Below are 57671 nucleotides of genomic sequence, written 5' to 3'. Positions count from 1 at the left end.
GTCGGTGACCTCGGTGGCGGCGCCACCCATCACGCCCGCCAGTGCGATAGCGCCGGAGTCGTCGGCGATCACGATGTCCTCGGGGTCGAGGGTGCGGGTCACACCGTCGAGGGTCACGAGCGTCTCGCCTGCCGCGGCCGCGCGGACTCGAACCGTCCCGGTCACCTTGTCCGCGTCGAAGGCGTGCAGCGGCTGCCCGAGCTCGATCATCACGTAGTTGGTGATGTCGACGATCGCGGAGATCGGCCTGATGCCTGCCACCATCAATCGTTTCGCGATCCACCACGGCGACGACGCCGTTGCATCGACTCCGGTGAGCACGCGCGCCGTGTACCGGGTGGCCTTGCTGTCGTCGTCGATGGCGACCGGCCAGGGTGTGCGCTCGACGGCGGCCGGCAGCGGTGCACCCGGCAGCCCGTCGTCGATGTACGGCGTCTCGAAAGCACTGGCGAGTTCCCGGCCGAGCCCGCGCATGGAGAACGCGTAGCCGCGGTCCGGAGTCACGTTCACCTCGATGGCGGTGTCGACCAAGCCGAGCACCTCGCGAGCGTCGGCGCCGGGCTCCGCGGTGCCGGGCGAGAGCACCAGGATCCCCGAGTGATCGTTGCCGATGCCCAGTTCGGTGACCGAACAGATCATGCCGTCGGAGGTCTTGCCGTACGTCTTCCGCGTCGCGATCGCGAAGTCACCCGGCAGGACGGCACCCGGCAGCGCGACCACGACGAGGTCACCGACCGCGAAGTTCCGTGCGCCGCACACGATGTCGCGCGGCGCGTGCTCGCCGACCGCGACCTGGCAGAACCGGATCGGCTTCTTGAACTCGGTGAGTTCCTCGATCGCCTCGACGCGGCCGATCACCAACGGACCGGTGATCACCGGGAAGGGCTCGACGTCCTCGATCTCGAATCCGACGCGGACGAAGCCCGCATCGATCTCTTCGGTCGACGGAGCGGCATCCGGAGCTCCCGCACGGAGCACCTCGGTCAGCCAGGACTGTGGGAGACGCACTTGTTCACCAACTACTTTCGTGTCATCGCTGCGGCGATCGCGGTCGCCGGAAGAATCTTTAGAGTGCCGGGCCGAACGGGAGGGTGAAGCGCACGTCACCTTCGACCATGTCGCGCATGTCCGGGAGGTCGTTGCGGAACTGGAGCGTGCGCTCCAGGCCCATGCCGAACGCGAACCCCGTGTACACGTCCGGGTCGATGCCGCTCGAACGCAGCACGTTCGGGTTCACCATGCCGCAGCCGCCCCACTCGACCCAGCCCGCGCCGCCCTTCTTGGCGGGGAACCAGACGTCCACCTCGGCCGACGGCTCCGTGAAGGGGAAGTAGCTGGCACGCATGCGAGTGGTCGTGTCCGGGCCGAAGAGCGCCTTCGCCAGCACTTCGAGCGTGCCGCGCAGGTTGGCCAACGTCAGTCCCTTGTCGACGGCGAGCCCCTCGATCTGATGGAACACCGGGGTGTGCGTCGCGTCGAGTTCGTCGGTGCGGAAGGTCCGCCCGGGGCACGCGACGTAGATCGGCACGTCGCGGTCGAGCATCGACCGGACCTGAACGGGCGAGGTGTGCGTCCGCAGCACCTGCCGCGAGCCCTCGGGGGCGATGTAGAAGGTGTCCTGCATCGACCGCGCCGGGTGGTCGGGCAGGAAGTTCAGGGCGTCGAAGTTGTGGTGCTCGGTCTCGACCTCGGGCCCTTCGGCGATCTCCCAGCCCATGCCGACGAAGACATCGGCCACCTGCTCACCGATGACCGTGATGGGATGCCGGGCACCGCGGCTGCGTCGGCCCGACGGCAATGTCACGTCGATCGACTCGGCGACCAGCACCGCGGCGTCACGCTCCGCGGTGAGAACTTCCGTGCGGGCGTCGAGCGCGGACTGCACCTTGCCGCGCACCTCGTTGACGAGCTTGCCCGCCGCCGAGCGCTGGTCCTTCGGGAGACTGCCGAGCGCGCGCCGCGCGAGGGCGATCGGCGAGCGGTCACCGAAGAAGGCGGCCTTGGCTTTCGCCAGGTCGTCCAGATCGCGTGCAGCGCCGAACGCGGCGACGGCGTCTGCGACCGCCGCGTCCAGATCGGCGCTGGTCGGGAATTCGTTGACAGCAGAGTCGTCAGCCACCTGGCTCGCATCTCCTATGGGTAGAAGCATGAAAGAACTTCAATCAAGGGTAGTCGAGACCCCGGCTCATCTTCATCTCAGCCCGGCGCGACCGGCACCGCCGGTGTCGCGGCGCGACACCGCAGGTCGTTCGCTTGGCAGACGGAAGTGCGCAGGCCGCGCCGTTCATGGTCTACCGTCATCAGGACATCGATATCAGCAGGTCGCACTGTTGAGGGCCGAGGACGGTGGCTGCAGACACCGGAGTTCGGCGCAGGCTGCCGCGTCAGACGCCGGCCGGCGTCGTACGCTTCTCCCGCAGCAAACGTCCGAATGAGGGGAAGGGCAGCCACTTGTCGAAAGCGCCGGGAACGACCATCGCCGGCTACCGGGTGGTCGAACTGCTCGGGTCGGGCGGAATGGGCGACGTCTACATCGTCGAGAACGAGCAGCTCCAGCGCCGCGAGGCGATGAAGGTCATCTCCGTCGGCGGCGCGTCGAATCCGGACTTCCAGCAGCGGTTCAACAATGAGGCCCGCACGATGGCGGCCCTGGACCATCCGTCGATCGTCACGATTCACAACTACGGCATCGTCGACGACCAGCCCTGGTTCACCATGAGCTTCATCGACGGGCCGAACCTCTCGACCGCGCGACTGACCCCCGCCGAGGTAGTTCAGGCGATCACGCAGGTCGCCGACGGACTCGACTACGCCCACTCGCGCCCGGTGGTGCACCGGGACATCAAGCCGGCCAACATCGTCGTCACCCGGGCACCGGACGGTGCCCTCCGTCGCGCCTATCTTCTGGACTTCGGCATCGCGAAGCTGGCCGACTCGCCGCAGCTGACCGCGGTGAACTCGATCATCGGCACCGTCACCTACACGGCGCCGGAGGTCATCGGCGGCGCGCATGCCGGCCCCGCGTCGGACCAGTACTCGCTCGCATGCACCGTGTACGAGCTCCTCGCCGGCCGCCCGCCCTTCGCCGCGGAGAACTCCACGGCGTTGATGATGGCGCACGTTCAGCAGCCCGCCCCGCCGCTGGGCGCCGTGCGTCCCGACCTCGACGCGCTCACGCCGGTTCTGATGCGCGCCATGGCGAAGGATCCCTCCGCCCGATTCCCCGACTGCCGCAGCTTCGCCGCGGCCCTGGAAGCGGCGCTCCGCCAGACCGCGGCGGGCCAGCACACGATCGTCGCGCCGGTCACTCCCCCGCCGTCTCCGAGCGGCCCGGCGCCCACTCCCACCCCCGCGCCGCCGATCTCCGCGCCGCAGACCACCCCGTACACTCCCGGGCAGCCGCAGCCGCCGTACTACGCCGCCGGTCCCGGTCCGAATCCGCAGTACGGTGCTCCGGCGCCCTACCAGCAGGCTCCCGTCGGGTACGGCGCGCAGCCGCCCTTCCCCGGACCGCCCAGCGGCCCCGCTCCGTACGGCTTCGTCGGCGGGCCGCAGCAACCGCCCAAGAAGAAGAGCAAGACGCCGTGGATCATCGCGGCGGTCGTCGCCGTCGCACTGATCGCGGTCGCCGCGACCAGTCCGCTCTGGTGGCCGTCGAGCAGCGATTCGACGGCGACCGAGACGTTCGCGGCGCCGCAGATCGCCGGGGCGTACGGCAGCGAGTGCATGGTGAACTCGGGCGAGCTCTTCTGCTGGGGCGACAATGCCAGCGGCCAGCTGGGCGACGGCACCACCTCCGCACGCAAGAGCCCCTCCAAGGTGCCGGGCCTCGGCAAGGTGACCTCGGTCGCAATGGGCGCCTACGACTCCACCGGGTCGTCCGACTCCGCCGTCACCACGTGCGCCGTCTCCGACGACGCGCTGTACTGCTGGGGCGACAACCTGTTCTGGCAGGCGGGCGACTCGAGCACCATGTCGAAGAAGACGTCGCCGTTCAAGGTGCCCGGACTCGGCAAGGTGACCGCGGTCAGCACGTCGAACTCGTCGACGTGCGCGATCTCGGACGGCGACCTCTATTGCTGGGGCTTCTACTCCGGCGGCCAGCTGGGCAACGGCAACACCAGCGAGAGCTTGAAGACGCCGACCAAGGTCGCGGGTATCTCGAATGTGACCGCGGTGTCGTCGAGGGCCGGTTCGGTGTGCGCGATCGCCTCGGGCGACCTCTACTGCTGGGGTCGTAACTGGGACGGACAGCTGGGCGACGGCACCACCGACGACCGCAGCGCACCGAACAAGGTGCCCTCGCTGAGCAACGTGACCTCGATGACCGTCGGTGGCGGCAGCATCGACAACACCCCGTTCTGGAACACCTGCGCCGTCGCCGACGGCTCCGTGTACTGCTGGGGCAACAACAAGAACCAGCAGCTCGCCCGGGACGGCGAGTCGCAGAAGAAGACGCCGCTCAAGATCGAGGGACTGTCGAACGCCACGGACGTCTCGGTCGACATCGGCTCGTTCTGCGCCATCGCCGACGGCAACGTGAGCTGCTGGGGCAACAACCTGTACGGACAGGTCGGCAACGGAAACACCTCGCAGCAGTACAGCCCGCAGCAGGTGCAGGGCGTCAGCGACGCCCGCCAGGTCGTCACGTCTTACAGCGTCACATGCGCGATCACCAGCTCCACCCAGTACTGCTGGGGCCTGAACAAGACCGGTCAGCAGGGCGACCCCGCCCGGACCGACGACCAGATCACCACCCCGCACGAGATCAAGCTCGCCGCCTGAGCGCGTGTGGCACGTCCACCCGCTCAACCAACCGGTGGCTCAGCACGCCCGGGGAGGCTAGGTCGTCTGCGACCGTCCGCGGCGACCGATCGGCACGACCATCGGGGTGCCGCCGACAGGGTCGACGACGATCTGCGACTTGAGGCCGAAAGCCGCCTCGAGCAGCTCCGGTGTCAGCACGTCGTTCGGGGCGCCCTCGGCCACGACCGCGCCGGATCGCATCACGATCAGCGAATCGCTGTACCGCGCAGCAAGGTTCAGATCATGGAGCACCATGACGATCGTCTTGCCGTGTTCGGTTCGGAGTTCGTCGACCAGGTCGAGGACATCGACCGCATGAGCCAGATCGAGGTACGTCGTCGGCTCGTCGAGCAAGACCAGGTCCGTCTGCTGCGCGAGCGTCATGGCGATCCAGACGCGCTGGCGCTGTCCGCCGGACAGTGAGTCGACGGCGCGGTCCGCGAGCTCGACGGTCGACGTCAGCGTCATCGCCTCGGTGACCGCCGCCTCGTCGTCAGTCGACCACTGTCGGTACCACGACTGGTGGGGATGCCTGCCGCGCGAGACGAGATCCGCGACGGTGAGCCCGTCGGGAGCCACCGGGTTCTGCGGCAGCAGTCCGAGGGTCCGCGCCACCTGCTTCGGCTTCTGTGACGCGATGTCCGAGCCGTCGAGGACCACGCGCCCCGACGACGGGGTCAGCAGGCGCGACAGCGTGCGGAGCAGAGTCGACTTTCCGCAGCCGTTCGGTCCGACGATCGTGGTGACCTGCCCGGTGGGGATCTCGACATCGAGTCCGTCGATGATGGTCGTGCCGTCGTACCCGACCGTGAGTCGTTCTGCCGCCAGCCGTGCCGGCGCGTCTGCGACGGTCGTCGCTGATCGGTGTGCGACCTCCGGTGAAACTGTCACCTCGTACCCCTTCGGTTAGGCATGCTCGCCATCGTCGAGTCGATAGTAGCGTTACCTAACCTAAGTGAGTGAAGCCTATCCCGGCAACGTCGAGGCCTCGTCGTGCGCGAGGTACACCCACGCGCTCACGCCGGACGCCAGCACGACCTCCACCCGCCGGTAATCGTCGACCTCGTAGTCGTCGGCCGCCGCCAACGCGTCGTCGTCCAGTTCGAGCCGCGCGCCCGGCACCCGGGCCTCCGACGATCCCGGACGCAGGATGCGGTGCGTGTCGGTGCCGCTGAGTGCGATCACCTCCGGATCGGTGATGGTCACCGAGTCGACGCGGAAGCCGGGAAGCGCATCGGGAATCGTTCGCATCCGGCGACCGAAGACCCCCTCCTGGACGACCGGATCCATCAGGGTGCCGTAGCTGAACAGAACGTGCATGGGCAGAATCGTACTGCCGCAGCAGATTCCGTTCCCGATCAGCGGTTCTGGACGCGAGCGCTGGCGTAGAGGCAGACGGCGCTCGCGGCGGCGAGATTCAGACTCTCGGCACGGCCGCGAAGCGGAATCCGGACGCTGCGGTCGGCGCCGTCGAGCACCTGCTGAGGAAGCCCGTGTGCCTCGTTTCCGAAGAGCCAGGCGTGGGGCCGGGCGAGGACGTCGTCGGCGTCGTCCAGGCTCAGCTCGCCGTCCATCGTCGTCGCGAGCGTGACGATCCCGGCGTCGGCGACGGCGGCCAGTCCCCCGGCGACGTCGACGGTACGCACCACCGGGATGTGGAAGACGCTGCCCGCGCTCGCGCGGACGCTCTTGCCGTTGTGCGGATCGACGGAGTCACCGAGGAGGATCACCGCGTCGGCGCCCATCGCATCGGCACATCTGGTCAGCGTCCCGAGATTGCCGGGCTCGCGCGGTTCGACGGCGATCACCAGGAGGCGTGGATCGTCCCCCAGGACCGCCGCCAGGCCCACGGTGAGGAGCTGGCACACCGCGAACACACCGGGCGCCGTCGACGTCTCCGACAGCTTGTCCGCGGCTCTCGCGGTGACCCGATGCACCGGGATTCCGGCGTCGAGCGCCCGGCCGATCAGGTCGGCGTGGCGGTCGGCGTCGTCGTCGCGGACCAGCACCTGCTCGGCTCGACCGGTGCTCAGTGCGGCGTCGACGGAGTTGAATCCCTCGGCGAGGAACCTGCCCTCACTGCGCCGGACCGAGGCCCGGTGCAGTTTGGCCAATGAAACGACCCGCGACGAACGTTCGGTGAGAACATCCGTCGCGGGTCGGGAACGCGTCACTGCGATCTCTTGAAGAGATCAGGCAGCGGGAGCGTTGACGTCGGCCGGCAGCGCGGCGCGAGCGACCTCGACGAGGCCGGTGAAGGCCGCCGGGTCGGTCACGGCGATATCGGCGAGCACCTTGCGGTCGACCTCGACACCCGCGAGCTTGAGGCCCTGGATGAAGCGGTTGTAGGTGATGTCGTTCACGCGAGCAGCCGCGTTGATGCGGGTGATCCAGAGCTTACGGAAGTCGCCCTTGCGCGCCTTGCGGTCACGGTAGGCGTAAGTCAGCGAGTGGAGCTGCTGCTCCTTGGCCTTGCGGTACAGGCGCGACCGCTGTCCGCGGTAGCCCTTCGAGGCCTCCAGAACGGAGCGGCGCTTCTTCTGGGCGTTGACCGCCCTTTTCACACGTGCCATCAGTCAGTGTCCTTCTAAAAAGTCTAAAGCGGAAAAATCAGCGGTTCAGCAGGCGCTTGATACGCGGTGCGTCGTTCTCGCTCACAACGGTGGTGCCGTCCAGACGACGGGTGACGCGCGAGGACTTGTGCTCCAGGAGGTGGCGCTTGCCTGCCTTCTGACGGACGATCTTGCCGCTGCCGGTCACCTTGAATCGCTTCGCGGTGCCCTTGTGCGTCTTGCTCTTCGGCATTGGTTTCCTTCATTCGGGCGGACCCGAGGCCGCACGGATCTCTCCGGGCGGCTCGGGTCCACTACTACTTCAGTGTGGTTGGGTTCAGGAGCCCTGCTGGGCCTTGGCCCGAGTCTTCGCACCCTTGTGCGGGGCCAGAACCATGGTCATGTTGCGACCGTCCTGCTTGGCCGAGGTCTCGACGAAGCCGTACTCGGCGACGTCGTCCCCCAGACGCTGAAGCAACCGGTAGCCCAGTTCGGGACGGGACTGCTCGCGACCGCGGAACATGATCGTGACCTTCACCTTCGATCCCGCTTCGAGGAACCGGATGACGTGACCCTTCTTGGTCTCGTAATCGTGGTCGTCGATCTTCGGGCGGAGCTTCTGCTCCTTGATGACGGTCATCTGCTGGTTACGGCGGGACTCGCGCTTCTTCTGCGCCGCCTCGTACTTGAACTTGCCGTAGTCCATGATCTTGCACACCGGCGGACGTGCGTCGGGCGCAACCTCTACCAGGTCCAAGTCGGCTTCGTAAGCCAGGCGAAGCGCATCTTCAACACGCACAATGCCCACCTGCTCGCCGCCTGGTCCGACAAGGCGGACCTCGGGGACGCGGATGCGCTCGTTGATGCGGGTTTCAGTGCTGATGTGGCCTCCTCGATCAATGTTTTCCATGTGGCCGGCCATGTAGGACTGGCAAGCGCGAGGAGGTTCGAGGCCGAAAACACCATAATGCCGGTCGAGACCCAACCTCGGTTGGTTCATCGACTGGCGACGGTGTGACCGGGACCGTGAAACTGCTTGTCTGAGACAGCGTCGCACGGTGGGACTCGAAGAATCCTCTTGCTACCCCGGCGCGAGCCGAGGCGGTCATGCTGTGTCAGTCTAACAGGCGTGAACGATAACTCCTATTCGACCGGCGACACCTCCTCCGACGACGCGAACGTCCACGTCGCACCGGGAGGCACCGACAGTGAGAACGTCCGTGAGCTGGCGACTATTCCCGCCGTCGAGGTCACCACGCGCGCGGCGATCATGCTGATGAGCGCGGCGGCCGAGAAGATCGGCCCGGACGCCGGCGGCGACGAGGAGTTCAAAGACCTGCCGGACGCTCGCGCGCTGATCAACGCCCTCGCCGGCCTCGTGACCGCCGCGGCACCCGATCTCGGTCTGCACCGCAAGCCGATCCAGGACGGACTGAAGGCGCTGCAGCTCGCGTTCCGCGAGGCGTCGTCGTACCCGGACGCTCCCGGCGAGGGCCCGGGCGAGAAGTACACCGGGCCGGTCAAGGGCTGACAGCGCGCTAGACTCGGTGCCATGAACCACCTCGGCGACGACGAGCCCATCGACGCCGAGATCGTGCCCGCATCAGACGACTTCACGCCGTCGGTGCGGGCACCGTCGTACGAGGACGTGACCGGCTACACCGAGGCGGGTGTGCCGACGTTCGACCACGTCCGCGACAAGATCGAGAAACGGACCGCGACGGCGATCGGCAGCGAGGAACTGTCGGAGATGACGCCGGAGGCGCAGGCGCTCGACGAGGCGATGGCCGATCGTGACGCGGCCGCGAAGAAGAAGCTCGAGGAGATTCGGAAATCGATGGGCCTGTGAGCATCCCGCTCGTCCGGATGCTGCGGCGACCGCCGTGTGCGGTCCCAGGGCCGACTACCGCAGCCCGATGAGGACCGCCGTCTGACCGTCTCCGCCTTCGATCACGCTCGGGCTGAGTCCGCCCGCCCGGGCGATCTCCGAGGCGGCTGACGTCTGGGCGACGTTCATCTCGATCACGACCGCACCGCCGTCGAGCAACCACGACCTCGCCTGTTGCAGGAGCTCCGCCGCCCGCAACAGCCCGTCGTCGCCCCCGCCCACCAGCGCGGCCCGGGGCTCGTGGTCGACGGCCTCATGCGGCAGCAGTTCGACGGCCGACTCGGGGACGTACGGCGGAACCGCGGCGATCACGTCGACGCGTCCGCGCAGCGGCTCGGGCAGGCCCGACAGTCCGGCGCCGCGGTACACCGCGTCCGCGGACAGATTCTCCGCCGCGAACGCGAGCGCGACCGGATCCGCGTCGGTCGCCACCACGTACGCGCCACGACACCTGTCCGCGACGTACGCGGCAATCGGTGCGACGCCGCAGAACGCCTCGACGAACACCGGTGACCGCCGCGCGGCGAGCAGATCGACCGCGGTCGCGGCGAGCAGTGCCGACCGTTGCCGGGGAACGAACGCGCCGGGTCCCACGACGAGGTCGAGACCCGCGAACTCCACCCGTCCGACCACGTGCTCCAACGGCTCGCCCGCCGCCCGGCGCACCGCCCAGGCCGCGAGCTGCCGGGGATCGGCGGCCCAGCGCCGCAGCACCGCCGCTTCCTCCTCGGCGAAGACGCAACCGGCCGCGCGCAACTGCGCGATCAGCCGTTCGTCCTCGCCCGCGGTCACTGCTCGAGCAGTTCCTTGACGAACGTGCCCGTGTGGCTCGCCGGAGTCGCGGCGACCTGCTCCGGCGTGCCCTGCGCCACGACCGTGCCGCCGCCGCTGCCGCCCTCCGGCCCCATGTCGACGATCCAGTCGGCGGTTTTGATGACATCGAGGTTGTGCTCGATGACGATGACCGTGTTCCCCTTGTCGACGAGGCCGTTGATCACCAGCAACAGCTTCCGGATGTCCTCGAAGTGCAGGCCGGTGGTCGGTTCGTCGAGGATGTAGACCGTCCGACCGGTGGACCGCTTCTGCAACTCGGCGGCCAGCTTCACGCGCTGCGCTTCGCCGCCCGACAGGGTCGGCGCGGGCTGACCGAGCCTGACGTAACCGAGACCGACATCGACGAGGGTCTTGAGATAGCGATGAATCGAGGTGACGGGCTCGAAGAACTCGGCCGCCTCCTCGATCGGCATGTCGAGCACTTCGGCGATCGTCTTGCCCTTGTAGTGCACCTCGAGCGTCTCGCGGTTGTATCGCGCGCCGTGGCACACCTCGCATGGGACGTAGACGTCCGGCAGGAAGTTCATCTCGATTTTGATCGTGCCCTCGCCCATGCAGGCCTCACAGCGCCCGCCCTTGACGTTGAACGAGAAGCGGCCCGGCTGATAGCCCCGCACCTTCGCCTCGGTCGTGGCCGCGAAGAGCGTGCGGATCTTGTCGAAGACGCCGGTGTACGTGGCCGGATTCGACCGCGGCGTGCGGCCGATCGGCGACTGGTCCACCTGCACCAGCTTGTCCAGGTGCTCGAGTCCCTTGATCCGCTTGTGGTGACCGGGCACCTGGCGCGCGCCGTTGAGCTTGTTCGCCAGCACTGTCGCCAGGATGTCGTTGACCAGAGTCGACTTGCCGGAGCCCGACACGCCGGTGACCGTGGTCAGCACCCCCAGCGGGAACGACACGTCGATCCCCTTGAGGTTGTTCTCGGTCGCACCGATCACGGTCAACTGCCGCTTCTTGTCGATGGGCCGGCGGATGGCCGGAACCGGCAGCACTTCGCGGCGCGACAGATACGCGCCGGTGATCGACTCCGGATTGGCGAGCAGTTCGGCATAGCTGCCGCTGTGGACGACGCGTCCGCCGTGTTCGCCGGCTCGCGGACCGATGTCCACGATCCAGTCGGCGGCGCGGATGGTGTCCTCGTCGTGCTCCACGACGATCAGCGTGTTGCCGAGGTCGCGCAGTCGTACGAGGGTGTCGATGAGCCTGCGATTGTCCCGCTGATGGAGACCGATCGACGGCTCGTCCAGCACGTACAGCACGCCGGCCAGGCCCGCGCCGATCTGCGTCGCGAGCCGGATGCGCTGCGCCTCGCCACCCGACAGCGACCCCGCCGCCCGCGACAGCGAGAGGTATTCCAGGCCGACGTCGAGCAGGAACGTGATCCGCGCCTGCACCTCCTTGAGGACGCGGCCGGCGATCGCCGCCTCGCGCTCGCCCAATTGCAGACCGTTCAGGTAATCCGCGCACTCGGCCACCGACAGCGAGGTGACGTCCGCGATCGACTTCGGTCCATGGACCGGGTGGTCGAGCGTGACCGACAGGATCTCCGGGCGCAGTCGGGCGCCGTTGCACGCCGGGCAGGCGACATCGCGCATGTAGCCCTCGTAGCGGTCCTTCATCTGCTCGGACTCGGTGGTCTCGGCGCGCCGCGAGAGGAAGGCCATGACCCCCTCGAACTCGGTGTAGTACGAGCGCGTGCGGCCGTAACGGTTCCGGAATTTGACGTGGACCTGGTGGTCGGAGCCGTTCAGCAGCGCCTTGCGTGCCGTCCGGGGCAACGATTCCCAGGGCGTGTCGAGGTCGAAGCCCATCTGATCGCCGAGGCCCTCGATCAGTCGGAGGAAGTAGTCGGCGTTGTGACCGGTGGACCACGGCGCGATGGCGCCCTCACGCAGGGTGAGATCGGGGTCCGGGACGACGAGCGACTCGTCGACCTCCTTGCGCACCCCGAGGCCGTCGCACTCCGGGCAGGCGCCGAACGGGGAGTTGAATGAGAACGACCGCGGTTCCAGGTCGTCGATCGCGATCGGGTGCGAGTTCGGGCACGCCATCTTCTCCGAGAACCGGCGACGGCGCTGCGGATCGGACTCGTCGACGTCCACGAAGTCGAGAACCAGGATGCCGTCGGCCAGGCGCAGCGCGGTCTCCACCGAATCGGTCAGTCGCTGCCGCGCCGACGGCTTCACGACGAGACGGTCGACGACGACGTCGATGTCGTGCTTCTCCTGCTTCTTCAGCTTCGGAGGATCGGCCAGCTGATGCACCGCGCCGTCGACCATCGCCCGGGCGAAGCCTTGCACCTGCAGCTCCGCGAACAGATCGACGAACTCACCCTTGCGGCTGCGGACCACCGGCGCGAGCACCTGGAAGCGGACGCCCTCCTCCATCGCGAGGACTTGGTCGACGATCTGCTGCGGTGTCTGCCGCTCGATCCTCTCGCCGCACACCGGACAGTGCGCCGTGCCTGCCCGCGCGTACAGCAGTCGCAGGTAGTCGTACACCTCGGTGATCGTGCCGACCGTCGACCGCGGATTGCGGTTGGTGGACTTCTGGTCGATCGACACCGCGGGTGAGAGCCCTTCGATGAAGTCGACGTCGGGCTTGTCCATCTGCCCGAGGAACTGGCGCGCGTACGCCGACAGGGACTCGACGTAGCGCCGCTGGCCCTCCGCGAAGATCGTGTCGAACGCGAGCGACGACTTTCCCGAGCCGGACAGCCCGGTGAAGACGATCAGCGAATCCCGCGGCAGGTCGACATCGATGCCGCGCAGATTGTGCTCGCGCGCACCCCGGACGATCAGGCGATCAACCACAGAAAGTTCCTTACATTCACATCGCAGAATTACCCGGCTGCAAGAGTACGCGGACCCTCGGACAATTCTCTTCGGCGCTCGTCGCGGCCCGCGTTAGCCTGGGGGTATGAGCATCCAGGTAACGCTGACCGACGACTACACCGGCGACGTCTCGCCCGACCCCGACCGTCACGGTGCGCACGCCCAACGCCGCGTGCTCGACAACGCGACGATCACCAAGATGTCGGTCGGCCCGATGGACAACAACGTCTACATCATCACCGACGCGGTCACGGGGAAGAGTCTGTTGATCGACGCCGCGAACGACCCGGAGACGATCCTCGCCCTGCTCGACGCCCTGCCGGGTGAGGTCGTGCAGATCCTCACGAGCCACGGCCACTTCGATCACTGGCAGGGACTCGAAGAAGTCAACCGCGTGCTCGCCGTCCCGACCGTCGTCGGTGCCGCTGACGCCGACGAACTGCCGCTCGCTCCGGACCTCCGCCTCACCGGCGGTGAGACCGTTCGGATCGGCGACGCGACACTCGAGGTGATCGCGATCCCCGGGCACACCGCGGGTTCGGTCACGCTGGCGCTGACCGAGAACTCGGGCCGGGTCCACCTCTTCACCGGCGACACCCTGTTCCCCGGCGGCGTCGGCAAGACCTGGCAGCCCGGAGACTTCGAGATCCTGCTCGACGGCGTCACGGAGAAGCTCTTCGACCGGTTCGGCGACGACACCGTCGTCTACCCCGGCCACGGCAAGGACACCACGCTCGGTGCCGAGCGACCGCATCTGCAGGAGTGGCGCGAGCGCGGCTGGTGACGTCACACCTCGCTGCGACTTCGCGCCCTGAGCTGAGGGTGTGACGTCGCAACGAGGGTGTGTCCGCCGGGACGACGCACGCGGCACGGGTCCGCCGAAGCCGGTAAGATTGAGCGACTGTGACAGCGTCGAACCCGTCTTCCTCCGCCGCCCCCGCCGATTCCGATGCCAGAGTCGTTCAGGAGCAGGTGCACTTGGACTCCGTGTACGCGCGACTGGACCGCATGCGCGCCAACACACGCCGTCGTCTGAGTGAGACCCTGCGCGAATCGGCGGGCACCCCGCAGGCGCTCTCGGAGCGCGAATCGTACGAGCGGATGTACAACGAGGACCTCACCAAGTTCGACGCCGCCGAGCACAACCTCTACTTCGGCAGGCTCGACCTGACCGACGAGGCCCTGGCCGACGAACCGGTGGACGCTCGCGGCGAGCCGACCGAACGGACCCGTCGCCCGGCCGTTCTATCTGGCCCCGCCCGCCGCACCGGAAGGCGTCGAGCGGCGCCGGCACATCCGGACCCGGTCGCGGACCGTGCGCGGCGTCTCCGACGAGTACCTGCAGTCGGGACGCATCGACGGCGAAAGAGCGGACGTCAGCGTCGTCAACGAGTCGGCGCTCGTCGACGCGCTGAATGCCGCGCGCACCGGCGAGATGACCGACATCGTCGAGACGATTCAGCGCGAACAGGACGAGATCATCCGCTCGACTCATCGCGGCGTCCTCGTCGTCCAGGGCGGACCTGGAACGGGCAAGACCGCCGTCGCGCTGCACCGCGCCGCCTACCTGCTGTACACCCACCGCGAGATCCTCTCGCGCAGCGGCGTGCTGATCATCGGCCCCAACGACGACTTCCTGCGGTACATCGGGCAGGTGCTCCCCTCGCTCGGCGAGACGGGAGTGCTCCTCTCGACCATCGGCGACCTGTTCCCCGACATTCACGCGGCGGGCCGGGACACCCGCGCCGCCGCGTCGATCAAGGGCGACCAGCGCATGCTCGCCGTCCTCCGCGCCGCCGTGCGCGCCCAGCAGTCACTGCCGGGCCCCGGCGTCTCCGTGACGTTCGACGGGTACGACCTCGCGATCGACAACGAGATCGTCAAGACCGCGCGCGCCGCCGCGCGCGCCACGCGCCGGGCTCACAACCTGGCGCAGCGGACGTTCATCCGCGTGGCTCTCGACGAGCTCGCCGCCCAGCACGCGAGAACGATCGGATCGAGCGAGCTGGACGGGTCGCCCCTGCTGACCAGCGCCGACCTCGACGACATCCGCCACGAGTTGGAACTCGACGACGCCGTGGTCCGTGCCGTGACCGCGTTCTGGCCTCAGCTCACGCCCCAGGGCGTCCTCCGCGATCTGTACGCCGATCCGGCCTACCTGAGGAAGTCGACGCGTGGCTGGACAGACGCCGATCGCGAAACCCTGTACCGGCCGTCCGCTCCCCGACCGGCGGACGCCGACCTGTCACCCGCCGACGTCCCGCTGCTCGACGAGTTGGCCGAGCTCGTCGGCTACCGGACCGATGAGGCCGATCGCGCCGAGCGCGCCCGCTGGCGCCAGCAGTTGTCGGAGGCGCAGGACGCGCTGGACATCCTCACCGGCTCGGCACCGCAGGATCTCGAGGACGATCTCGACCCCGAGATCCTGATGGCGTACGACCTCATCGACGCCGAGCAACTCGCCCAGCGACAGGAGCACTCCCAGTACCGCACCACCGCCGAGCGCGCGTACACCGATCGCACGTGGACGTTCGGGCACGTGATCGTCGACGAGGCACAGGAACTGTCGTCGATGGCGTGGCGCATGGTCATGCGCCGCATCCCGAATCGGTGGATGACGGTGATCGGCGACACCGCGCAGACCGGCGACGCCGCGGGCAGTACCTCGTGGTCAGACGTCTTCACCCCGTACGTCGCGAACCGGTGGCGGTTGGCCGAGCTGACGATCAACTACCGCACACCGTCAGAGATCACCGACTACGCGAACCGCCTCCTGCCGCGGATCAGTCCCGATCAGAAACCGCCGAGGTCGTTGCGCAGCAATGGAATCGAGCCTTATGCGGTGCAGGCCGAGCAGGGCGACGGACCGCGCGCCGCGGCCCGACTGGCCACCTCGGCGCAGTGGCCGGGCCTGACGACGGTCATCACTGCGGACGCGTCCGCCGACGACGCACGCGACCAGATCTCGCCGATCGATCCCGATCTCGCGGTGCATGCGATCACCTCGTCCAAGGGACTGGAATTCGACAACGTCATCGTTCTGGAGCCGCTCGATCTGGTGAGCGGCTCGCCGCGCGGGTTGTCGGACCTGTACGTCGCTTTGACCCGCGCCACCCAGCGAGTGATCGTGATTCACGAAAAGGGCCTGCCCGAAGACCTCGAAGATCTTCCGGCAGGCCCCTGATCGGGTCGTTCCGCTACTACGTGGTGTGGACGATCAGCACGTCGCAGGCAGCCTTGCGCGCGACGTCCGCGGGCACCGATCCGAGCAGACGGCCCGCGATCGAGTTCAAGCCCTTGTTGCCGACGACCAGCAGGTCGGCCTGCACGTCGACGACGAGCTGCAGCAGGGCGTCGACCGGAGCGCCCTGAATGGCGCGCTGCACGACCTTGGTCGCGCCGGCCCCGGTCGCCCGCTCCTTCGCGGTGCGCAGGATCTCTTCGGTCGGCGATGAGCCCATGACCTGATACGCCTCGTCCCGCAACGTGTCGGTGGCCGCGCTCGCCGCCTTCCCGTCGTTCGGGAAGTAGGCGCACGCGATCACGACGGTGGCGTCGCCCGAGATCGCTCCCGCCCGCTCGACCGCCTTCATCGACGACTCCGAGCCGTCCGTGCCGACCACAATCGTGGTGTAACCGCTCATGGTTGTGATTCCCTCCAGATGCGACGTGGGTCGAGACGCGAAACGAATCCCGCGTTCGAGCCCAGGAATGCGTTGCTCGTGACGAACATACCCTGACTACCCGCCGAACTGCGTCACTTGATACCTGCCGCGTCCATTCCCCGCAATTCTTTCTTCAAATCCGCGATCTCGTCGCGCAGTCGCGCCGCGAGTTCGAACTGGAGATCACGCGCCGCATTCATCATCTGATCAGTGAGTTGTTGCACCAGATCAGCCAATTCGGCTCGCGGCATCCCCGATGTGTCGCGGTTCTCGATGACCCCGGAGCTTGCGACCTTCGACACTTCACCCTGAGCTCGCCTGCCGCGACTGGCATTTCGACCGGAGCCACCGATCTCCACGGAGTCGTCGGCCTCGGCGTAGACCTGATCCAGGATGTCGGCGATCTTCTTCCGCAAAGGCTGCGGATCGACGCCCTTCTCCTCGTTGTAGGCGATCTGCTTGGCACGGCGGCGGTCGGTCTCCTCGATCGCATTCGCCATCGAATCGGTGATCTTGTCCGCATACATGTGGACCTCACCGGACACGTTTCGCGCCGCGCGGCCGATGGTCTGAATCAACGAGGTCGTGCTCCGGAGAAAGCCCTCCTTGTCCGCATCGAGAATCGCCACGAGCGAGACCTCCGGCAGGTCGAGTCCCTCACGAAGCAGATTGATGCCGACGAGGACGTCATACTCTCCACTGCGCAGTTGCCGGAGCAGTTCCACTCGGCGCAGCGTGTCCACCTCCGAATGGAGATAGCGGACGCGGATGCCGAGTTCCAGCAGATAGTCGGTGAGGTCCTCCGCCATCTTCTTGGTGAGCGTGGTGACCAAGATGCGTTCATCGCGTTCGGTGCGCTCGCGGATCTCGTGCACCAGGTCGTCGATCTGCCCCTTCGTCGGTTTGACGACGATCTGCGGATCGAGGAGGCCCGTCGGCCGGATCACCTGCTCCACGAACTCGCCACCGGACTGTCCCAGTTCGTACGCACCGGGCGTAGCGGACAGGTAGACGGTCTGCCCCACCCGGTCGACGAACTCGTCCCACGTCAGCGGACGGTTGTCGACCGCCGAGGGCAACCGGAATCCGTACTCGACGAGGTTTCGCTTGCGCGACATGTCGCCCTCGTACATCGCGCCGATCTGCGGGACCGTCACATGCGACTCGTCGATGACCAGCAGGAAGTCGTCCGGGAAGTAGTCGAGCAGGGTCGCCGGGGCGGTCCCCGGTCCGCGACCGTCGATGTGCCGCGAATAGTTCTCGATGCCCGAGCAGAAGCCCACCTGCCGCATCATCTCGAGGTCGTACGTGGTCCGCATCCGGAGACGCTGGGCCTCGAGCAGCTTGCCCTTCGCCTCGAGATCGGCCAGCCGTTCCTCGAGTTCCTTCTCGATGCTCTCCATCGCGACGGCCATCCGCTCCGGCCCGGCGACATAGTGGGTGGCCGGAAAGATCCGGAGCGAATCGACTTTCCGCACCACGTCGCCGGTCAGCGGATGCAGGTAGTAGAGCGAGTCGACCTCGTCGCCGAAGAACTCGATGCGGACCGCCAGCTCCTCGTACGACGGGATGATCTCGACCGTGTCACCGCGGACCCGGAACCCGCCGCGGGTGAACGAGACGTCGTTCCGGGTGTACTGCACGTCCACCAGCAGCCGGAGCAGCGCATCGCGGTCGATCGTCTGGCCCACCGACAACTCCACCGACCGGTCCAGATACGACTGCGGCGTGCCCAGGCCGTAGATGCAGGAGACCGACGCGACCACGACCACGTCGCGGCGCGACAGCAGACTCGAGGTCGCCGCGTGCCTGAGGCGCTCGACGTCGTCGTTGATCGAGCTGTCCTTCTCGATGTACGTGTCCGTCTGCGCGATGTACGCCTCCGGCTGGTAGTAGTCGTAGTACGACACGAAGTACTCGACGGCGTTGTGCGGCAACATCTCTCGCAGCTCGTTCGCAAGCTGCGCGGCCAGCGTCTTGTTCGGCGCCATCACCAGTGTCGGACGCTGGACCTTCTCGATGAGCCATGCCGTCGTCGCGGACTTACCGGTACCCGTCGCGCCGAGCAGCACGATGTCACGCTCGCCAGTGTTCAAGCGGCGTTCCAGGTCCGCGATCGCCGTCGGCTGATCGCCCGCAGGCTCGTACTCGCTGACGACCTCGAACCTGGAGTCCTTGCGCTCGATCTCCCCGATCGGCCGGAACTCCGAGTGCGCGATGACCGGTTTCTCCGCTGGAAATGCCATGCCCCCAGCGTAGACGCGGGGTCGGACAACGGCGGTCCGTCGAGTTCCGGCCGTCCAACCAGCTCCCTTTTGTCAGACCTCCGGTGCACAATCGAGTCACCGTTCACCCACGTCGATGGAGATCGCGATGTCCACCCCCACGCCGCCCGTCACCGCCATCACTCTCGGAGTCCGCGACGTCGGCCGATCGACGGCCTTCTATACCGACGGACTCGGGTTCCCGCTCATCAACGCGATTCCCGGCGAGATCACGTTCGTCCAGATCGGCCCCGGGTTGATGCTCGCCCTGTGGAACGTCGCTTCGATGCCCAGCGAGTACGGAGCCGTCGGACACGGTGAGCTGGCACCGCCGATGTCCTTGGGACACAACGTCGCCGATGCCGACACCGTACGAAGGATGTACGCCGCAGCGGTCGCCGCGGGCGCCGAACCCGTCAATCCGCCGACGGATCAGGAATGGGGCGGCACCAGTGCCTGCGTCGCCGATCCCGACGGCTTCCGCTGGGACTTCGTGTTCAATCCGGCGTTCTCGGTCGGGTCTGACGGATCGGTACGAGGTGTCTGAGAGGTGTCTGGCAACGTGAGCAGTGCCGCTCCACATACGCCAGAATGAAGCCACCCGACTTCGACCGAAGGGACCGTACGCCCATGACCTCGAACGCCTCGATGACCGATTCGGTTCCCGACGATCAGTCACACGCATCCGGCCCGGGGGTGTCTCGGCGGAGATTCGTCGCAGGCGCAGGAGTAACAGTCGGCGCCGTTGCTCTCGGTGTCGGGCTCACGGCATGCGGATCGAGCGAGGATCCACCCCGCGGTGTCACGCCGCCGGCCGGGTCTCCCGCAGGCACATTGGCTGCGACCGCCGACGTCCCAGTCGGCGGCGGCGTCATCGCCGGAGACGTCGTCATCACTCAACCGACGCAGGGCTCTTTCCAGGGATTCACCGCCACCTGTACGCATGCCGGATGCTCGCTGTCCGGAGTCAGCGACGGGACGATCAACTGCCCGTGCCACGGCAGCAAGTTCCACCTCGACGGCACGGTCGCGAACGGTCCGGCATCCGAGCCGCTGAAGCCGGTCGCGGTCCGGGTAGACGGTGCCAATGTCATGAAGGCCTGACCCGGATCGACAGCCCTCGGACGATTGTGCTCGCCGCACAACGACCGTCCGGAAGTCTGGCCTCGCGGGCCGTATCTCCACTCTCCTCACCTCAATAGCGTCTTACCTCACAGACAGTGAGGAAAGGTGATCTGAGTGACCACGACCGCAACGTACTTCCCGTGGGACAACGCATCGCGAGGTGCGGCGCCCTGCATTCGCGACGACGACGCCGCGTACACGTACGCCGAGTTCGCCGCCCGCGTCGAAGCCTGCGCCGAGCAGTTGTCCGGTCACGGAGTCCGCGACGGCGACGTGGTCGCCACCTTCCTGCCGAACAGGTCCGAGCTGATCCTGGTCATGGCCGCCGCATGGCGGATCGGCGCCGCGGCCACCCCTGTCAATCCAGCGTTCACCGTCGACGAGGCGGCCTATCAACTCGACGACGCCGGCGTCCGGGTCATCGTCAGTGATCGGCCCATCGGCGACCGCGACGTCATCGACGTCGCCGATCTCGCGACCGCGCCCACGCAGGCGTGGCAGCCGCCCGCGACGCCGGCACCCGAGTCCGTCGCGCTCCTCATCTACACGTCGGGCTCCACCGGGCGGCCGAAGGGCGTTCAGCTCACGCACGCGAATCTCCGCTACATGGCGACGACCATGGCCGGCCTGCAGGAACTGACACCCGCCGACCACGCCCTCGTCATCCTTCCGCTGTTCCACGTCAACGCGATCTGCGTGACCGTGTTGACCCCGTTCATCGCCGGCGCGCAGGTGAGCATCGTCCCGAAGTTCTCGGTCGGCGGGTTCTTCGCCGACGTCGAGAGGCTCCGGCCCACCTACTTCTCGGGCGTCCCGACCATCTACGCGCTGCTCGTGTCGTCGCCGCAGGCCGCCGCGGCCGACCTGTCGTCGCTCCGCTTCGGCATCTGCGGAGCCGCCCCGATCTCACGGGAACTCCTCACGCTCATCGGCGACCGCTTCTCCTTCCCCATCTTTCGCCCGCTCAGGCGGTTTCGCTGTACGGCGATCTGATGCCCGGGCGGATCCGGCGGTCGTATCAGCGTTATCGGGTGGGCGCCGCGGCGTTCAAGGTCGATTTCGCCGTGCGCGGCGACATCCCCTGGCGCGATCCGGACTGCGCCCGCGCGGGCACCGTCCATCTGGGCGGTTCGTTCGAGGAGGTGCGCCTGGCGGAGAAGCTGCGCGACCGCGGCGAGATGCCGGATCGGCCCTTCGTCCTGCTCGGACAGCAGTACGTCGCCGATCCCACGCGGAGTTCGGGCGGGATCAATCCGATCTACTCGTACGCGCACGTTCCGGCGGGATACGCCGGCGACGCCACCGAGGCGGTCGTCTCGCAGATCGAGCGCTTCGCACCGGGCTTCCGCGACATCATCGTCGAACAGCGGACGACCACCGTGCCGCAGATGGCCGAGTACAACCTGAACTACGCCGCGGGCGACATCATCGGCGGCGCCAACGACGGGTTGCAGATGCTGCTCCGCCCGCGAGCGGCGATCGACCCGTACTTCACCGGTGTCGACGGCGTCTTCCTCTGTTCGCAGTCGACACCCCCCGGTGCCGGCGTCCACGGGCTCTGCGGATACAACGCGGCCGAGTCCGCGCTGCGACGGCATCGACGAGGAGCACGCCGCCGATGAGCGATCTGGTGACGCAGCGTGCCGCTGCGGTCGGCCGCAAGATGCGGGAGGATCTGCTGGGACTGTCCGGCGGCATCACCGATACGCTCGCCGGCGGGATCGACCAGCTCGACGACGATCCGGTCCTGGTCGAGATGCTCGGGGCCAGTGTGCACGGCAATGTCACCAACATCGTCGACATGCTGGCCGGCGACATTCCGCTGAGCAACCTGCAACCGCCGACCGCCGCCGTCGAGTACGCGCTACGCCTCGCGCAGCGGGAGATCCCGTCGAACGCACTGGTCCGCGCCTATCACATGGGCCAGAACTACTCGCTCCAGGTGATCTACCGGATCATCACCGAGATGAATCTGCCTGCACAGGAGGCGCTCGACCTCACCGCGGCCGTCTCCGAGTCGATCTACCGATACATCGACTGGATCACCGGCTACGTCTTCGAGGCCTACGAGAACGAGCGCAGGCGGTGGGCCGGCGTCAACGGAACGGCGCTCACCACCACGGTCCACAATCTGTTGGCCTCCCCCGAATCGTCGGCGGACGAGTTCGAACGCGACACCGCGTATCGGCTCGACCGCGTACATCAGTCCGCGGTCCTCTGGATCGACGATCGGTCGGGCGTGGAACTGGCGGAGCTCGACCGGATTGCGCGACGCGCTGCGGTCGCCAGCCGGTCCGACGGTCCGCCGCTGGTGACGCCGGTCGATCGGTCGACGGTATGGGTGTGGGTTCCGTACCCGGGACCACGCCCGCGCGCACGCTCCGCCGAGTCGAGTTCGGGACTCGTGTTCGATCGGTTGCCGACCGGTGTACGCGCAGCTGTCGGCCAGCGGTGCTCCGGGGCCGCAGGCTTCCGGCGCAGCCACGAGCAGGCACTCGCCGCGCTGCGAGTCGCCTCGGTTCCGGGGAGCCCCACTGGAGCGCGGATCGGCTACGACGATCCCGGGATCGCGGTCTCGGCCCTGCTCGGGCAGGACGTCGACACGACTGCGGCCTGGGTCCGGGAGGTGCTGGGCGACCTCGCCTCGGACTCACCGGCCACCGCACCGCTGCGCGAGACCCTGGCCGTGTTCCTCGCGACGGCTGACAGCCACGTGCGGACCGCGGCACGGCTCAATCTGCACCGGAACACCGTGAAGTACCGCGTCGACAAGGCGCTGTCGATGATCGGCGCCGAGCGCGATCGGCTCGATCTCGCCGTCTCGCTGACCGCATGCGAATTGCTGGGTTCGCTGGTCCTCGCCGCTCGCTGAACGCGCCGACTCGGACCGCCGCATATGACAAGCTGAGGCCATGGCCGACGTGCATCCGCCCAAACGCGAGGTCTTCGACGTCGCCGCGATGACGAACACCGACAACAAGGGCTTCGTCCGACCGGTGCTCGACTACCGCGTCACCGATTACGGCCTGTACATGTCGCGGACCGCCGATCATCCGCGGTTCACGCATCTGGAGACGTGGCTGCTCCCCGCACTCGGCTTGCGCGCCAACATCTTCCACTTCGTCGACGGCTATCGCGAGGGCCAACGGCTGTATCTGGACGTCGGTGCGTTCTCCGGCCCCGACGCAGACGGGCGCTGGCACGCCGTCGACTGGTATCTCGACCTGGTCGACCAGCCGGGACAGCCCCTCGAGCTGATCGACGTCGACGAACTGTTCGAGGCTCACACCGCCGGCCATCTCACCACCGCCGAAGCCGAGGACGCCATCCGGATCGCCTCCTCGACGATGGGCGGCCCCGCCGTGTCCGGCGGCGTACAGGCATGGCTCGACGCGCAGGTGGGTACACCACTCGAATGGCTCGACGGGGACTGAACGCAGGTTTCCGACGAACGTGTGACAGACTCCGAGGCGATCTCTCATCTGCCTCACAGGAAGTCCGCCGTCGATGACGACTCCCACACCACCCGAACAGCCCTCGCCCGGGTCCGATCCGACTGTGCCCCAGGGCATGCCCGGCCCACAGCCCGACCAGCCCACCGTTCAGCAGGGCCAGCCGATTCCCCCGCAGGGGCAGCCAGTTCCTCCGCAAGGTCAGCCGTTCCCGCCGCAGGGACAGCCCGGCGCACCGGGCCAGTATCCCGCGTACGGCCAGGCGGTTCCGCCGGCAGGCGGCTACGCACCCGTGGCCGGAGCCCCCGGTTACGCACCGCCGCCCCCGGCGAAGAAGGGCGGGCTCCGCCGCGTCATCGTCGTCGCCGCGGTGATCGTGGCTCTCGCGATCGCAGGTGCGATCGCGTCCGCGGTCCTGAAGGACAAGGACAGCGGGACCTCGGTCGACTCGAGCCCGGTCGGATCGTGCCTCACCGTGACGAGCGAGGGCATGAACGTCAATACGAAGGCGATCGACTGCGCGGACACCAGTTCCCTGTCCTACATCGTGGGCGCCAAGCTCGACACCCAGGACGCATGCAAGAGCGGGAACTACGACTACTACGTCTACGAGACCGGCACCGGTGCCGCCGACAAGGTGATGTGCCTGATCCCAAACTACCGGGTCGGCACGTGCTATGAGATGTCGGACATCGCGGTCGGCGTCGATCTGAAGACGGTCGCCTGCTCCGAGACCTCGTCGATGATGACCGCTCGCTACAAGATCACCGAGCGCGTCAGCTCGAAGACCGTGCCCAACTGCAGCAATGCCGAGAAGCAGCAGGCCTTCACCTACGACGTGCAGACCGACCCGGCCAGCCAGATCGGTTTCTGCGGGGAGATCCTGGGCGACTACACCTGGAAGTGATCGACCCCGACGTCCCGGCCTCGCGCTGATCGTCGACCGTCATCGGAACTATTCCCGAATGATGCCGTCGACGAGCCGCGCGAGGCCGAACTCGTATGCGTGATCGACGTTCCCGGGGCCGGCGAAGAGTTCGCCGACCGTCGATCCGACTCGCGACGAGATCGGATACCGTCCCGCAGGCATCGCCTCGGCGAGCGACGGTCCGGCCACCTCCCACCACTGGGCGTCCGTCATCCCCGAGTCGGCGTACGTCACGTCCCGGTCGACCCGCGACCGTGCACTGCCGACCGCGAACGCCCGCAGTGACGCGATGACCGCGTCCAGGTCGACGTCGCCCCAGGTTCGACCGTCGATCTCCGCGGCGGTCGTCAGCGCGGCCAACTGCGACTCGTAGCGGGCCGACGAACCCGGGCCGGGCACCGGCCGCCACGCGGGCACGTCGAGCAGCCACGGATGTCTGACCACCTCGCGCCGGTACTGAGAGGCGATGGCGCGGAGCACTTCCCGGAGCCCGCGATCGGATGCGATCGCCTCGTCCTCCGTCGCCACCGCGTCGACCATCAGCGCGAGGAGCACCTCGCGGTTGGGGACGTAGGTGTACAGACTCATCGGCCGCAGCCCCACCTCCGCGGCGAGCAGGCGCATCGACAGCTTGGCCAGCCCCTGCGCGTCGGCGAGACCGATCGCGGTGCGCACCACCTCTGCCAGGCTCGTCCGCTGGCGCGGGCCGGGCCGCGGCGATCGTCGGTCGCCGTGCCACAGCAGATCGATGGTCCGCCGGATGTCATCGGCACTCTGCGCCATCCTCGACAGCCCCCTCGATCGAGCGTACGGTGTTAGTTCCGTACATCGTACGGTATTAATCACCGATTCCCCGAGGACGCACCCTGACTTCGTCTCCTGAAACACGCCTGCAGGCCACTTACCTGGTCGACCGTCATGCTTTCGCGTTGTGGTCGCCGGACGACGCGCCGACGGACGACGGTCCGACGATCCGCGTCCCGCTCCCCGACGGCTATGGGCGGGCGCGCACGCTGACACCTACCGAGGTCGCATGCCGAATCGTCGACGTCGAGCATCTCCCCGACGCGGCATCGCCGTCCGCCGTCGCCTGGCGGAAGCTGGCCGTCGACCCGGGCGTCGACGTCGATCTGCCGCCGGCCGGGTACGCGGCGCTCAACGCCGTCGGTGACGCCGTCGTGTCCGAGGTGTACGCGCGCCGCACGTTCGCCTCGACCCGCGACGCGGCGGTCGCGATCGGTGAACGGCTGACCGGCGATCTACGGCCCTATCAGCTTCGCGGCGTCACCTGGCTCGACGAGGTCCGCGAGCAGGGCGGCGGAATCCTGGCCGACGAGATGGGCCTCGGTAAGACGCTGCAGACCATCGCGCACCTGGTGCACGCCGATCGCGGCCCTGCGCTCATCGTGTGTCCGACCGGCCTGGTGACGAACTGGATCAGGGAGATCGCTCGTTGGGTGCCCGATCTGCACGCCGTCGACTACCGCGGCGGCGCACTTCCCGACTTGCCGACCGGCACCGCCGTCGTCGTCACCGGATATCCGACCCTGCGGCGACACGCGGCAGTGCTGGCCGAGCGCACGTGGGCGACTGCCGTCTTCGACGAGGCACAGGCCCTCAAGAACTCGCGCACCCAGGTGTCGCGGGCGGCCCGCGCCTTGGCCGCCGACGCCCGGATCGCGCTCACCGGTACACCCGTCGAGAACAACCTCGACGAGCTCTGGGCACTGCTGAACCTCGTGGCTCCCACCGCATTCGGCAACCGTGCACTGTTCCGCAGGCGATACAGCCTTCCGATCCAGAACGGGTCGGCCGACGCGAAGCGCCGGATGCACGACGCGATCTCCGGTCACGTGCTGCGCCGGACCAAGGCCGACGTCGCCGCCAGCCTCGGCCCGAAGCTCCACACCGACGTCGAATGCGATCTCACCGATGAGCAGGCACGCATCTACGACGCGATCCTCGACGACGCCGAGAACGCCGGATTCGGAACCGGAATGGCACGCCGCGGCGCCATCCTCACCGCACTCACCCGGCTCAAGCAGGTCTGCAATCACCCCGGACTGACCGGCTCGGAGGCGGTTACCGCCGGCGACCTCTCCGGTCGCTCCGGAAAGCTCGACGTCTGTACCGACATCGTCGAATCGAACCTCGAGAACGATTCCCCCACCGTCGTTTTCACTCAGTACCGGCAGACCGGGGAACTGCTGGCCGCACATCTCGGCCAGGTGCTGGGCACGGACGTTCCGTTTCTGCACGGCGGCCTCTCGCGTGCCGAACGCGACCGGATCGTCGACGACTACCAGGCCGGCGCGGGTTGCGGAGTCCTGATCGCGAGTCTCAAGGCGGCCGGAACCGGTCTGACGCTCACACGGGCGGCCGACGTCGTTCATTACGACCGGTGGTGGAATCCCGCGGTCGAGGCGCAGGCGACCGACCGCGTGCATCGCATCGGCCAGGACCGCATCGTCACCGTGACCACGCTGACCACCGCGGGAACCCTTGAGGAGCACATCGCCGCCATGCACGACCGCAAGTCCGCGCTCGACCTCGACGCCGACTCGGGGGCACTGGCCGTCCTCACCGAGCTGTCCGACGAGCGACTGATCGAAGTGCTGCGTCGCAACCGAGCGGAGACCGCGTGAGTACCGGCAGCGCAGAGTTCGGATTCACCGTCTGGGGCCGGGACTTCCTCCGGATCGCGGAGCCGACCCGCGTCACCAGACCGGAGCCCGCCCTGCCGAGAGCGAGGCGCATGGCACGCAATGCGATGAACGACGTGCGCGTGGAGGGACGCCTGATCCGCGGCACCGTCGTCGCAGGCGATGCGGCGTCCGTCGCGTATCTCGAGTTCGCTCCGATGGGACGGAACGCGGCGCAGGCGGTCGCAGACCTGGTCGGCGCCGCACCGGGCCCGTCCGCGTTGACCGACGAGGTCCACGCCTCACTCGGCCCGCAACCGCCGGAACTCGCAGTGGTCGACTGCTCGTGCCGCGCGCGGTCACCGCGATGCGTGCACGTCCTCGCGCTGCTCTACGAGACGATTCGCCTGGTCGACGAGGATCCCCGGCTGGCATTGTCCCTGCGAGGCTTCGGCGACGCTCTCGACGGCGAGGTGCCTGCGGACGACCGCATCGACCCCTGGACGCCGCTGTCCGCACTGGATCCGGCGTCGTTCTACGGGTGAGGTGCGGCTCCACCTGTCGCGCGGCGGTTCGGGTTCACGATTGCGTGACACCGGTCAGGAGGCGTAGCGGGCGATCCAGCCGGGTCCGTAGCCGGTCGAGCCGACCAAGTAGAGAACGCGCCCGACTTGCTGCCAACCGGCATCCCGGTCTGCCGGGTCGATCGTCCACCGCCTGCTTCCGTTCTCGCCGTCGAATGCCGTCAGTCGTGGAGCGTTGGGCCGCTGGTGCTCGGCCGGGTCGCCGGCGAACAGCAGCCGTCGGCCGTCGAATCCGAACAGCCATGCCCCGAAGTTCGACGTGACGCTTCCACCGGACTCGCCGGTGTCGGCATCGATGAGACGCCAGGTCTCCGAGTACGCATCGCCGGGCCCGAACTCGCTGGTTCCGATCGCCACGTGTCGTTCGTCGAGGGCGCGGACTTTCGCGACACCGTCGCCCGTGACCGCTCGGGTCCAGCGCAGCACGCCCGTGTCAGCGGTGACGACGCCGACCTTGCGCCCGGAGGCGACGGGGATCGACTCGGGGTCGACGAGCCGGTCGTCGCGCACGACGTCGTCATCATCGGCGAGCCACCACCCGACCAGCCGACCGGTCCGCCGCCCGGTCCCGTCGTATGTCACGGTCACCGGACTCCCGCCCGCCGGGTTGACTGCGAATCCACCTTCATAGAGCAAGTAGTTCGGTCTCGACGGCTGCCCGACGATCGACGTGCACACCATCATTCCGCTGACCTCGTCCGGCGCGCCACAGCTCGGAGCCGTCGACGTCGGTTCACGGTGGACCAGGGTGCCGGTGTCGGCCCGGTAGAAGGAGACGGCACCGTCGTCGGACTCCATCACGATCACCCCGGAGCCGATCACCGACCGCACGGTACGCTCTCCGATCGACCCGTTGACCGACCACGAACGCTGCCCCGTCGGCTCGAATCGCGTGATCAACGGTCTCCGGTCCACTGTGGCAGCACCGCTGTCGGGGACCGGGCCCTCCTCGCGGAGTCCGACGCCCGGATCCCTGGGCACCGCAATGACGAATCCGTCGTCGACCGACACGATGCTGGGCGCCCCGTGGACGCGGACGGTCTGCACGCCGCGCTCGGCACCCGAGGCCAGGTCGAAGAAGGAGACGCGAGCCACGACCTCACCGCTCTCTCGGACGTTCTTCGTACACGCCAGCGTCCGACTGTCTCCGACGGCACAGTCGGCCCAGTGCCCCGCTTCACGCCGACTCCACAGCACCTTCCCCGACTGCACGTCGACAGCCGCCAACGTCGTCGTACGCGCGTACGGCTCCGCAGCGCCGACGACCACCACCACATCACCCGACTGTGCCTTGATCGCGATCGACGCACGTTCGTCGGCGGGCTCGTCGGCTCCCAGAACATCTTCCGCAGACAGCTTCCACCGTTCACCCGGCGCCGACGGCATGGACTGCAGCGCAATCGGTCCCGGCCCGTACTCGAGATCGTCGTCTCCGCGCGGCCACAACACGACGCCGACCACGACCACCTCGACGATCATCAGGAGAACTACGACGACGGGCAGAACACTCCGATGCGACAGTGGCGGCATATCGCCGATCCAACCATCACGCCGCGCGTTGCGGTGACGGATGGTCTGACACACTGGGACTCGTGATCAGAGTGGGACTCACCGGCGGCATCGGCGCCGGCAAATCGACGGTTGCCAAGACGTTCATCGAGCACGGCGCCTATCACGTCGACGCAGACCGCATCGCCCGCGAAGTCGTCGAGCCGGGAACCCCTGGACTCGCCCGGCTCGTCGAGGCCTTCGGAGCGGAGATCCTCGACGCCGACGGCGCTCTCGACCGTCCGGCCCTCGCGGCGCGTGCATTCGTCGACGACGACAGTCGCAAGCTCCTGAACTCGATCACGCATCCGTTGATCGGTGCGCGGACCCAGGAGCTCACCGACGCGGCGCCCGCCGACGCGATCATCCTTCACGACGTCCCGCTCCTCGTCGAAGGGAACATGGCGCCGTTCTATCACGTGGTCGCCGTGGTGCACGCGGATGCGGACGTCCGGCTGGACCGCCTGGTGAATCTCCGCGGCATGGCTCCCGAAGACGCGCGGTCCCGAATTGCGGCGCAGGCGACGGACGACCAGCGTCGAGACGTCGCCGACGTCTGGCTCGACAACTCGGGGACCCCGGACGAGCTCGCGGCTCAGGCTCTGCGCGTCTGGAACGAGCGATTGATTCCGTTGCGCGACAACGTCGCCGGCCGCGTCTGTGCCGAGCTGCCGGCCCAGTCTCAGGAGTACGACCCTCGGTGGGCCGTACTGGGACGCCGCATCGTCAACCGCGTATGGGCGCTGGTCGGGGCCGGAGCGACGGCGGTCGAGCACGTCGGCCCGACCGCGGCCGTCGGCCAGTCGGCGCCACCGGTGATCGATATCCGGGTGACGGTCGCCGACCTCGGCTCCGCGGATTCGCTCGCGGACGCACTCGCCGACGGCGGGTTCCCGCGGCTGTCGTCGTCCGAGGACGAACGCCTGCACGTCAGCGCCGATCCGGCGCGTCCGGTCCGCGTGCACGTGCGTCCGGCAGCTCCGTCGGCGTAGCGGTTCGCGTGGCGGACGTCAGGCTGCGGTCGCCCGTCGAATCAGCGCCGACGACGCGACGGCACCGACTGCACCTACGACGAGAGCGGCGAACGCCAGCCGGAAACCGTGCTCCGGATCCGACGTGTTCCCGGCGATCAGCACGGCGCACACGGCCCCGCCGATCGATCCGCCGATGCGCTGGAGAATGTTGACCTGCGTGATCGCATCGGGCAACTGGCCGCCCGACACCGCTTTGTACGCAGTGATTCCCGCGGGCATGGCGACCATGCTGACCGCCACCCCGTAGCCGACCAGAACCGACTGGACTGCCGCCGCCGGTGCCTCGAGGCCGAGGACGACCATCGGCACGGTGGTCGCGACCGCCAGGACGCCGCCGACCGTGGCGACCGGTGCGGGACCGTGCCGATCGATCCACCGGCCGGTGAGCGGAGCGGCGACCGCCGTCGCCGCCGCGGCGCCGATCAGGCTGAGGCCGGCATGCAACGGATCGAGTCCCTGTCCGAGTTGGAAGTACAGCGCGTGGACGACACCGCTGCCGAAGACGAGGGCCCCCGAGAAGAACGCCGCCACCGATCCCGCCCGGAAGCCGCGAATGCGGTACAGCGCAAGGTCGAGCACCGGATGTGCGGTCGAGCGCGACAGGAGGACGAAGACGGCCAGACACCCCATCGCCGCGAGACCGAGCACCGCGATTCCCGGGGTCAGCGCCCCCGCCGCGCCCCAGGAACTCGTGGCCAACACCACGAGGAACAGCCCGGCACTGATCGCGACGAATCCCGGGAGGTGCAGCGGTCCGGCGTCCTGACGCACTCCGCGGGGGACGATTCGACGTCCGAGAACCAGGCCTGCGACGCCGATCGGCACATTGACCGCGAACAGCCACGGCCATGACAGCCCGGCCAGAATGAGACCACCCGCCAGCGGACCGATCGCGGGTGCCGCACTCACCGCGATGCCGAGCGCTCCCATCACCCGGCCGAGTCGTTGCGGTCCCACCGCTGCGCCGAGGATCGCCTGGCCGGTCGGAATCAGGACTCCACCCGCCAATCCCTGCGCGACGCGAGCCGCGATCAGGACGCCGATCGTCGGCGCGACGGCGCAACCGATCGACGCGAGTGTGAAGGCCGTCGGCGGGGGGAGCCACACGCGGCCCGTTCCGAAACGGCGGCCGAGCCAGCCGGCCGCGGGCAGGGAGACGGCGAGGGCCAGCAGATAGCCACTGACGATCCACTGCGTCGTCGACAGCGTCGCGCCGAGTTCACGGTTGATCGATTCCAGCCCGACGTTGACGATCGAGGCGTCGAGACCGCTCGCGAACGCGCCGAGCACGATCACCCAGCACAGCCGCCAGGTGGCGGGGTCGATCCGGTCGGGCGGCGCCGGAGCGAGGACTGCGGTCATGCGGGCACCCCGGTCCGGACCGTGCGCAGCGCGCCGGCCCACGACGTCAGCTCGCCCAGCATCCGCTCGAGCACTCGTGTCTGCTTCGGCGAGGGAGTGAACCGGCCGGGCGCGATCATGTTCTCGAGATCGAAGTCCGACGACATGTCCAACGCGACCTGACTGCGGACGCCTGCGACCTTGACCTCGGCCAAGGTCAGCCGCAGGTGCTCGACCGCACGCACTCCGCCGTTGAATCCGTAGCTGACGAACCCGGCGGCCTTGTCGTTCCATTCGCCGAAGAGGTAGTCGACCGCGTTCTTCACCGAGGCGGGCATCGAGTGGTTGTACTCGGGCGTCACGAAGACGAAGGCATCGAAGCCGGCGATCGTCTGCGACCAGCGCCTGGTGTGGTCGTTCCGGTAGTCCGCGATCGCAGCCGCCGCCGGCTCGTCCAGCATCGGCAGGGCGAAGTCGGCGAGATCGACGAGCCGGACGTCGGCCTGATCGCCGAGGTGCTCGCGTGCCTGATCGACGACCCATTCGGCGACCATCCGCGAGCGGCGGTTGGGGCGGGTCGTTCCGGCGATGACAGCGAGGCGGATGGGCTGGGCTGCGTAGATGGTGGTCATAGCGTCAATGTACAACGCTTGTTGCACTTAGTACAATGGTTGATGTACTTCGATGAAAGGTGTACTCGTGCGCGCAGACAAACAGCGAGCCCTGCTCGACGGCGCCCTCCGCGTGGTCGCCCGCGACGGCTTCAGCCGTGCGTCGATCAGCGCGCTGGCCACCGAGGCCGGCGTGTCGACCCGGACGATCTACAACCAGTACGGCAACAAGGGCGCGCTCTTCCGCGCGGTGATTCTCGACAGCTCCACCGCCGTCGCCGATCGCCAGATAACGGTGGTCGACAGGATGCTCGACCGGATCGTCGAGCCGTTCGACGATCTCGTGGCATTCGGCGAGGCCTGGGCGAAGCCGGATCCGGAGACCGCGCTGCATTTCGCGATGATCCGCCAGGTCAATGCCGACTCCGACCACATCGACCCCGAAGTGCTCGGCGCCTGGCGAGCAGCCGGCCCCGACCGCGTGCGCGCGGCGATCGCCGCGCATCTGCGGCGGCACGCCGACTCCGGCCTGTTCCGCATCGAGAACGAGCGGATCGCCGCGCTGCACCTGATCGCCCTGACAGCCCGGACCGTGCAGGCCGACGCAGGCATCGACTCCGGCGAGCTGATCCGCGCCGGGGTGCGCGCATTCCTCGCCGCCTACGGCGCAGCCGAGTAGTCAGACCGGGGACCGGTGTCCGCCGGTCAGCCCCCCAGGATTGTCGACTGACAGCGGGCGGGGCCGTGCAAGCTCACGCCCCCGGGCTTGTCGAGTAGCCCGCGAACGAAGTGAGCGAGCGTATCGAGACGGCGTGCGAGATCTCGATACGCCGCGGCGCTTGCGCGCCGGGGCTACTCGATCGGCCTGGGAAACCCAGTCGCTCGGCACGACGAAGCCCGCGCAGTCGGTGACCGCGCGGGCTTCGTCGAATTGAGCGACAGGCTATGCGACCTCGACGTCGCGCTCGGCGACGAGAGTCAGCGCGATGTCGACGATCATGTCCTCCTGGCCGCCCACCAGACGACGCTCGCCGCAGACGGTGAGGATGTCGCGGACGTCGAGGTCGTAACGCTTCGCAGCGGCCTCGGCGTGACGGAGGAACGACGAGTAGACGCCGGCGTAACCGAGAGTCAGGGTCTCGCGGTCGACGCGGACCGGACGGTCCTGCAGCGGACGGACGATGTCGTCGGCCGCATCCTCGAGCTTGTTCAGGTCGCAGCGGTGCTCGAAGCCCGACAGGTTCGCGACGGCGACGAAGGGCTCGATCGGGCAGTTGCCCGCACCGGCACCGTGGCCGGCCAGCGATGCGTCGACGCGGTACACGCCGTTCTCCACGGCGACCACCGAGTTGGCGACCGACAGCGAGAGGTTCTCGTGGGCGTGGATGCCGATCTCGGTCTCGTCCTTCAGCGCACCGCGGTACGCCTTCACGCGAGCGACGACGTCGTTCATGGTCAGGCGGCCGCCCGAGTCGGTGATGTAGACGCAGTTGGCGCCGTAGCTCTCCATCAGCTTGGCCTGTTCGGCCAGCTTCTCCGGGGTCGACATGTGCGACAGCATCAGGAAGCCCGAGACGTCCATGCCGATCTCACGTGCCGCGGCGATGTGCTGTGCGGAGACGTCCGCCTCCGTGCAGTGCGTCGCGATGCGGACGGAGCGAACACCCAGATCCCAGGCGTGCTTGAGTTCTTCGACCGTGCCGACGCCGGGCAGGAGCAGAGTCGTCAGGCGGGCGTTCTTCAGGACGCTCGCCGCGGCCTCGATCCACTCCCAGTCGGTGTTGGAGCCCGGACCGTAGTTGACCGAGCCACCGGCCAGACCGTCGCCGTGCGCCACCTCGATGGCGTCCACGCCGGCCTCGTCGAGCGCCGAGACGATGCGCTTGACATCGTCGGTGCTGATCTGGTGGCGGAGTGCGTGCATGCCGTCACGCAGGGTGACGTCCTGAACGAAGATGGGGGTGCTCATGCGGTGGCCTCCTCAGCCTTCAGCGCTGCGATCCGCTCGGCGTACTGCAGGCCCGCGGACGTCATGATGTCGAGGTTTCCGGCGTAGGCCGGCAGGTAGTGGGCGGCGCCCTCCACTTCGAGGAACACCGAGACCTGGTGGGTCGGAGCCGATTCCGGCTCCTCGGTCATCAGGGTCTCGACCGGCGATCCCTCGGCGATCGGGTTGATCTGCACCTTCTGCTTGAGGCGGTAGCCGGGGACGTACGCGGAGACGTCGGCGACCATCTTCTCGACCGAGTTCCGGATCTGCTCCTGCGTGTCGAGATCGGGTGCGTCGACCAGAGCGTAGACCGTGTCGCGCATGATGAGCGGCGGCTCGGCCGGGTTCAGGATGATGATGGCCTTGCCGTTGCGAGCGCCACCGACCTGCTCGATGGCCGCCGAGGTGGTCTCGGTGAACTCGTCGATGTTCGCGCGGGTACCGGGGCCCGCCGACTTCGACGCGATGGACGCGACGATCTCGGCGTACGCGACCGGTGCGACGCGGGAGACGGCGGCGACGATCGGGATGGTGGCCTGCCCGCCACAGGTGACCATGTTGACGTTCTCGGCGTCCAGGTGGTCACCGATGTTGACCGCAGGCACCACGTAGGGGCCGATGGCCGCCGGGGTCAGGTCGATCAGACGCTTGCCGAGCGGCTGCAGGATCGACGCGTTGTACTCGTGCGCCTTGGCCGACGTGGCGTCGAAGACGATGTCGATCTCGTCGAAGTTCGGCAGCTTCACCAGGCCTTCGACACCCTCGTGAGTGGTCGGGACGCCGAGACGCTTGGCGCGGGCCAGGCCGTCGGAGTCGGGGTCGATGCCGACCATCGCACCCATCTCGAGATGCTTGGCGGTGCGGAGGACCTTGATCATCAGATCCGTGCCGATGTTGCCGGAGCCGATGATGGCCACCTTGGTCTTACTCATGAGAGATTCCCTTCACTGAAACGAGCTGTCACCGAACCGAGGCCGACGATGTCGACGGTCACTTCGTCGCCGGATTCGATCGGACGCATGGGGCCCAGGGCACCGGACAGGATCACCTGACCGGCCCGCAGGGGTTCGCCGAAGTCGCGGGCGGCCTTCGCCAGCCATGCGACGGCGTTGAGCGGATCGCCGAGGCAGGCCGCACCGTTGCCGGTCGACACCTCCTCGCCGTTGATGCGCATCGACATGCCGACCTCGACCGGACTGAACTCGTCGAGCGTCATGCGAGTGTCGCCGAGCACGTAGACGCCCGAGGACGCGTTGTCCGCGACGGTGTCGGCGAAGGCGATGTTCCAGCCGTCGATGCGGCTGTCGCAGACCTCGAGCGCGGGCATGCCGTAATCGATGGCGTCGCGGATCTGCTCGGTGTCGAGCGGGCCGTCGGCCAGGTCCTTCTTCAGGACGAACGCGACCTCGGCCTCGGCCTTGGGCTGCAGCAGGCGGTCCATCGGAACCAGTTCGCCGTCGCCGTACGCCATGTCGTCGAAGAGCACGCCGAAGTCCGGCTGATCGACGCCCATCTGTTCCTGGACGGCCGCAGAGGTCAGGCCGATCTTTCGGCCGACGATCTTCGCCCCGCCCGCGACACGGCCCGCGGTGAGCCGCTCCTGGACGCGATAGGCGGCGGGCAGGTCGGTGGGGCCGATCAGGTCGCGCACCGGAGTGCACGCCTCGCGGGTCTGCAATGCGGTGAGAAGCCGCTGTGCCGCCTGGTCTTCGGCGGCGTCACGCTCGGTGGTTTCGGTCATGGTGACCATGCTCACCGTTCCGGCGGCGAGTGAGAAGCACTGCGTCTCGCTGAGCGAGACAGCGGTCGGTAAACTCCGGATATGCCCAGCTCGACGCCCGCGCAATCGCCCCGATCGGCCGACGGTGAACCGCCGGTCGATCGCGACACCGTCGTCGGGAAGGTCGTCACCATCCTGCGCGCGTTCACCGTCGACGACAGCGACCTGCCGCTCGCCGAACTCGTCCGCCGCACCGGGCTGCACAAGGCGACGGTCCATCGACTCGCGGGGGAACTCGTCGGAGTGCGACTGCTCGACCGCACCGACCGCGGCTACCGGCTCTCCGGCGGACTCTTCGAACTCGGGATGCTCGCGTCAGTGGAGCGGAGTCTGCTCGAGATCGCGATGCCGTTCCTGCAGGACCTGTACGGGCGGACCCGCGAAACCGTCCACCTCGGAGTCCTCGACGGACACGAAGTGGTCTACGTGGCGAAGATCGGCGGACATCGACAGGCCAGCGCGCCGTCCCGCACCGGCGGCCGGATGCCTCTGCACTGCACCGGGATCGGCAAAGCACTGCTCGCCCACGCCGACCCGAGTCTGCGGCACACCGTGCTGGCCTCGCCGCTGGCGCGCCGGACGCCGCGGACCATCATCGCGCCCGGAATCCTGGCCCGCCAGCTCGACACCATCCGCGAGTCCGGCGTCGCCTACGAGTACGAGGAGTCGGCGCCCGGGATCGGCTGCGTCGCCGCGCCGATCCTCGACGTCGCCACCAATGCCGTCGTCGCGGCGGTCAGCGTGACCGGCCCGCTGACCCGGTACCGGCCCGACGCGCAGGCGGACGCCGTTCGAGCCGCGGCCACCGGGATCGCCTCGACCCTCGATCGGCGGCGCGCCCTGCGCTGAGGGTCTGCGCGAAACCCACTACCACCGAACCGCGTCCCTCACACAGTGATCGGCGCCATTTCCCGCTGGGCGGGTGAACTGTTTCATACCATCGGGCGGCTGTGCCACGATCCGGGGCGAATCATTGACGTTCACGCCCTGGGCACCGCTGTAGCGGTCGGGCACTACAGGAGGACTCCGTGAGAATTCGGAACCGGGCGATCATCGTGGGACTCGCCGTCTCGTCGCTGACCTTGGCAGCGTGCGGCAACAGCGACTCCACCAGCAGCGGCGGTGCGGACCAGCCGTACCGCGTGCTCATCACCGCGGGCATCAGTGGGCAGGGCGCGCTCGCCGCGAACGCGCAGACCTCCGTGCTCGCCGCCAAGGCCGGCGTCCAGGTCGTGAACAACGACGGCGGCATCGACGGCCGCAAGATCCAGCTGACGGTCGTCGACGACGGCGGTGACGCGACCAACGCGGTCACCAAGATCCGCCAGTCGATCACCGAGAGCAAGCCCGATCTGGTGCTGGACTCCGGACCGTCGACGATCAGCGCGGCGCTTCTCCCGATCCTCAAGCAGAACAAGATCCTGTCGTTCAACGTCGCACCGACCGAGGATTCGACGAACCCCGACAAGTTCCCGCTGAACTTCGATCTCGCCCCCGGCGGCACCGACAACTCCAAGTCGATCGCCGGCTACGCGAAGGAGAAGAACTACAACGACATCGGCGTCATCCACGGCAGCACCGCATACGGCGAGGAGTTCGGCGAGAAGATGGGGCAGGCCGTCACCGCGGCCGGCCTGAAGCTCGCGGGCAACGTCGAGTACGAGGTCACCGCTCTGGACATGACCGCGCAGCTGCAGTCGCTGAAGAACGCGGGCGCCAAGGCTCTCGTCGTGGACGCGTACGGCGCTCCGCTCGGTTACCTGCTCAAGAACATCGAGCGGCTCGGCTGGGACGTCCCGATCATCGGCAACACCTCGGTGTCGGGCACCAACCTGATCGCCAACACCCCGCCTGCGGGCGTCCTCGGCACCCCGGCCGTGAAGAACCTGGTGACCCAGGTGTTCACCAGCACCGTCTACGACCCGAACAACGCCGCCGTGAAGCAGATGGTCGACACCATGGCCTCGCTCGGTGAGATCCGCTCGACCCTCATCGTCGCCGACAACTACGACGCGATGCCGCTCATCGCCGCAGCGGCGAAGAAGGCCGGCACTTCGACCGATCCGCAGAAGCTCGCGGAGGCCCTCGAGAACCCCGAGGTACAGCAGAACGCCAAGACCGCGTTCCTGGCCCGCTACAACTTCACCGCCGACAGCCACGATCCGAACCCCGCCCAGAGCGAGATGAAGTTCATCGCACCGACCAAGGTCGTCAACGGTCAGTTCGGTCACCCGTAGTCCGGCGGCTTCGGCGATCGGATCACAGCGGATGAGGAAGGGATGACGGCGTGACCATTCTCTGGTCGGGTCTTGCCCTGGGCGCGGTCTACGTCCTGGTGGCAGTCGGATACAACATCGTGTTCGTCTCCTCGAACACGTTCAACTTCGCGCAGGCGCAGTTGATGATGGTCGGCACGTTCGTGGCCTACACGTGCCTGGTCACGTGGAAGCTGCCCGCATGGGTGGCGGCCCTCGTGGCCGGCGTGGTGGTGATGGTACTGGCCGCGGTCGAGGATCTGATCGCGGTCAGGCCGGTCCGCGACCCGCACAACCAGCTGGTCACCACGCTCGGTGTGGCGACCCTGCTGAACGGTGCGACCCAGCTGATCTGGGGCAATGAACCACTGACCGTCCCCTTCCTCGGATCCGACGATCCGATCGAGATCTTCGGCGGCGGCACGTACGGGTACGAGATCGCGCTGCTGGTGCTGGCGATCGTCATCGTCATCGCGCTCGGGCAGTTCAGCAAACGCACGATGACCGGTCTGGCCCTGATGGGCGTCTCCGAGGATCGTGAGGCCGCGATGCTCCGCGGCGTCAATGTGCGACGGCTGGCGGTCGGCGCGTTCGCGTTCTCCGGCTTCCTGGCCGGCGTGCTGGGCATCTTCGTCGGACCGAAGACCTACGCGGTCGCCACCCTCGGTGCCGCGCTCGCACTCAAGGGCTTCGTGGCCCTGGCGATCGGCGGATTCGGATCGCTGCCTGGCGCGCTGATCGGCGGACTGGTGGTCGGCGTCGTCGAGGCGTACACCGCGCTGTGGTTCGGCAGCCAGTACAGCAATATCGCGATCTTCGCCGTCCTCCTGATCGTGCTGATGGTGAAACCCGCGGGCCTGTTCGGCCGGATGACAGAGAGAGTGGTGTGACGATGCAGATCTGGCGCACTCTTCGCGGCGTCCCGGGATGGGTGTACGCACTCGTCTTCGCCGCCGCGGTGTTCTTCGCCCCCATGATGGGGCTCGACGCCGCCAACACCCGGCAGGTGCAGTTGGCGTGCATCCTGGCGCTGGTCGTCAGCGGTCTGAACCTCAGCCTCGGCTACGCGGGTGAACTGGCACTCGGCCAGGCGGCGATGTACGCGGCCGGCGCGTACACCGCAGGTCTCCTCTCCCAGGAGGGGCACACCGACATCGTCGTGCAGTTGATCGCCGCCGGCGCAGTCGCCCTGATCGTCGGCGTGATCACCGGCATCCCCGGGCTGCGGCTCGGCAGCTGGTCGCTGGCGATGACGTCGTTCTTCCTCATCCTCCTGGTGCCGGACATCCTCGCGATCTTCGGCGGGAAGACCGGCGGTCGCAACGGGCTGTCGGGCATGGAGCCGCCGACGTTCTTCGGGCAGGACATCGGCACCGACTTCTACTACGTGGTGGCCGGTGTGACGATCGCGTGGTTCGTGGTGATGCGCAACCTCGTCGTCTCCCGGCACGGCATCGCGTTCCGCACGCTGAAGCAATCGCCCGTTCTCGCTCGCTCGCAGGGCGTCTCAGTGTTCCGGATGAAGCTGCTCGGATACGCGCTCGGCGCGATTCCCGCGGGTCTGGCCGGCGCGCTGTTCGCCAACACCGATCTGTTCATCGCGCCCGAGGCCTTCGGCTTCACCTTCGCGACCGCAGTGCTGGCCGCGTCGATCCTCGGCGGGTCGGCAAGCGTCTACGGTGCGGTGCTCGGCGCCGCGATCATGCAGTTCGGTCCCAATCAGTCCACCGCCTTCCAGGAGTACGCGCTGGTGGTCTACGGCGGCTTCCTGATCGTCGGCGGTGTCCTGCTCTCGGGTGGACTCACCAGGCTGATCACCGCGGGCCGACGATGGCTCGACCGCAAGGCGGGCATGAACACGCCGCCGGTCCCGGCGCACGGTGACCCGGCCGCGGCAGTGACCGTCGACCCGATCGACGGCGCCGTCCTCGAGGTGACCGACCTGTCGAAGTCGTTCGGCGGCAACCAGGCGCTGCGCTCGGCGAGCCTGCGTGCCGAGCCCGGCCGGGTGACCGCCCTGATCGGCCCCAACGGCTCCGGCAAGACGACGATGCTGAACATGATCTGCGGCTTCTACACCGCAGACGCCGGAACCATCGCGATCGGCGGCACAGAGGTGCAGCGATTCTCGTCGCATCGCGTGGCCCGCGAAGGCGTCGCGCGGACGTTCCAGACACCGAACATCCCGGAACACGTGACCGTGCTGGAGGCCGTCGCCTCCGGCCGGTACATGACCGATCGATCGTCGATGCTGTCCGCGATCCTCCGGCTGCCCGGCTACCGGCGGACCGCGCGCAACGACGTCGCGGAGGCCGAACGGGTCCTCGAGTCGGTCGGTATGTCGCACCTGCGCGACGAGGTCGCCACGTCGTTGCCGCTCGGCATGCGCCGGATGCTCGAGGTGGCCCGCGCCGTCGTCGCACAACCGCGTGTCCTGCTCCTCGACGAGATCGCCTCCGGAATGGACGAGGACGAGCTGGTGCGGCTCGCGACGCTGATCCGCGCGCTGCGTGATGCCGGTGCCACCGTTCTGCTCGTGGAGCACAACTTCCGACTCGTGCTCTCGCTGGCCGACACCATCATCGTGCTGGCGCAGGGCGAGGTCATCGCGCAGGGCCCACCCGCGGAGATCGAGCGGCATCCCCGCGTGCTGAGCGAATACCTCGGAATCGATCCCGACGGGCCGGAGGCCGCAGAAGTGGAGACGTTGACACGATGACCGCAGACTCCGACAACCGCGACTCCGACAGTCCGCTGCTCGAGGTCCGGAACCTGCAGAGCGGCTACGGCGACCTCCGGGTGGTCTGGGACGTCTCACTCGACGTCTATCCCGGCCGAGTCACCGCTCTCCTAGGCCGCAACGGCGCAGGCAAGACCAGCACGCTGCGCGCGATCTCCGGGCTCAACAAGGTCCACGGCGGCACCATCACGATGGGCGGGACCGACCTGTCGGGCGTCGCCCCGCACCGGCGCGTCCGGCGGGGCATGGCCTACGTGCAGGAGGGCAAGCGCGTATTCCACAAGCAGACCGTGGAACAGAATCTGCTGCTCGGCGGCTACACCCGCGGCAAGCGTCGCTCGGCACTCAAGAGCGACGTGGAGCGCACTTACGAGATGTTCCCGATCCTCGGCGAGAAGCGGAATCTGCTCGCCGGATCCATGTCCGGCGGTCAGCAGCAGATGCTGGCGATCGGTGCCGCACTGATGTCCGACTCGAAGCTGCTGATGCTGGACGAACCGTCCGGCGGCCTCGCCCCGGTGATCGTCAACGAGGTGATGGAGCACGTCCAGCTGCTCAAGGAGAACGGCCTCGCGGTGCTGCTCGTCGAGCAGGCCGTCGAGGCGGCCATGAGCGTCGCAGACCACGTCACGGTGCTCGACATCGGGAAGGTGGTGCTCGACTCCCCCGCCGATCAGATCGACGACATGGAAGTCCTCAAGGACGCCTACTTCGGAAGGTCGGACTCCCCGGCCTGACCTCGACCAGACAGGAGTGATTCGATGCGCGTCGGAGTCGACGTCTTCGCAGCCGAGCGGTTCTACAACGGCGACTCCCGGGGAGTGCTGGAACTCGCAGCCCTCGCCGACCGAGCGGGTGTCCACCTGCTCACGACGTCCGACCATCTCGGATTCACCCGGCGATCGCACGCCGACCGAGTGCGCGACTTCGCCTTCCCGTTCGACCTCGAGCAGTCGTGGCCGGAACCGCTCAGCGTCTTGTCCGCGGTCGCCGCCGTCACCGAGCGGATCGAACTCGGCGCGTACGTGCTCGTCGCGACCCTCCGGCCGGCCGTTCTGCTCGCCAAACAGATCGCCACGCTCGACGCGCTGTCGGGCGGTCGTACGCGAATCGGCATGGGCGTCGGCTGGCAAGAGGCCGAATACGACGCGGCGGGACTGCCGTTCCAGGGCCGATTCGGGCGTCTCGAGGAGACGGTCGCGGCGTGCCGTGAGCTCTGGGAGTCCGACGCGCCGTCGTTCAGCGGCCGGGACTTCGCGTTCGACGACTTCCACAGCCTGCCGCGGCCCGTGCAGTCGCGGGTACCGGTGGTGTTCGGGCTGGGCGCATCCCAGCGGAACTTCGACCGGATCGCCCGAGTCGCCGACGGATGGGCCGTGACACCGGCGGATCTGCCTGAACTCGCCGAGTCGGTCACGCGCCTCCGTCAGACGTTCGCCGATCACGGCCGAGACCCCGCGTCGGCGGAGGTCCAGGTGCTGCTGCCCACTCGCACCGATGCGGCGGGCGCCCCCGACTACGACGCCATGCGCGCCGACGCGGCCCGGGCCGCATCCGGCGGCGCCGACACGGTGATCCTCCGTGCCTCGGCGCTCCCGATCGACAGCACGGATCTACCGGAGGCGATCGATTGGCTGCAGGCCCTTCGAAGCGGGTTGGCCTGAATAGGCCCAACGTCGGTTGTTAGGGTTGCGCATATGGTCGGAACCGATGCCCAGTCCGCCGGCGAGTCGTACCCGTCGCTCCCCGCCACCAGCTGGGCCGTCCTCGGAATGCTCACATTGGGCGAGCAGCTCACGGGGTACGACCTCAAGAAGTGGGCCGATTGGAGCATCGGCTACTTCTACTGGAGTCCATCGGTCAGCCAGATCTACGCCGAGCTGAAGAAGCTCGAGAAGGCCGGCTTCGTCACCTCGGAGGTCGTCTCCGAACCCGGCGAGCGCGGCAGGCGCGTCTACCAGATCACCGAGAGCGGCACTCAGGCCGTGCGGAACTGGTCCCGCGACTCCCCCGTCGAACAGCCGGTGCTGAAGCACGGGCTGATGCTGCGACTGTGGATGGGCCACCTGAACGAGCCCGACGAGCTCAAGAAGCTGGTGAAAGAGCACATCGCCAATCTGACGACGCTGCGCGACCAGAGTCGCCTGCACAGCGAGAACGCCACTCGCGAAGCGTCGTGGGCGTACTCGGTGATGAGTCTGGACTGGTCGTCTCGCTACTTTCAGGCCGAGATCGACCTGGCGGAGGACCTACTCGCCCAGATCGACACCGCGGCAAAGACTTTCGCGACCGTCGAGAACGTGGACGAGCTCGGCAATCCGCTGCCGGAACAGCAGGGATCCTGGCGCGAGGTCGAGGACTTCGTGGAGGGGCTCGGCCGCGACAAGAAGTGAGGAACGCTTCGCCTGAGCCGCACGGTCGAACGGATGACACGGGCTGAACGAGGTGCGTCTGTGCCGAGTTCCGTTACCCGATTCGGGTAACGGAACTCGGCACAAACGGTCGCGGTGCTACGCGGCTGCGCTGTCGGCCCTGGGCACAGGGACGACGTTCTCCTCCGGGACACGCGCGAACAGGACGGCGGCGCACGCCAGACTGAGCACGCACACGATCACGAGATAGATCGTGACGCCTGCGGATCCGCCGGACTCGCCGACCAGCGCGGAGGAGATGATCGGCGCCAGACCGCCGCCCAGAATCGCACCGATCTGCAGGATCAGCGAGGTGCCCGAGTAGCGAACCGGGGCCGGGAACGTGTCGGCGATGATCGCGCCCTGAACGCTGTGCGTGACCGGGACGATGACACCCATCCCCAGGAACGCGATCACCGTCAGCACCGAACTCCCGGTCCCCAGCATCGGCAGGAAGACGAGGCACCAGATCAACAGTGCCACCGATCCGCCGAGGAACATGGTTCGGCGACCGCTACGGTCCGCAACACCGGTCCAGAACGGAATGGTGGCGAACCAGATCACCGCGGCCACCGACACACAGCCGATGAGGAACGAGCGGTCGTAGTCGAGTTGCTTCGTCCCGTACGACAGCGTGAAGACCATGAACACGTACGCCACCGCGGAGTTGGCGATCATCAGTCCCAGCGTCAGCGTCATTCGACCGACCCCCACCCGCAGCGCCTCGCGCAGCGGGAAGGTCTCGACCCGCTGGTGACTCACGACGTTGCTGAACGACGGCGACTCCTCGACGTGCAGTCGGATCACCAGGCCGACGACTACCAGGACCGCACTGAACAGGAACGGGATGCGCCAGCCCCAGGCGTCGAAGGCACCCGACGGCATCAGCGCATTCGTCGTCAGGAAGACGACGTTGGCGAGCACCAGCCCGGCGGGCGTTCCCATCTGCGGGAAGCCGGCGTAGAGGTTCCGCTTGTCTGCCGGAGCGTGTTCCATCGACATCAACGTCGCGCCCGCGCCCTCGCCGCCGAGACCGAACCCTTGGACCACGCGCAGCAGTACCAGGAGGACTGGGGCCCAGACGCCGATCGACGCGTAGTTCGGAACCAACCCGATGAGCGTCGACGCGATACCCATCATGAGCAACGACACGATCAACGTGTTCCGCCGGCCGATGCGGTCGCCGAAGTGTCCGAACACGAGGCCGCCGAGCGGTCGAGCGATGAAGCCGACCGCGAAGGTGCTGAACGCGGCGAGTGTCCCTGCGGCCGGGCTCAGCGCGGGAAAGAACTGCTTGTTGAAGATCAGTGCCGCGGCCGTTCCATACAGGAAGAAGTCGTACCACTCGAGCGTGGTGCCGATCAGCATCGCCGACGCGACACGTCGTCGCGCGCGTCGATCCGACGGGACCGAGACCGAAGGCGTGGTGCTCATCGCCGTCCCTCCCGCCCCAGGAATCGCTCCGCGTTGCCGTATGTGATGAGCGCGCGGGTCTCTTCGTCGAGGAAGTCGCTCTTGCGAACCACCTCGCCGACGGGGCGTTCACCGAGCGGGTACGGATAGTCGCTGCCGACGAGGACGCGTTCGCGACCGATGGTGTCGACCAGAAGTCGCAGGGCGCGCTCATCGAAGACCACCGAGTCCACATAGAAGCGACCGAGGTAGTGCGACGGCGGAAACTCGGAGGTGCCGATGATGTCGTTGCGACGATGCCATGCGTTCTCCATGCGGCCGAGCCAGAACGCGAACGAACCACCGCCATGAGCGAAGGCGATCTTCAGCCGCTCGTCGACACGGTCGAACGTGCCACCGAGGATCATCGCCAAGATCGACAGGTGTGATTCGGCGGGCATCCCGACGAGCCACTTGGCCATCCAGCGGTCGAGGCGCGGTGATCCCGTCATGTCCCATGGATGCACGAACACCGGGACATCGTTCTCGGCGCAGTGCTGCAGGAAGGTGACGACGCCTTCGTCGTCGAGGTCGCGGTCGCCGACGTGGTTGCCGATCTCGACACCGCGGTGGCCATTGGCGAGACACCGGTCGAGTTCGGCGCACGCGAGGTCGGGGTCCTGCAACGGCACCTGGCAGAACGGAATCATCCGATCGCCGGCCGGCTCGACGATCTCGAGGGCCAGGTCGTTGAAGACCGCCGCGATCTTCGCCGCCTCCCTGCCGGTGCGGGCGTAGTTGAAGAAGACCGGCGTCGGCGACACCACTTGCGCTGCAACGCCGTCGGCGTCCATGTCTGCCAGCCGAACCTCGGGGTCCCAGGCATCGGACTGAATCCGGCGGAACTCGGTGCTGCCGGTCATCATCATGGCCTCGCGTTCGGACTCCATCCGCAGCCACGGCGCCTCGGTGCCGGCGACGTCGGACAGGTCGGGCCAGCCCTTCGGGACGTAGTGCGTATGCACGTCGATGATGTCGCTCATGTCAGCCCTTCCCGGGATGCAGGGCACCGCACTGCTTGCACGTCCGTGCGTCGAGGTCGTCGTGGAACTCGCGGAACACCGGGGGCATGTCGTCGACGAGGTCGCGCACCTGCAGTTCCACCTCGTGGACCTTGGCATCGCATTCGAGGCAGTACCACTGGAACTTCTCCAGAGTCCCCTCGTGACGCACTCGCTCGATCACCAGACCCACCGACTCCGGGTCGGGCCGCTGCGGCGAGTGCGGGAGGTTCGCCGGCATCAGCCACGTCTGTCCCTCGCGGATGTCGACGCGTCGCGGTCCGTCGTCGGTCATGACGTTGACGTGGATGTCGCCGCTGATCTGGTAGAACCACTCCTCGTACGGCTCGTAGTGATAGTCGTACCGCTCGTTGGGCCCGCCGACGATCTGCACGATGAAGTCGTCGCCGAGCGCCATCATCTGGTTGTTCACCGGCGGCTTCAGCAGGTGACGGTTGTCATCGATCCAGGCTTGGAAGTCGATGACCGGAGGAAGTGCTGTCATGGATCTCTCCTTGGGTGAGGGAGGATTCTCTCGGAATCCCGGTCAGGCCGTGGTGCCTCGGCGATGTGCGATCGCCTGAATCTCGATCAGCAGATGCGGGTGCGGCAGCTGGTGGACGGCGACAGTGGTCCGCGTCGGCCCGTCCTCGTCGAAGTACTCGCCGTACACCTGGTTGTAGCGACCGAAGTCGTTCATCGACACCAGGTACGACGTCACCTGACAGACGTCCGACAGGTCGGCGCCGACCTCGGCGAGAATGTCGCGGATGTTCTCGATCACCGCACGGGTCTGGGCCCCGATGTCCAGATTCGTCGTGCCCATCTGGTCGACTTCGACGCCGACGAATGTGTTGTCGGGACGGCGCGAGCTGGTGCCGGAGACGAAGATCAGGTCGCCGACGACTTTGACGTGGGGGAACCGTCCGCGAGGCTTCGCCTTGCCTTCGACCACCGTCGCGCCGGTCGTTTCTGCGTGTGCGGTCATCCCTGCTCCTGTGCTCGCGCGTGCGTCACGCCGGTCTGTTCTGAGTCGGCGCCGATGAAGCCGACGGCGCCCAGTCCGTCGACGTCACAGGCCACCTGCGTTGCGGTGAGCGGCAGCGCCGCGGTTGCTGCACCCGCGAGAATCACATATCCGGCTCGCAGCGCGATCCGATGGCGACGGCACATGTCCAGCAGCGCGTGCAGCGCCTCGACCGGGTCGCCGAGGATCGCGGCGGTCGTGCCGGTGACGACCTCGTCGCCGACCCGGAGGGTGACCGTCCGGTCGGCCGCCTCGCGCATCGGGACCCACTCGCCGATCGCATAACCGGCGGCCGAGGTGTTGTCGGCCACCACGTCGGCGTAGGTGAACGCGAAATTCAGATAGCGCGAATCGATGACTTCGATCGCCGGCGCAATCGACGAGACCGCGGAGACGATGTCCTCATGAGGGTCGTCGAGGTCCACGTCGCGATGCAGCAGGTATGCCACCTCGGGCTCGGCCTTCGGATGGATGAAACGTGCGAGGTCCGCGGCGCCGCCGTCCGGGATGGTCATCGCATCGGTGAGTCGCCCGACGATCACGTCGGAGACGCCCATCTGCGCCATCTTCGCCTTGCTGGTGAAGCCGAGCTTCACACCGACGACGGTCTCACCGCGCGATTTCCGCAACTCGATCAGCGCGTCCTGCACCCGGTAGGCGAGGTCGACGTCGAATCCGGCGACGACGCCTTCGTTCTCGATGCTCGGTGTCTCGATTCGGTTCACCTGAGCGTCGTCGAGCCGCGCGGCCAACTCGGCGACGTCCCGATCGGTGGTCGGGGTCATGATCGGACCTTTCAGTTCGGTGACGGCGGGCGTCACAGTTGAATGCAGATGTTGGTCGGCTCGGTGTAGAAGTGCAGGGACGACTCCCCGCCCTCGCGTCCGATGCCAGACAAGCCGACGCCGCCGAACGGGGCGCGCAGATCGCGCAGGTACCAGGTGTTGACCCACGACAGGCCGACGTTCATCTGAGCGGCGACGCGATGTCCACGACGGAGGTCGTTTGTCCAGACCACGGCTGCGAGGCCGTACTCGGTGTCGTTGGCCAGCGCGATCGCCTCGTCTTCGGTGTCGAACGGCACCAGCCCGGCGACGGGGCCGAAGATCTCCTCCCGCATCACCCGACTGGAGTTGTCCAGACCCGTCCACAGGGTCGGTTCGATCCACGATCCCCCGTTCAGTTCGGCGGGCATCTCGGGCACGCCTCCACCGCAGACAACAGTGGCGCCCTCCTCCACCGCGAGGTCGAAATAGCGCAGGACCTTCTCTCGATGCTTCTGGGAGATCAGCGGTCCGGTCGTCGTCGCATCGTCCATCGGCGCGCCGAGGCGCAGCGACGCCGCCTTCGCCGCGAGGCCCGCGACCACGGCGTCGAAGACCGAACGCTGGATGTAGACGCGTTCGGTACAGAGGCACACCTGTCCGGTGTTGGTGAAGATCGAGCGACTCAGGCCTTCGACCACTTCGTCGACGTCGACGTCGTCGAAGACGATCGCCGCGTTCTTGCCGCCGAGTTCCAGGGACACCGGGCGCACGCGTGGCGCGACGGTCTTCATCACGTGCGTGCCGGTGGCCGACGACCCCGTGAAGGTGACTCCGTCGATGTGCGGATGCTCCGTGAGGTAGGCGCCCGCCGAGTCGGCGCCGAAACCGTGGACTACGTTGTACACCCCGCGCGGCAGCCCGGCCTCGGCCAGGACCTCCGCCAGCAACGATGCGGTGCCCGGGGTGTCCTCGCTCGGCTTGACGACCACTGCGTTCCCACATGCCAGCGCCGGCGCGACCTTCCAGGTGAGCAACAGCAGCGGCAGGTTCCACGGAACGATGACCGCGACCACGCCGAGGGGCTTCCGAACCGCGTAGTTGAGTGCACGGCGACCGACCGCCGGCTCGGTCACGTACGACTCCTGACCGGTCGCCGCCACCATGTCCGCGTAAGCGCGGAAGTTCATGGGTGCCCGCGCCACGTCGAGCGTGCGAGCCTGTGCGACCGGCTTACCCGTGTCCGCGAGCTCGGCCGCGACGAAGTCGTCGAAGCGCTCTTCGATGAGGTCCGCGGCGCGTCGCAAGACGGCGACGCGATCCCCGATCGTGCTGTCGGCCCATCCTTCCGCGAGTGCCCGGCGTGCCGAGCGAACTGCGCGGTCGACGATCTGCTCGTCGGCTTCGTGCACCCTGGCGTGAGTGAGGCCGGTGGCCGGATCGACGGCATCGAAGACGTGCGCAGGATCCGGCTCGAGGAAGGCTCCGTCGACGAAGTTGCGAATCCACTGTGATGGCTGTTCGGGCATGCTTCCAACTGTGATCTGTGTTGCAATACCCTGCAAATACCTTATTGGGCATTACACATGTTCAAATCGGCATAGGTCGTTTCGCTGTGCACCCCTATCGACGACGTCGAGGGCATGGCAGAGTCCAGTCCCGTCCCGGTCCACGAAAGGAGCCCACTGTGAGACCTGACATCGCCGAGGCGTACGACGCCCGCGCCACCGTCTCCGGCACGACCTTCGACGCCGTCATGGCGGCGTACCGACGCCGATCCGACACGGCCGTCGCACGCCTGGCCGGCACCACCGGCATCGTCTACGACCGTCCCAGCGGTCAGCGCCTGGACATCTGGGGGCTCGGCGACGAACCCCGCCCGGTGTTCTTCGTCGTTCACGGCGGGTACTGGCGAATGCTGTCGAGGGCCGACACCGCCTTCATGGCGGATGTCCTCGCAGCCCGCGGAATCGCAACCGTGACAGTCGATTACGGGCTCGCACCGGCCACGCCGGTGCCCGAGATGGTGCGCCAGGTCCGCAGCGCCCTGGCGTGGGTCTGGCAGCATGGCCGCGAGCACGGCCTCGACACCGATCGCATCGTCGTCGGCGGCAGTTCGGCCGGCGCGCATCTCGCGGCGACGACCATGGTTCCGGGCTGGCAGAACGCCGCGGGCATACCCGAGACGGCAGTGCGCGGCGGACTGCTGCTCAGCGGGCTGTACGACCTCCGGCCGCTCGTTCACGCACCCGCCAACGAGTGGCTCCACCTGACCGGCGAGACCGCCCACTCCGTCAGTCCGGCCCTGAGCGCCCCACCGACGACGCCGACGGTGATCGCCCGGGCCGAGCACGAGGCGTCCGGGTTCGCCCGGCAGAGCGCCGACCTGCACCGGCACTGGTCCGGTGTGGCCGACAGTCGACTTCTGACGGTGCCCCGACGAAACCACTTCGACGTCTTCTTAGATCTCGCCGAACCGGCCAGCGAACTCTTCCGCTCCCTGCTCGATCTGGTCCAGGCCTCGGCCCTCGCCGAGACGACCCGCCGGCGAGGGGCCGGCAGGTGAGCTCGTCGCCCGAGTCCGGATGGGAGCCGCAGCCGCCCAAGCTGCTCGACGGGCGCCTCAAGATCCGGCATCTGGTGCTCATCGACGCCCTGTCCCGCCAGGGCAGCGTGATCGGCGCGGCGGCGGAACTGCACGTCACCCAACCGGTTGCCACGCGGGGCCTCCGCGACATCGAGACCGTCCTCGGCGTCGAGCTCTACACACGCGGTCCGCGCGGGGTCGTCCCCACCATCTTCGGCGAGGCGTTCACCGAACACGCGCGCGCCGTCCTCGCGCAGCTCAATCAAGCGGGGCGTCACGTGCTGGAGCTGACCAACGCAGATCGCGGCACCGTCGTCGTCGGCACTCACCTCGCAGGATCGAACGTTCTTCTGCCGCGAGCGATCGCCCGCATCAAGGCCGAGCACCCGCTGCTCACGGTGGTCGTGCGCGAAGGCACGCCCTCGACGCTTCTCACCGAGTTGGAAGCCGGTCGGGTCGACATGATCGTCGGTCGGCTCACCGCGCCGAGCACCCCGATCATCACCCGCATCCCGCTGTACGACGAGTCCGTCGAGGTGTTCGCCGGAGCCGGGCATCCCCTAGCGTCCTCAGCACGTCTCGCGCTCGCCGATGTCGGCGACCACCAATGGATCCTTCCCGGCGTCGAGACATCTCTGCGCGGTGAGTTGGAGAAGGTCTTCACCCGATTCGGGATCCCGCTCCCTACTCAACGTGTCGAGGCGACGAGCTATCTCACCGTGCGAGAGCTCCTGCGCGAGACCCGGATGCTGGCCGTCCTCCCGAGCCTGATCGGCCGCAGCGACGCCGGCTTGACGCCGCTGCCGATCGACCTGTCGACGATCAATCACAGCGTGGGACTCACCGTCGCGGCCGACCGGCCGTTCAGCCCTTCTGCGCGCGCGTTGACCGCATGTCTCAAGCGCGTCGCCGACGAGGAACTGAGGTGAGCTGACACCGAAGAACGTCGAGCTGTTCGGACAACGACGACCGGACGGTCTCGATCTCACAGACTCCACCCGTCGCCACGCCGCACCCTGCACAATCGCAACGGGGAATCCGATCGCAACCCATCGATCGACCCCAGCCGCACACCCCACGAAATCGAGGTCGCTCCGCATGTTCCGCAAGATCCTGGTCGCCAACCGCGGCGAGATCGCAATCCGAGCTCTCCGCGCCGCCGTCGAACTGGATATCGCCACCGTCGCCGTGTACCCGCACGAGGACCGCAACTCACCGCATCGCTTCAAGGCCGACGAGGCCTACCAGATCGGCGAGCCCGGTCACCCCGTGCGCGCCTACCTCGACGTCGACGAGATCATCCGCGTCGCCAAGGAGTCCGGTGCCGACGCCGTCTATCCCGGCTACGGCTTCCTCTCGGAGAACCCCGAACTGGCTCGCGCCTGCGAGATCAACGGGATCACCTTCGTCGGTCCCGCCGCCGAAGTGCTGCAGTTGACCGGCAACAAGTCCCGCGCCATCGCCGAGGCGAAGGCCGCCGGGCTCCCCGTGCTGGCCTCCACCGAGCCGTCGACCGACCCGCGGGCGCTGGTCGACGCCGGTCGCGCGATGAAGTTCCCGGTGTTCGTGAAGGCCGTCTCGGGAGGCGGCGGTCGCGGCATGCGTCGAGTCGACGATCCGGCGCTGCTGCCCGCCGCGCTGGAGGAGGCGTCGCGCGAGGCGGAGTCGGCGTTCGGCGACGGCGCGGTCTACATCGAGCAGGCGGTGATCGCGCCGCGTCACATCGAGGTGCAGGTCTTCGGCGACGGCTCCGGCGACGTCGTCCATCTCTACGAGCGCGACTGCTCCGTCCAGCGACGTCACCAGAAGGTCATCGAGCAGGCGCCCGCACCGGACCTGCCCGCCGAGATCCGCGACCGCATGTGCGCCGACGCGGTCGCGTACGCCAAGCACATCGGCTATTCCTGCGCGGGCACCGTCGAATATCTGCTCGACGGTGACGGCGACTACGTGTTCATCGAGATGAACCCGCGGATCCAGGTGGAGCACACCGTCACCGAGGAGGTCACCGACGTCGACCTGGTGCAGACCCAGCTCCTGGTCGCCGCGGGCGCGCGCCTGGCCGACCTCGGCCTGACGCAGGACCGGATCCAGCTGCACGGCGCCGCCGTCCAGTGCCGCATCACCACCGAGGACCCCGCGAACGAGTTCCGCCCCGACACCGGCCGCATCACCGCGTACCGCTCGCCGGGCGGTGCGGGTATCCGCCTCGACGGCGGTACGACCGTCGGCGCCGAGGTCGGTGCCTACTTCGACTCGATGCTGGTGAAACTCACCTGCCGCGGTGCCACCCGCGAGACGGCGCTGGCCCGCGCGGGCCGCGCCCTGGTCGAGTTCCGCATCCGCGGTGTCACCACCAACATCCCGTTCCTGCGTGCGGTGCTCGACGAGCCGTCGTTCCGGGCGGGCGCGGTGGACACCGGGTTCATCGGCGAGCACCCCGAACTACTGCACGGCAACGTCCCGGCCGATCGCGGCACCCGCATGCTCAACTACCTCGCCGACATCACCGTCAACCGGCCGCACGGCAAGTCGCCCGCCGGCGTCGATCCGGTGACCAAGCTCCCGCGGCTGGCCGCCGGAACGCCCGTACCGGACGGCTCCCGCCAGCGTCTCGCAGCGCTCGGTCCGGAACGATTCGCCGCCGACCTGCGGGCCCAATCCGCGCTCGCCGTCACCGACACCACTTTCCGCGACGCACACCAGTCGCTGCTCGCGACCCGCGTCCGAACGCGCGATCTCACCGCGGTGGCCGGCCACGTGGCCGCCAGCGTTCCGCAACTGTTCTCGATCGAGGCCTGGGGCGGCGCCACCTACGACGTCGCGCTGCGGTTCCTGCATGAGGATCCGTGGGAACGGCTCGCGCGGCTGCGTGAGGCCGTCCCGAACATCTGCCTGCAGATGCTCCTCCGCGGCCGCAACACGGTCGGCTACACCCCGTATCCCACCGAGGTCACCGACGCCTTCGTCGCCGAAGCCGCGGCCACCGGCGTCGACATCTTCCGCATCTTCGACGCGCTCAACGACGTGGACCAGATGCGGCCCGCGATCGACGCCGTCCGTGCCACCGACGGTGCGGTCGCCGAGGTGGCGCTCTGCTACACCGGCGATCTGGCGAATCCCGGCGAGGACCTCTACACCCTCGATTACTACCTGCGCCTCGCCGAGCGCATCGTGGAAGCGGGCGCGCACATCATCGCGATCAAGGACATGGCCGGGCTGATGCGTGCCCCCGCGGCGACGACGCTGGTCACCGCGTTGCGGTCGCGCTTCGATCTGCCGGTCCACGTCCACACGCACGACACCACGGGCGGCCAGCTCGCCACCTATCTCGCTGCCTGGAACGCCGGCGCCGACGCGGTCGACGTCGCCGCCGCCCCGATGTCCGGCGGCACCAGCCAGCCGCCGATGTCCGCGGTGATCGCCGCGACGGCGCATACCGATCGAGACACCGGAATCGACCTCGACGCCGTCTGCGAACTCGAGCCCTACTGGGAGTCGATGCGCGGCCTGTACCACCCGTTCGAGGCGGGCATCCCCGCACCGACCGGTCGCGTGTACACGCATGAGATCCCGGGCGGACAGCTCTCCAACCTGCGGGCGCAGGCGACGGCGCTCGGTCTGGCCGACCGGTTCGAGGACATCGAGCACGCCTACGCGGGCGTCGACCGCGCCTTCGGCCGCCTGATCAAGGTCACGCCGTCGTCGAAGGTCGTCGGCGATCTCGCCCTCGCGCTGGTCGGCTCCGGCGTCAGCGCCGAGCAGTTCGCCGCCGATCCCACCGTCGTGGATCTGCCGGAGTCGGTCACCGGATTCTTCCGCGGCGAGTTGGGCACCCCCGCCGGGGGGTGGCCCGAACCGCTCCGCACACGGGCGCTCGGCGACACCCCCGCCGTCGCACCGCCGCTCACCGAACTGACCGCCGACGACCGCGCGGGCCTCGACGGCGACACCGCCACGCGACGGACGACGCTGTCGCGCCTGCTGTTCCCGGGACCGTCACGCGAGTTCATCGAGCACCGCACCAATTTCGGCGACACCTCGGTGATCGGGACTCGCGAGTTCTTCTACGGCCTGACCTCCGGTACCGAGCACTCGGTCCAACTCAGCCCCGGCGTCACCATCCTGCTCGGGCTGGAGTCGATCTCCGACGCCGATGAACGCGGTATGCGCACCGTGATGTTCTGGATGAACGGTCAACTGCGTCCCGTTCAGGTGCGCGACCGATCGGTCGAGGACGCGCGGCCGCGCGCCGAGAAGGCCGATCCGACCGCGCCGGGCCAGGTCCCCGCTCCGTTCGCGGGCGTGGTGACGCTCGAGGTCGCCGTCGGCGACACGGTGGACGCCGGATCGACGATCGCGCACATCGAGGCGATGAAGATGGAGGCGGCGATCACCACCCCCGTCGGCGGCACGGTCACCCGGGTCGCGATCCCCGAGGTCGCGCAGGTGGAGAACGGGGATCTGCTGATCACGATCAGCACCGACTCGTGACCGCACCGGACAGCTGTCGCGCGGATCAGCCGCTGACGGGGACCATCTCAGCCGCGGCGACCCCGAGATCGGCCGTGGCGCGCGTCTGTCCGGTCGCGAGATCGACGGCTCGGATCGTCGACTGCGCGGGATCGTTCACGTAGGCGAGGTCTCCCAGAACGACGACCGACGCCATCGGTTCCTGCCAATCGATCGGTTCCCGCCAGGGTGCGAGCACCTGGTGCTTCGCGACGAGCTGAGCCGTCGACGCGTCGAAGACGTACAGGAACCCGTCCGTCCCGAGCACGATCGCCTCACCGTTCGGGCCGCGTGCCAGCGAACGGAAACTGTAGCCGGCGGGCAGGTCCACCAGGCGCAGATCGCCGGTCTCGGTATCGATGAGCGAGAACCGCGTCGGCCGCTCGATCTCGTCGTCCGGCAGGTTCGCCCGTGTCTTGTAGTCGCCGAGGATCACGGTCGACTGTTCGGACCCGCGTTGGTTGCCGATCCGGCCGTACGCGTCGGGAGCGGTCACCTTCCGGATCGTGTCCTCGCGGACAACGACGACCCCGTCCTCGCACCCGAAGGTCAGCACACCGCCGGCGGCCGACGCCTCACCGTGCACGCCGGGACAGTTCGTCGACGTCGCACGCTCGCGGCGGTCGGGCCCGAGGATCGCGATGCCGGTCCGTGCGTCGTCGTCTCCGCGGGAGATCACCAGACTGCCGTCGGCTCTGGTCACCGCGACTCCGTGATGGGCGTGAGGCGAGCGGTAATCGGTCGACGACATCTGCGCGTCTCCGAGGTCGGACTGCTCGACGGTCTTGACCTCACCCGTCCCGTCGAAGAAGAGCGTGACCCGACCGTCGTGTGCGACCGCGTGTCCGGGTTCGCTGCCGTCGAACGTCGTGTCGGTGAAACGCGGTGGCGCAGTGCGGTAGTGGCGATGGTCGCCATGGGCTTCGTGCCAGGTGCCCGCATCCAGAAGAGCGAAGCCGTCTTCGGTGGTGACGAAGACGTGGCGCGAGTCGCCCGCGTCGTTGAGTCGAAGGAAGCCGTCGCGCGGGAGATCGGCGACCTGCGCCAGGGTTTCTCCGTCGAGGACTCGGACGCCGCCGTCGTAGGCGACGACGAGACGTGGGGAGGCGCTGCGGTTCTCAGCCACGTGGGCGTGCTCGTGGCCGTCGTCGTCGGAGCTCGAATCCGTTGTGCCGGCCGAGCATCCGGCTAGAAGTGCGGCGCAGACCGCGAGTGCGGAAGCGTGAAGTCGTGTGTTGAGCATGACGACAAGTGAACACTTTAATGAAAATTATTGTCAACAGTGCATGGATCGGTCTCCTCGCGAATGACCGCGAGACCAGCTCCCGCACAACGAACGGCGCCCCGGAACCGAAGTTCCGGGGCGCCGTTGGTCTAACCGGCTGCTACAAGCAGATCAGGCGTTGCCCGACAGCTTCTCGCGCAGAGCGGCGAGCTGCTCGTCGCTGGCCAGCGAGCCACCGGTCTGAGCCGGGCCGCTGCTCGACGAGGTCGACTGCGAAGCCGAGCTCGACGACGACGAGTAGTCGCTCGGAGCGTTCTCCGCCTCGGCGGCAGCCGCGGCGAACTTCTCGATCTGAGCGGTGTGCAGCTTGTGACGGCGCTCGGCCTCGGCGTAGCGGGCCTCCCACTCCTCACGCTGCTTGTCGTAGCCCTCGAGCCACTCGTTGGTCTCGGCGTCGAAGCCCTCGGGGAAGATGTAGTTCCCCTGGTCGTCGTAGCTGTCGGCCATACCGTACTTCGAGGGATCGAACTCCTCGGTGTAGTCCTCGTTGGCCTGCTTCAGCGAGAGCGAGATGCGACGGCGATCCAGGTCGATGTCGATGACCTTGACCATCGCGTCGTCGCCGACGGAGACGACCTGGTCCGGAACCTCGACGTGGCGCTCGGCCAGCTCCGAGATGTGGACCAGACCCTCGATGCCCTCTTCGACGCGGACGAACGCACCGAACGGCACCAGCTTGGTGACCTTGCCCGGAACGATCTGGCCGATCGCATGGGTGCGGGCGAACTGACGCCACGGGTCTTCCTGGGTGGCCTTCAGCGACAGCGACACGCGCTCGCGGTCCATGTCGACGTCCAGGACCTCGACGGTGACCTCGTCGCCAACGGTGACGACCTCGGACGGGTGATCGATGTGCTTCCAGGACAGCTCGGAGACGTGGACCAGACCGTCGACGCCGCCGAGATCGACGAACGCACCGAAGTTGACGATCGAGGACACGACGCCCTTGCGGACCTGGCCCTTCTGCAGCTGGTTGAGGAACTCGCTGCGGACCTCGGACTGGGTCTGCTCCAGCCAAGCGCGGCGCGACAGAACGACGTTGTTGCGGTTCTTGTCGAGCTCGATGATCTTGGCCTCGACCTCCTTGCCGATGTACGGCTGGAGGTCGCGGACGCGACGCATCTCCACCAGCGATGCCGGGAGGAAGCCGCGCAGACCGATGTCGAGGATCAGGCCGCCCTTGACGACCTCGATGACGGTGCCCTTGACGGCCTCGTCCTTCTCCTTGAGCTCCTCGATCGTGCCCCAGGCGCGCTCGTACTGAGCCCGCTTCTTCGACAGGATCAGGCGGCCTTCCTTGTCCTCCTTGGTGAGAACAAGAGCCTCGACCTCGTCACCGACGGTGACGACTTCGTTCGGGTCGACGTCGTGCTTGATCGACAGCTCACGCGAGGGGATGACGCCCTCGGTCTTGTAGCCGATGTCGAGCAGGACCTCGTCGCGATCGACCTTGACAATGGTGCCTTCGACGATGTCGCCGTCATTGAAGTACTTGATGGTCGAGTCAACGGCGGCGAGGAAGTCCTCGGCCGAGCCGATGTCGTTGACGGCTACTTGCGGCGAGGAAATCGTGGGGGACGACATATGTTGAGTTGCTCCGGACAGGTATCTAGTAGGTACGGTAACGGGACAGTCTTCGCAGGCTGTGCCCGGTTTCCTTCGTTTGTGCGCACCGTTCGGGCGAGATAGCCAGAATCAGTGCAGAGTGCACGCTTCGCGCATACACGTGTGTAAGCGTACTACCACCGGCCTACCTGCA

At 67.8% G+C, this 57671-nt stretch carries 50 protein-coding genes and 3 pseudogenes (1 of these 53 cut by a window edge); 26 read left to right on the top strand and 27 right to left on the bottom strand.

The window, feature by feature from the left end; genetic code table 11:
- Both pheT and pheS read right to left on the bottom strand, forming a co-directional pair.
- Window positions 1-1008, bottom strand: partial view of a phenylalanine--tRNA ligase subunit beta gene (pheT, locus tag SCNU_RS07125; RefSeq protein ID WP_009678679.1) — the 5' portion only. It extends 1470 nt beyond the left edge of the window; 1008 of the gene's 2478 nt are visible here — the first part of the coding sequence; it begins with the start codon at window positions 1006-1008; the stop codon falls past the left edge of the window.
- A gap of 58 nt (window positions 1009-1066) precedes the next feature.
- A complete protein-coding gene (pheS, locus tag SCNU_RS07120; protein ID WP_050792773.1) occupies window positions 1067-2149 on the bottom strand; it encodes a phenylalanine--tRNA ligase subunit alpha in 1083 nt (360 codons plus the stop codon).
- A gap of 197 nt (window positions 2150-2346) precedes the next feature.
- Between pheS and SCNU_RS07115 the strand changes: the two genes are divergently transcribed.
- On the top strand, window positions 2347-4785 hold the full coding sequence (locus tag SCNU_RS07115) for a protein kinase domain-containing protein (RefSeq protein WP_238526391.1): 2439 nt from the start codon (window positions 2347-2349) through the stop codon (window positions 4783-4785).
- A gap of 57 nt (window positions 4786-4842) precedes the next feature.
- Here the strand turns inward: SCNU_RS07115 and SCNU_RS07110 are convergent, their stop codons facing one another.
- From SCNU_RS07110 to infC, 6 genes are all read right to left on the bottom strand, one after another.
- Window positions 4843-5697, bottom strand: a complete 855-nt coding sequence (locus tag SCNU_RS07110; RefSeq protein ID WP_009678676.1) for an ABC transporter ATP-binding protein — start codon at window positions 5695-5697, stop codon at window positions 4843-4845.
- A gap of 75 nt (window positions 5698-5772) precedes the next feature.
- Complete coding sequence (locus tag SCNU_RS07105; protein ID WP_009678675.1) at window positions 5773-6126, bottom strand: gamma-glutamylcyclotransferase family protein; 354 nt, start codon at window positions 6124-6126, stop codon at window positions 5773-5775.
- 38 nt (window positions 6127-6164) lie between these two features.
- Window positions 6165-6986: a TrmH family RNA methyltransferase gene (locus tag SCNU_RS07100; protein WP_040517852.1), complete on the bottom strand. Its 822-nt coding sequence runs from the start codon at window positions 6984-6986 to the stop codon at window positions 6165-6167.
- Window positions 6987-6998: 12 nt separating this feature from the next.
- The gene (rplT, locus tag SCNU_RS07095) at window positions 6999-7379 is read right to left on the bottom strand and encodes a 50S ribosomal protein L20 (protein ID WP_009678673.1); all 381 of its coding nucleotides are present in this window, start codon (window positions 7377-7379) and stop codon (window positions 6999-7001) included.
- Between the two features lie 37 nt (window positions 7380-7416).
- Window positions 7417-7611: a 50S ribosomal protein L35 gene (gene rpmI, locus SCNU_RS07090; protein ID WP_009678672.1), complete on the bottom strand. Its 195-nt coding sequence runs from the start codon at window positions 7609-7611 to the stop codon at window positions 7417-7419.
- Window positions 7612-7695: 84 nt separating this feature from the next.
- Entirely contained in the window at window positions 7696-8268 is a 573-nt protein-coding gene (infC, locus tag SCNU_RS07085; RefSeq protein WP_006895461.1) for a translation initiation factor IF-3, read from the bottom strand.
- Between the two features lie 219 nt (window positions 8269-8487).
- Here infC and SCNU_RS07080 point away from each other — a divergent pair, with 219 nt between their 5' ends.
- On the top strand, window positions 8488-8889 hold the full coding sequence (locus SCNU_RS07080; RefSeq protein WP_009678670.1) for a DUF1844 domain-containing protein: 402 nt from the start codon (window positions 8488-8490) through the stop codon (window positions 8887-8889).
- A 21-nt stretch (window positions 8890-8910) separates the two neighbouring features.
- Window positions 8911-9207 carry a hypothetical protein gene (locus SCNU_RS07075; RefSeq protein WP_009678669.1) on the top strand — a complete coding sequence of 99 codons (297 nt, stop codon included), beginning with the start codon at window positions 8911-8913 and terminating at the stop codon, window positions 9205-9207.
- Between the two features lie 54 nt (window positions 9208-9261).
- On the opposite strand, the gene SCNU_RS07070 is transcribed toward SCNU_RS07075, so the two are convergent.
- Window positions 9262-10038 carry a N5-glutamine methyltransferase family protein gene (locus SCNU_RS07070; RefSeq protein ID WP_009678668.1) on the bottom strand — a complete coding sequence of 259 codons (777 nt, stop codon included), beginning with the start codon at window positions 10036-10038 and terminating at the stop codon, window positions 9262-9264.
- Window positions 10035-12893: an excinuclease ABC subunit UvrA gene (gene uvrA, locus SCNU_RS07065; RefSeq protein WP_009678667.1), complete on the bottom strand. Its 2859-nt coding sequence runs from the start codon at window positions 12891-12893 to the stop codon at window positions 10035-10037. Before uvrA ends, SCNU_RS07070 begins: the two co-directional genes overlap by 4 nt.
- A 106-nt stretch (window positions 12894-12999) precedes the next feature.
- Here uvrA and SCNU_RS07060 point away from each other — a divergent pair, with 106 nt between their 5' ends.
- On the top strand, window positions 13000-13698 hold the full coding sequence (locus SCNU_RS07060) for an MBL fold metallo-hydrolase (RefSeq protein WP_009678666.1): 699 nt from the start codon (window positions 13000-13002) through the stop codon (window positions 13696-13698).
- Window positions 13699-13817: 119 nt separating this feature from the next.
- A pseudogene (locus SCNU_RS07055) lies at window positions 13818-16098 on the top strand (HelD family protein).
- 16 nt (window positions 16099-16114) lie between these two features.
- Here SCNU_RS07055 and SCNU_RS07050 read toward each other — a convergent pair.
- Together SCNU_RS07050 and uvrB are read right to left on the bottom strand one after the other, a co-directional pair.
- Window positions 16115-16558, bottom strand: a complete 444-nt coding sequence (locus tag SCNU_RS07050; RefSeq protein WP_009678664.1) for a universal stress protein — start codon at window positions 16556-16558, stop codon at window positions 16115-16117.
- Between the two features lie 113 nt (window positions 16559-16671).
- Window positions 16672-18825 (bottom strand): excinuclease ABC subunit UvrB, encoded by a 2154-nt coding sequence (gene uvrB, locus SCNU_RS07045; RefSeq protein WP_009678663.1) that lies wholly within the window; start codon window positions 18823-18825, stop codon window positions 16672-16674.
- A 127-nt stretch (window positions 18826-18952) separates the two neighbouring features.
- Between uvrB and SCNU_RS07040 the strand changes: the two genes are divergently transcribed.
- The 7 genes and pseudogenes from SCNU_RS07040 to SCNU_RS07010 all read left to right on the top strand — a co-directional run bounded on the left by SCNU_RS07040 (window position 18953) and on the right by SCNU_RS07010 (window position 24327).
- Window positions 18953-19390 (top strand): VOC family protein, encoded by a 438-nt coding sequence (locus SCNU_RS07040; protein WP_040517927.1) that lies wholly within the window; start codon window positions 18953-18955, stop codon window positions 19388-19390.
- 287 nt (window positions 19391-19677) lie between these two features.
- A complete protein-coding gene (locus SCNU_RS21110) occupies window positions 19678-19947 on the top strand; it encodes a Rieske (2Fe-2S) protein (protein WP_009678661.1) in 270 nt (89 codons plus the stop codon).
- Window positions 19948-20082: 135 nt separating this feature from the next.
- Window positions 20083-20922: pseudogene (locus SCNU_RS07030) on the top strand (class I adenylate-forming enzyme family protein); the annotation flags it as partial.
- Window positions 20808-21590, top strand: a pseudogene (locus tag SCNU_RS07025) (phytoene desaturase family protein); the annotation flags it as partial. The pseudogenes SCNU_RS07030 and SCNU_RS07025, both read left to right, overlap by 115 nt.
- Entirely contained in the window at window positions 21587-22840 is a 1254-nt protein-coding gene (locus SCNU_RS07020) for a PucR family transcriptional regulator (protein WP_009678658.1), read from the top strand. The pseudogene SCNU_RS07025 and the gene SCNU_RS07020, both read left to right, overlap by 4 nt.
- A gap of 40 nt (window positions 22841-22880) precedes the next feature.
- Window positions 22881-23402: a ribonuclease FAU-1 family protein gene (locus SCNU_RS07015; protein ID WP_009678657.1), complete on the top strand. Its 522-nt coding sequence runs from the start codon at window positions 22881-22883 to the stop codon at window positions 23400-23402.
- 73 nt (window positions 23403-23475) lie between these two features.
- On the top strand, window positions 23476-24327 hold the full coding sequence (locus SCNU_RS07010) for an LppU/SCO3897 family protein (RefSeq protein WP_083812569.1): 852 nt from the start codon (window positions 23476-23478) through the stop codon (window positions 24325-24327).
- Window positions 24328-24375: 48 nt separating this feature from the next.
- On the opposite strand, the gene SCNU_RS07005 is transcribed toward SCNU_RS07010, so the two are convergent.
- Window positions 24376-25131: a TetR/AcrR family transcriptional regulator C-terminal domain-containing protein gene (locus SCNU_RS07005; RefSeq protein ID WP_009678655.1), complete on the bottom strand. Its 756-nt coding sequence runs from the start codon at window positions 25129-25131 to the stop codon at window positions 24376-24378.
- A gap of 146 nt (window positions 25132-25277) precedes the next feature.
- Here SCNU_RS07005 and SCNU_RS07000 point away from each other — a divergent pair, with 146 nt between their 5' ends.
- Both SCNU_RS07000 and SCNU_RS06995 read left to right on the top strand, forming a co-directional pair.
- On the top strand, window positions 25278-26993 hold the full coding sequence (locus SCNU_RS07000) for a DEAD/DEAH box helicase (protein WP_009678654.1): 1716 nt from the start codon (window positions 25278-25280) through the stop codon (window positions 26991-26993).
- Window positions 26990-27535, top strand: coding sequence for an SWIM zinc finger family protein (locus tag SCNU_RS06995; protein WP_009678653.1), 546 nt, complete (start codon window positions 26990-26992; stop codon window positions 27533-27535). The genes SCNU_RS07000 and SCNU_RS06995 overlap by 4 nt, the downstream gene beginning before the upstream one ends.
- A 54-nt stretch (window positions 27536-27589) precedes the next feature.
- Here the strand turns inward: SCNU_RS06995 and SCNU_RS06990 are convergent, their stop codons facing one another.
- The gene (locus SCNU_RS06990) at window positions 27590-29104 is read right to left on the bottom strand and encodes a hypothetical protein (protein WP_009678652.1); all 1515 of its coding nucleotides are present in this window, start codon (window positions 29102-29104) and stop codon (window positions 27590-27592) included.
- 62 nt (window positions 29105-29166) lie between these two features.
- Between SCNU_RS06990 and coaE the strand changes: the two genes are divergently transcribed.
- The gene (coaE, locus tag SCNU_RS06985) at window positions 29167-30114 is read left to right on the top strand and encodes a dephospho-CoA kinase (protein ID WP_009678651.1); all 948 of its coding nucleotides are present in this window, start codon (window positions 29167-29169) and stop codon (window positions 30112-30114) included.
- Between the two features lie 18 nt (window positions 30115-30132).
- On the opposite strand, the gene SCNU_RS06980 is transcribed toward coaE, so the two are convergent.
- Both SCNU_RS06980 and SCNU_RS06975 read right to left on the bottom strand, forming a co-directional pair.
- Window positions 30133-31518, bottom strand: a complete 1386-nt coding sequence (locus SCNU_RS06980) for a DHA2 family efflux MFS transporter permease subunit (protein ID WP_238526390.1) — start codon at window positions 31516-31518, stop codon at window positions 30133-30135.
- Window positions 31515-32129 carry an NADPH-dependent FMN reductase gene (locus tag SCNU_RS06975; protein WP_009678649.1) on the bottom strand — a complete coding sequence of 205 codons (615 nt, stop codon included), beginning with the start codon at window positions 32127-32129 and terminating at the stop codon, window positions 31515-31517. The genes SCNU_RS06980 and SCNU_RS06975 overlap by 4 nt, the downstream gene beginning before the upstream one ends.
- A gap of 67 nt (window positions 32130-32196) precedes the next feature.
- Here SCNU_RS06975 and SCNU_RS06970 point away from each other — a divergent pair, with 67 nt between their 5' ends.
- Window positions 32197-32787 carry a TetR/AcrR family transcriptional regulator gene (locus SCNU_RS06970; protein ID WP_040517847.1) on the top strand — a complete coding sequence of 197 codons (591 nt, stop codon included), beginning with the start codon at window positions 32197-32199 and terminating at the stop codon, window positions 32785-32787.
- Window positions 32788-33051: 264 nt separating this feature from the next.
- Here the strand turns inward: SCNU_RS06970 and dmpG are convergent, their stop codons facing one another.
- Genes dmpG through SCNU_RS06955 form a run of 3 tightly spaced genes read right to left on the bottom strand, consistent with a single transcriptional unit; the run spans window position 33052 to window position 35848 of the window.
- Window positions 33052-34077: a 4-hydroxy-2-oxovalerate aldolase gene (dmpG, locus tag SCNU_RS06965; RefSeq protein WP_009678647.1), complete on the bottom strand. Its 1026-nt coding sequence runs from the start codon at window positions 34075-34077 to the stop codon at window positions 33052-33054.
- The gene (locus SCNU_RS06960; RefSeq protein ID WP_009678646.1) at window positions 34074-35030 is read right to left on the bottom strand and encodes an acetaldehyde dehydrogenase (acetylating); all 957 of its coding nucleotides are present in this window, start codon (window positions 35028-35030) and stop codon (window positions 34074-34076) included. The genes dmpG and SCNU_RS06960 overlap by 4 nt, the downstream gene beginning before the upstream one ends.
- Window positions 35027-35848: a 2-keto-4-pentenoate hydratase gene (locus tag SCNU_RS06955; protein WP_009678645.1), complete on the bottom strand. Its 822-nt coding sequence runs from the start codon at window positions 35846-35848 to the stop codon at window positions 35027-35029. The genes SCNU_RS06960 and SCNU_RS06955 overlap by 4 nt, the downstream gene beginning before the upstream one ends.
- 72 nt (window positions 35849-35920) lie before the next feature.
- Between SCNU_RS06955 and SCNU_RS06950 the strand changes: the two genes are divergently transcribed.
- The 7 genes from SCNU_RS06950 (at window position 35921) to SCNU_RS06920 (ending at window position 43266) form a co-directional block, all read left to right on the top strand.
- Window positions 35921-36727 (top strand): IclR family transcriptional regulator, encoded by an 807-nt coding sequence (locus SCNU_RS06950; protein ID WP_009678644.1) that lies wholly within the window; start codon window positions 35921-35923, stop codon window positions 36725-36727.
- A gap of 179 nt (window positions 36728-36906) precedes the next feature.
- Complete coding sequence (locus tag SCNU_RS06945) at window positions 36907-38115, top strand: ABC transporter substrate-binding protein (protein WP_009678643.1); 1209 nt, start codon at window positions 36907-36909, stop codon at window positions 38113-38115.
- Between the two features lie 50 nt (window positions 38116-38165).
- Entirely contained in the window at window positions 38166-39023 is an 858-nt protein-coding gene (locus SCNU_RS06940; RefSeq protein WP_009678642.1) for a branched-chain amino acid ABC transporter permease, read from the top strand.
- Between the two features lie 2 nt (window positions 39024-39025).
- Complete coding sequence (locus tag SCNU_RS06935; RefSeq protein ID WP_040517846.1) at window positions 39026-40852, top strand: branched-chain amino acid ABC transporter ATP-binding protein/permease; 1827 nt, start codon at window positions 39026-39028, stop codon at window positions 40850-40852.
- The gene (locus tag SCNU_RS06930; RefSeq protein ID WP_009678640.1) at window positions 40849-41610 is read left to right on the top strand and encodes an ABC transporter ATP-binding protein; all 762 of its coding nucleotides are present in this window, start codon (window positions 40849-40851) and stop codon (window positions 41608-41610) included. The genes SCNU_RS06935 and SCNU_RS06930 overlap by 4 nt, the downstream gene beginning before the upstream one ends.
- Window positions 41611-41634: 24 nt before the next feature.
- Entirely contained in the window at window positions 41635-42537 is a 903-nt protein-coding gene (locus SCNU_RS06925; RefSeq protein ID WP_009678639.1) for a TIGR03619 family F420-dependent LLM class oxidoreductase, read from the top strand.
- Between the two features lie 33 nt (window positions 42538-42570).
- Window positions 42571-43266 carry a PadR family transcriptional regulator gene (locus SCNU_RS06920; protein ID WP_009678638.1) on the top strand — a complete coding sequence of 232 codons (696 nt, stop codon included), beginning with the start codon at window positions 42571-42573 and terminating at the stop codon, window positions 43264-43266.
- Between the two features lie 117 nt (window positions 43267-43383).
- Here the strand turns inward: SCNU_RS06920 and SCNU_RS06915 are convergent, their stop codons facing one another.
- Genes SCNU_RS06915 through SCNU_RS06890 form a run of 6 tightly spaced genes read right to left on the bottom strand, consistent with a single transcriptional unit; the run spans window position 43384 to window position 49057 of the window.
- A complete protein-coding gene (locus SCNU_RS06915; RefSeq protein WP_009678637.1) occupies window positions 43384-44718 on the bottom strand; it encodes an MFS transporter in 1335 nt (444 codons plus the stop codon).
- Complete coding sequence (locus SCNU_RS06910) at window positions 44715-45719, bottom strand: amidohydrolase family protein (RefSeq protein ID WP_009678636.1); 1005 nt, start codon at window positions 45717-45719, stop codon at window positions 44715-44717. The genes SCNU_RS06915 and SCNU_RS06910 overlap by 4 nt, the downstream gene beginning before the upstream one ends.
- A 1-nt stretch (window position 45720) precedes the next feature.
- Complete coding sequence (locus SCNU_RS06905; RefSeq protein ID WP_009678635.1) at window positions 45721-46242, bottom strand: 3-hydroxyanthranilate 3,4-dioxygenase; 522 nt, start codon at window positions 46240-46242, stop codon at window positions 45721-45723.
- 42 nt (window positions 46243-46284) lie between these two features.
- On the bottom strand, window positions 46285-46725 hold the full coding sequence (locus tag SCNU_RS06900) for a RidA family protein (protein ID WP_009678634.1): 441 nt from the start codon (window positions 46723-46725) through the stop codon (window positions 46285-46287).
- On the bottom strand, window positions 46722-47549 hold the full coding sequence (locus SCNU_RS06895; RefSeq protein WP_050792778.1) for a 2-keto-4-pentenoate hydratase: 828 nt from the start codon (window positions 47547-47549) through the stop codon (window positions 46722-46724). The genes SCNU_RS06900 and SCNU_RS06895 overlap by 4 nt, the downstream gene beginning before the upstream one ends.
- 32 nt (window positions 47550-47581) lie before the next feature.
- Window positions 47582-49057 carry a 2-hydroxymuconic semialdehyde dehydrogenase gene (locus tag SCNU_RS06890; RefSeq protein WP_009678632.1) on the bottom strand — a complete coding sequence of 492 codons (1476 nt, stop codon included), beginning with the start codon at window positions 49055-49057 and terminating at the stop codon, window positions 47582-47584.
- Window positions 49058-49215: 158 nt separating this feature from the next.
- Here SCNU_RS06890 and SCNU_RS06885 point away from each other — a divergent pair, with 158 nt between their 5' ends.
- The 3 genes from SCNU_RS06885 (at window position 49216) to SCNU_RS06875 (ending at window position 54609) form a co-directional block, all read left to right on the top strand.
- Entirely contained in the window at window positions 49216-50094 is an 879-nt protein-coding gene (locus SCNU_RS06885) for an alpha/beta hydrolase (protein WP_009678631.1), read from the top strand.
- Window positions 50091-51044, top strand: coding sequence for a LysR substrate-binding domain-containing protein (locus SCNU_RS06880; RefSeq protein WP_009678630.1), 954 nt, complete (start codon window positions 50091-50093; stop codon window positions 51042-51044). Before SCNU_RS06885 ends, SCNU_RS06880 begins: the two co-directional genes overlap by 4 nt.
- 169 nt (window positions 51045-51213) lie before the next feature.
- Window positions 51214-54609 carry a pyruvate carboxylase gene (locus SCNU_RS06875; RefSeq protein WP_009678629.1) on the top strand — a complete coding sequence of 1132 codons (3396 nt, stop codon included), beginning with the start codon at window positions 51214-51216 and terminating at the stop codon, window positions 54607-54609.
- A 25-nt stretch (window positions 54610-54634) separates the two neighbouring features.
- Here SCNU_RS06875 and SCNU_RS06870 read toward each other — a convergent pair whose 3' ends face one another.
- Both SCNU_RS06870 and rpsA read right to left on the bottom strand, forming a co-directional pair.
- The gene (locus SCNU_RS06870) at window positions 54635-55870 is read right to left on the bottom strand and encodes a hypothetical protein (RefSeq protein WP_009678628.1); all 1236 of its coding nucleotides are present in this window, start codon (window positions 55868-55870) and stop codon (window positions 54635-54637) included.
- A 153-nt stretch (window positions 55871-56023) separates the two neighbouring features.
- On the bottom strand, window positions 56024-57496 hold the full coding sequence (rpsA, locus tag SCNU_RS06865) for a 30S ribosomal protein S1 (protein ID WP_009678627.1): 1473 nt from the start codon (window positions 57494-57496) through the stop codon (window positions 56024-56026).
- Window positions 57497-57671: the final 175 nt, after the last annotated feature.

Source organism: Gordonia neofelifaecis NRRL B-59395, from assembly GCF_000192435.1.
Classification (GTDB): Bacteria; Actinomycetota; Actinomycetes; order Mycobacteriales; family Mycobacteriaceae; genus Gordonia; species Gordonia neofelifaecis.
This window is presented reverse-complemented; position numbering and strand designations above follow the sequence as displayed.

What these genes read in the sequence shown, in the direction of transcription:
- pheS (WP_050792773.1), bottom strand. Translation starts at nt 2,149, where the DNA reads ATGCTTCTACCCATAGGAGATGCGAGCCAGGTGGCTGACGACTCTGCT.
- SCNU_RS07105 (WP_009678675.1), bottom strand. Translation starts at nt 6,126, where the DNA reads ATGCACGTTCTGTTCAGCTACGGCACCCTGATGGATCCGGTCGTCCAG.
- rplT (WP_009678673.1), bottom strand. Translation starts at nt 7,379, where the DNA reads ATGGCACGTGTGAAAAGGGCGGTCAACGCCCAGAAGAAGCGCCGCTCC.
- rpmI (WP_009678672.1), bottom strand. Translation starts at nt 7,611, where the DNA reads ATGCCGAAGAGCAAGACGCACAAGGGCACCGCGAAGCGATTCAAGGTG.
- infC (WP_006895461.1), bottom strand. Translation starts at nt 8,268, where the DNA reads ATGGAAAACATTGATCGAGGAGGCCACATCAGCACTGAAACCCGCATC.
- SCNU_RS07075 (WP_009678669.1), top strand. Translation starts at nt 8,911, where the DNA reads ATGAACCACCTCGGCGACGACGAGCCCATCGACGCCGAGATCGTGCCC.
- SCNU_RS07060 (WP_009678666.1), top strand. Translation starts at nt 13,000, where the DNA reads ATGAGCATCCAGGTAACGCTGACCGACGACTACACCGGCGACGTCTCG.
- SCNU_RS07050 (WP_009678664.1), bottom strand. Translation starts at nt 16,558, where the DNA reads ATGAGCGGTTACACCACGATTGTGGTCGGCACGGACGGCTCGGAGTCG.
- uvrB (WP_009678663.1), bottom strand. Translation starts at nt 18,825, where the DNA reads ATGGCATTTCCAGCGGAGAAACCGGTCATCGCGCACTCGGAGTTCCGG.
- SCNU_RS07040 (WP_040517927.1), top strand. Translation starts at nt 18,953, where the DNA reads ATGTCCACCCCCACGCCGCCCGTCACCGCCATCACTCTCGGAGTCCGC.
- SCNU_RS07020 (WP_009678658.1), top strand. Translation starts at nt 21,587, where the DNA reads ATGAGCGATCTGGTGACGCAGCGTGCCGCTGCGGTCGGCCGCAAGATG.
- SCNU_RS07015 (WP_009678657.1), top strand. Translation starts at nt 22,881, where the DNA reads ATGGCCGACGTGCATCCGCCCAAACGCGAGGTCTTCGACGTCGCCGCG.
- SCNU_RS07010 (WP_083812569.1), top strand. Translation starts at nt 23,476, where the DNA reads ATGACGACTCCCACACCACCCGAACAGCCCTCGCCCGGGTCCGATCCG.
- SCNU_RS07005 (WP_009678655.1), bottom strand. Translation starts at nt 25,131, where the DNA reads ATGGCGCAGAGTGCCGATGACATCCGGCGGACCATCGATCTGCTGTGG.
- SCNU_RS06990 (WP_009678652.1), bottom strand. Translation starts at nt 29,104, where the DNA reads ATGCCGCCACTGTCGCATCGGAGTGTTCTGCCCGTCGTCGTAGTTCTC.
- SCNU_RS06980 (WP_238526390.1), bottom strand. Translation starts at nt 31,518, where the DNA reads ATGACCGCAGTCCTCGCTCCGGCGCCGCCCGACCGGATCGACCCCGCC.
- SCNU_RS06975 (WP_009678649.1), bottom strand. Translation starts at nt 32,129, where the DNA reads ATGACCACCATCTACGCAGCCCAGCCCATCCGCCTCGCTGTCATCGCC.
- dmpG (WP_009678647.1), bottom strand. Translation starts at nt 34,077, where the DNA reads ATGAGCACCCCCATCTTCGTTCAGGACGTCACCCTGCGTGACGGCATG.
- SCNU_RS06960 (WP_009678646.1), bottom strand. Translation starts at nt 35,030, where the DNA reads ATGAGTAAGACCAAGGTGGCCATCATCGGCTCCGGCAACATCGGCACG.
- SCNU_RS06955 (WP_009678645.1), bottom strand. Translation starts at nt 35,848, where the DNA reads ATGGTCACCATGACCGAAACCACCGAGCGTGACGCCGCCGAAGACCAG.
- SCNU_RS06950 (WP_009678644.1), top strand. Translation starts at nt 35,921, where the DNA reads ATGCCCAGCTCGACGCCCGCGCAATCGCCCCGATCGGCCGACGGTGAA.
- SCNU_RS06935 (WP_040517846.1), top strand. Translation starts at nt 39,026, where the DNA reads ATGCAGATCTGGCGCACTCTTCGCGGCGTCCCGGGATGGGTGTACGCA.
- SCNU_RS06930 (WP_009678640.1), top strand. Translation starts at nt 40,849, where the DNA reads ATGACCGCAGACTCCGACAACCGCGACTCCGACAGTCCGCTGCTCGAG.
- SCNU_RS06925 (WP_009678639.1), top strand. Translation starts at nt 41,635, where the DNA reads ATGCGCGTCGGAGTCGACGTCTTCGCAGCCGAGCGGTTCTACAACGGC.
- SCNU_RS06920 (WP_009678638.1), top strand. Translation starts at nt 42,571, where the DNA reads ATGGTCGGAACCGATGCCCAGTCCGCCGGCGAGTCGTACCCGTCGCTC.
- SCNU_RS06915 (WP_009678637.1), bottom strand. Translation starts at nt 44,718, where the DNA reads ATGAGCACCACGCCTTCGGTCTCGGTCCCGTCGGATCGACGCGCGCGA.
- SCNU_RS06910 (WP_009678636.1), bottom strand. Translation starts at nt 45,719, where the DNA reads ATGAGCGACATCATCGACGTGCATACGCACTACGTCCCGAAGGGCTGG.
- SCNU_RS06905 (WP_009678635.1), bottom strand. Translation starts at nt 46,242, where the DNA reads ATGACAGCACTTCCTCCGGTCATCGACTTCCAAGCCTGGATCGATGAC.
- SCNU_RS06900 (WP_009678634.1), bottom strand. Translation starts at nt 46,725, where the DNA reads ATGACCGCACACGCAGAAACGACCGGCGCGACGGTGGTCGAAGGCAAG.
- SCNU_RS06895 (WP_050792778.1), bottom strand. Translation starts at nt 47,549, where the DNA reads ATGACCCCGACCACCGATCGGGACGTCGCCGAGTTGGCCGCGCGGCTC.
- SCNU_RS06890 (WP_009678632.1), bottom strand. Translation starts at nt 49,057, where the DNA reads ATGCCCGAACAGCCATCACAGTGGATTCGCAACTTCGTCGACGGAGCC.
- SCNU_RS06875 (WP_009678629.1), top strand. Translation starts at nt 51,214, where the DNA reads ATGTTCCGCAAGATCCTGGTCGCCAACCGCGGCGAGATCGCAATCCGA.
- SCNU_RS06870 (WP_009678628.1), bottom strand. Translation starts at nt 55,870, where the DNA reads ATGCTCAACACACGACTTCACGCTTCCGCACTCGCGGTCTGCGCCGCA.
- rpsA (WP_009678627.1), bottom strand. Translation starts at nt 57,496, where the DNA reads ATGTCGTCCCCCACGATTTCCTCGCCGCAAGTAGCCGTCAACGACATC.